This window comes from Faecalibacterium sp. I4-3-84, from assembly GCF_023347255.1.
Lineage (GTDB): Bacteria > Bacillota > Clostridia > Oscillospirales > Ruminococcaceae > Faecalibacterium > Faecalibacterium taiwanense.
In genome coordinates this window covers 2,404,517-2,460,687 of the sequence record NZ_CP094466.1, presented here as the reverse complement: position 1 = coordinate 2,460,687, position 56,171 = coordinate 2,404,517, and the positions used below count along the sequence as shown (strand labels likewise).

The following is a 56,171-nucleotide window of genomic DNA, read 5'->3' as shown; positions in this document are numbered from 1 at the left end:
TGCCAACGTGGAAACGCGCGGTGAGGCGGTGTTTGCCGCCCGCAACGCCATCGACGGCATCTTTGAAAACAGCGCCCATGGGGAATACCCCTACCAGAGCTGGGGCATCAACCGGGACCCCAACGCCGCCCTGACCCTGGATTTTGGCCGCGAGGTATTATTGGAGGAGCTGCGCATCACCGAGCGGGCAGATTTTCCGCACGACAGCTACTGGGTAAAGGCTACGGTAGAATTTTCTGATGGCAGTCAGCTGGACATTCCGCTGGTAAAAAGCGCCAAGCCCCAGAGCGTTGCCTTTGAGCCCAAGCGGGTGCGCAGCCTTGTGCTGAAAGACCTCATTCAGGCCGAGGGTACCTCACCCTTCCCTGCCCTGACCCAAATCGAAGCCTTTGGCACCGAGGTGAAATAAAATGAGCCTATACAATTCTCTCTATGAGCGGGAAGGGCATGGCATCAGCCCCAACGAGCCGGAGAAAAAGGGCTTTGCGCGCTTCTGCCAGATGGTCGGCCGCGACCTTGGTCAGCTGCTAGGCACAAACCTGATCGTCTGCATGCTTTGTCTGCCCGCCGCGCTGGGGATCTCGCTGGGCGTGACCCTGTTTTCCCTGCCGGTCACGGTGGTGTGCAGTCTCCTCACCGGTCTGCTGGTCGGCCCTGCCATGCTGTTGCTGGCAGATTGCGCCCTGCGCAGCTTGCAGAACGACCCCTCCCAGTGGCTGCCCCGGGCAAAACAGACCCTTACCGCCCACTGGAAATCTGCCTGCGGCTTTGGCTGCATTGGCACACTGGTGCTGGGGCTGCTGTGCTTTGTATCGGCCTTTGTATTTGAGGCCGCCGCACAGCAGGGCTACTACCCCGGCCTTGCCGTGCTGGTATTTCTGGCGCTGGATTTCCTGGTGCTGGCGGTTTTCAGCACCCTGTGCGCCGCTGTACTGCCGCTGCAAGCCCCGGACAGCCTGCTGCGCCGCGCGGGCAGACTGCTGCTTAACACACCGATTCGCTGCGTGGCGGCAGGTATCGTGATGCTGGCAGGCATCGGCGGCATGCTTTTGCTGTTCCCGGTCAGCGTATTCTGGGCGGTGCTGTTCGGTTTCTGGTTGCCCGGGCTTGCAGCCATGCAGACCCTGTTTCCCGTTTTGCGGCAAGAATACGGCGTACAGGTGCGCACCATTTCGCACCCGGCAGCGCCCGATAAGATCCTGACCGCGCAGGAGCAAAAAAGGCGTTCCCACGTCAACTGGTGGTACTACAACTGGGGCATCGTAGCTGTGGCGGCTATGGTCATTGTAGGTGCAGCGTATGTGGCACACGGCCTGCTGACCGCCGTAGACCCCGATTACACCGTGGCGGTGGTCACGGCAGAAGCCCTGCCGGACGATGCGGTGCAGCGTCTGCAGACTGCACTGGCGGACTATGCGGACGATGCCAACGGCGACGGGGCTGTGGTGGTGCAGGTGAACAACTACACATGGAGCGCCAACGCCGCCCTGACCGACATGAACGGCCAGATGGCTGGTGCCACCCAACTGAACACCGATCTTGCCAACGACGAAAGTACAATCTGGATCCTCGAAGACCCAGAGGGCTTTGAGCAGGCTTATGGGGCGCTGAGCGAAAAGCTGGGTGCCGACTGGGCCGGACAGCTGATCGACTGGGACGAGCAGCCGGTACTTTCCGCTCTCGATCTTGGAAGTTATAACACCACTACCGATGGTAGCCAGCGCATTGCTGTACAAAGCTGTTTTGCTGGCTGTAAAATTGCGATTTTTGACAGGGAAGATCGTTTATGGCGTTCTTTGAGCTCTTGATTCAATTGTTAATACCAGACAATCGGTTCTCCATGGCATCATAAGTCTTACTGCTACCGCTTTACCGCAATGAATTCCCCAAAACCATCTTGACGCACCTACACTTCCATGATACCCTTTATTCCAGATCCTGCTGAAAAAGTGGTGGTTCTCACCGTGATAACCACCACTTTCAGCGGATAATCACCCCGGAAAGAATGTACCGCCCCGCAACACACCCGATCATTTTGCCGCCGATTCACCCCGACAAAATCATCGCTGCGCTGCGTGGGCGGTATTTTTCTTTTTCACAAATAAACCCTCATGTAGTCGTTCAATCTTCAAAAAATTGTTTTTGGTTGTCAGATGCACAACTTTAAGTGCTATTCTTGCGTTTGAAAGAAGCAAGACGTAGTGTCTGCACTGCGCCCGACTTTCTTCATACTGAACCTTGAATCCTTCATAACCCGTCTGAACGTGATATCATCATCCACTTCTGTCGGACCTCTCGCATAGATCCCTACTGCCTGATATGAAGTGGTATGCAGATATAAAAGAAACCTCCCCAGACATGAACTGCACCCCAGTCTTTCCCAAATTTTGTGTAAAGTCCAAACAGCTATTTTGGATGTGCTGGACACCGCAATGAGCTTTGAGGATTTCTCGGAGAAACTCATGCAATTGTAGATGAGGTAGTCCAGTTCAGCCCTCTGCGACATGGTCACATCCAGCGCATCCTCGACCCCGGTACAGTCGATAAAGATTTTCCTCCCATCCCGGAGCAGCAGCTCCACGCAGCCGGTGTCCATGTTAAACTGACAGGCTCTTGCATCGTACTTCATAATCTTGCGTCCTTTCTGCCTTACGGCACTCTTACAGTGGTCTGTCGTGCTTTCTTATGATAAGGTCTGGGACGTTTTTCGTGGGAAGCAATGGATTCGTTCTGTTTTCCGAAGAACACAAAAAATCCGAACCCTTCCCCTATCGGAAAAAAGTTCGGATTTTGTTGTTGTGGTGCACCTCCAGGGACTCGAACCCTGGACCCACTGATTAAGAGAAACCGATGTGCAACATTCGTCAATTTTCCGAATCACGCAGTTTCGTTGTTTTTGGCGTTTTGTCGTGATTTTATACTTTGCATCCTTTGCATTGTCTGCACACAATGTTCTGTCTTGCATCTGTTATCCAGCTATTCCGGTGTGCAAAAAGTGTGCAAAAATGTGCAGAGCCAAAATCAGCCCCTGAAAAGCGCACCTGATTTTTATGCAATGGGGTGAAAATGAGCCGGTTTCGCCCGGCGAATAGCGTACCCGATATTACCAATTTATACCACACATCAAATGTACATCAACAATTTGATTCTTGGCAGGGATATGGACAATCGAACTGACATCACCCTATATAAAAGGAGTTTTACCATGAACAAACTGCTTTCCTGCCGCCACAACATGGACACCAACCGGGTAGAAGCCCGGTTTTCTGACGCCTCTGCCATTGCCATCGACTGCATCGTCATCGAGGACGAGTACGGCAATACCCCAGCACAGAGGGCAGAGCTGGACTGGCTGCTGTACAATAAGCCGTTGGAGTATGCACAGCTTGTACTGAGTGGGAAGATTGCGCACTATCTGTCACTGGGATGTGAGCATGGCAGACCAAAAGATCAAGTCTAATGAACCAAACAACTGCTGATCCGTATTTCTTTTGATACGGGTTAGCAGTTGTTTCTGTTTTATGCATATCACAACTGCGCAAGCAAATACGCTTATTCCGCCTTCCCTTCCAGCCTGTTTTTATACCCTTCGCCCCATGCCCGCATGGCATCCAGAACCGGTTTCAAACTATATCCCAATTCGGTCAGAGTATATTCCACCCGGGGCGGCACTTCAGCATAGACCTTCCGGGTCAGCAATCCGCTTTCCTCCATCTGCCGCAGCTGAGCGGTCAAAACCTTCTGGGTCACATGGCCGATGGACTTTTTCAGTTCTCCAAAACGCTTTGTGCCCAGCATCAGATCCCGGAGGATCAGCACCTTCCATTTATCGCTGATGAGGGTCAGGGTGGTCTCCACCGGGCAGGCCGGGAGTTCTTTGAGGATTTCCTTTTCCATAATTACCTCCAAGGGAATTTCAAGTGGTCATCGTGCCGGATGCACGGATACCACACACCGCTTTACGGCATCATTATAGCTTTCAACAGCAAAAAAAGCAAGCAGCATCGCAATAGTATCTTTCCGGTAACTACACCACAATATTGTGCGTACTTCACAAGCCGCACAAAGCGCACTACAATAAAGCTGTCAGAAAAAAAACAATGTATGGAGGTACATCCCATGAATAAAGTCGTAGAATTTCTGAACACAAACCCGGTGCAGTATCTGGCCACCGTAGGCCGTGACGGCAAGGCCAAGTGCCGCCCCTTCATGTTTGCCGGTGAGCTGGACGGCAAGCTGTGGTTCTGCACCAACAACCAGAAGGATGTTTACAAGGACCTGCAGGCAAACCCCAACATCGAGATCTCCGTTTCCAGCCCGGAGTACGCATGGCTCCGTCTGCATGGCAAGGCTGTGTTTGAAAACAACATGACCGCCAAGGAGATGTGCATCGCAAACCCCATCGTGAAGAGCCAGTACGGCGAGGCTACCAACCCCATCTTTGAGGTGTTCTATCTGGAGGATGCCCACGGCATCATTGCAGACTTCTCCGGCAACCCTCCCTACGAGTTCTAAGAAACTCTCTCAATTCAACATCTTCGGGGCAAGGTGAAATCCCTGACCGGCAGTAAAGTCTGCGAAGCGCAAAAGCGCCCGATACGGTGAGATTCCGTAACCGACGGTATAGTCCGGATGAAAGAAGATATGAGGAAGCAGCCCCGCAGGAAAACCCGTCCTGTGGGGCTGTTTCAAATCCAAGCTTATCATTGGCAGCTTTGCCATGCTGATGTACAAGCGGCTTGCGCCGATTCTGAAAGGTCGTTGACGGTATGACGAAACAAGATTATTTGGAATTACTGGTGAAAAATATCCATTCCACCACCGTGGCCACCATCGGAGCAGACGGTCATCCCCAGACCCGTGTGATCGACATGATGCTCTATGACAAACAAGGTGTGTATTTCCTTACTGCAAGGGGCAAAGCATTCTATACCCAGCTCATGGCGCAGGGCTACATTGCTCTGTCCGCCACCAGAGAAAAAGTCTCGATTTCTCTGCGCGGAAAAATCAAAAATATCGGCAGAGAGAAACTAGATGAGATTTTCGAGAAAAACACCTATATGCAGTCCATCTATCCCGGCGATACCCGCAGTGCCCTAGAGGTGTTCTGCCTGTATGAGGCGGACGGCGAATATTTTGACATCAGCGTTCCGGCGCACATTGTCCGGGACAGCTTCACCATTGGCAAAGCAACACAGGAAGCACCGGGTTACTATGTAGGCGAAAGCTGCATCGGCTGTAAGCTGTGCTACTCTGTCTGTCCGCAGAAGTGCATCGACATTACCAAGAAGCCGGTGGTCATTGACCAGCACCACTGTCTCCACTGCGGGCGGTGTGCGGAAGCCTGCCCTAAGCAGACAATCGAAAAGAGGGTTTGACTATGAACCAGAGTGAGCGGCGAACGATCCTTATTCAGGTGCTTTTGAAAGAACACCCGGAGTATCGGGGACTGCGGATACCGGCAGACGCAGACACCCAGTGGCAGCTTCTGCGGGGCTTGCTGAATATCCGTGAACCACGGCGTATCGGCACAGACTTTCTGCAAATACAGGATGCGTACCTGCAAGAGGAAATCGCCGCAAAAGGCATCACCGATGCGGCTGACCTGACGCCCCTGCAGCCGGGGCTGTACCTCTGGCAGGGGGACATTACCACCCTGAAATGTGATGCCATCGTCAACGCTGCCAACAGCGACATGACCGGCTGCTACTGCCCGAACCACGGCTGTATCGACAACGCCATCCACACCTATGCCGGGGTGCAGCTGCGTCTTGCCTGTGCAGAGATCATGGACAGGCAGGGACACCCGGAACCCACCGGACAGGCAAAGCTCACGACCGCATTTAATCTGCCCTGCCGCTATGTGCTGCACACGGTTGGCCCCATCATCCATGGTCGGGTGACTCAGCAGAACCGGGCATTGCTGGCTTCCTGCTACCGGTCCTGTCTGGAGCTGGCGGCAGAGAACAGGCTGGAAAGCATGGCGTTCTGCTGCATTTCCACGGGAGAGTTTCACTTTCCAAACCAGCTTGCAGCAGAGATTGCGGTGCAGACTGTGAAAGAATTTCTCAAAAAGCAAACCAGTGTGAAGAAGGTGATCTTCAATGTTTTCAAAGATATGGACAAAAAAATCTACGAACGACTGCTCCGGACCGATTGATACGCTGCGGCAGGTTCTGAGCCATGCCGATGCAGTGGTCATCGGTGCAGGTGCAGGGCTTTCTACCTCGGCAGGTTTTACCTATGACGGGGAGCGGTTCCGGGAATATTTCTCCGATTTTGCCAGCAAGTACGGCTTTACGGATATGTACTCCGGCGGCTTTTACCCCTACCCCACCATGGAGGAATACTGGGCATACTGGAGCCGCTATATTTACATCAATCGCTATCAGGATGCACCCAAGCCGGTGTATCAAGGTCTGTTTTCTCTTGTGAAAGACAAGGACTACTTTGTACTGACCACCAACGTGGACCACTGCTTCCAGAAAGTAGGGTTCGACAAAAAGCGGTTGTTCTACACGCAGGGGGATTACGGTCTGTTCCCGTAGCAGAGTTCCCATAAAACAGTATTTGCAAAAGTTCCCTAAATGGGGAAGATTTGGCGTGACTTCGGTCACGCCTTTTCTTTCGCTTCCAGTTCATCCAGAGGGATGTACCCCAGCCCATCGTACTTGATATGGATGTGCTGCACCCGCTTTCCGCTGGACTTATCCGGGGCATCCACATAGATGGCCGACACCAGTTCACGGAGAGCATAAGGGGTGAGTTCTTCAATATGAACGTACTTGTGCGCTTTCTGGACGAACTTTTCAATATTCTCGATCTGCTGTTCCTGTACTTCAATTTCCTGCTGGATGGAGAGAACTTCCTCTTCCAGCTGCTTCTGTTCGGCATCGTAGCTCTGACTCATCATGTCGAAGCGGTCATCGCTAAGCTTTCCGTTAACATTGTCCTCGTAAATCTTCATGAACAGCCGTTTGAGGTCTGCGATCCGCTTCTCATTCCGGGCAAGCTGCTTCTTCAGGACAGTCAGCTTTTCGGTGCTTTCCACCCGAAGCTGCTCCTCCATGACCTTGCGGAAGTAGTCCTCATGACAGAGGATGTAGTCCGTCACCCGCTGAACATGGCTTAGCACACGGCCCTCCAAAACCTTTACCCGGATGAAGTGTCCCTTGCACTTGCTCCCGTTCTTCTTGTGCAGAGAGCAATCAAAGAAGTCTTGACTGAAGTCCCTGTGATTGGACGAACCATATTGCATCTTGGAACCGCAGTCAGCGCAGTAGACCATACCGGAGAAAATGCTGCTCTTGCCTGTCCGGGTCATGCGGTGACGCTGGCTACGAATCTCCTGAACCTTTTCAAACACATCATCGTCAATAATGCGCTCATGTGTATCCGGAAAGATAGCCTGATTTTCCACGGGATTCAGATGTCTCTTTTTATCCCAGATAGAGTTAGTATAGGTCTTAAAGTTGACTGTGCAGCCAGTGTACTCCCGGCGTTCCAGAATCGAACTTACTGCTCTTTTATCCCAGCGATAAGGGTCTTCCGGGGCGGGTGAGTTCGTACTCAGGCCATGGCTCAACTTATAGGCGGTGGGAGTCAGAACTTTGTCCACCCACAGTTGGTTTGCAATTTGGGTCGGGCCACGGCCTTCCATGCACATGGAGAAGATGCGCTTCACGATTGCAGCCGCTTCTGAATCAACAAGCCAATGTTTCGGGTTCTCCGGGTCTTTCACATAGCCGTACGGCACATTGACCGTCAGCGGTACTCCACGCTCTCCCTTGGCCTTCTGAACAGCCCGAATCTTGCGGCTGGTATCGCGAGCGTAAAACTCGTTGAACCAGTTCTTAATGCCCGCAAAATCGTTGTTTACGCTGTTCGGGTCAATGGTGTCGTAGTTGTCGTTAATGGCAATGTAGCGAACGCCATACTGGGGAAAGGTGAAGTTGGTGTACAGACCTGTCAAGGCAGAATTACGCCCCAGTCGGGACAGGTCTTTCGTAATAACGATTCCTACACGTCCTGCTTCGATCTCGGCCAGCATACTCTGAAAGCCGGGACGGTCATAGTTCGTGCCGGAGTAGCCATCATCCACAAAGAATACCGGGTTCGGGAAGTGGTTCTTTTTGGCGTATTCCAGAAGGATGGCCTTCTGGTTCTCAATGGACAGGCTTTCGCCGAGCCGTGCGTCCTCTTGCGACAGCCGGCAGTAAAGTGCGGTGATCTTATTCGTTGCTCCAGACATTGTTGTGTCCTCCTTACTCTGTGGAGCAACTGTCAGTACAGGATTGGTTACCGGGTCAAGTATAGCAGAATTGGGCGCAGTTGTCATTCGTCTGCACCCTCATCTTCAAATTTTTTGCTGGGCGTTCTTGGCAACAATGCGCTCCAGCTTCTTCAAAAAGGATTCCTTGCCCTCATAGCTGCCGGTCACGGTGTAGGTGGTGTGACCGACTTTCTCCGTGGTGGTCAGTTCCGGAATCCAGAAAGCGGACAGGTTCTTGACATGGAGGTTGCCGTTCTCGTCCACATAAGAGCCGTGTTTCTTCTGCTCTTCGGTCAAGGGCTTCCGCTTGAAGTAGATTTCATTTTCGGAGATGCTCACAGTCTCGCTGGTCTGCTCTTTCGGGGCATCGTCATACAGCTGGGCGAAAAATGCCAGTGCATCTTCGGGTGAGTCTTCCTCCATGAGTTGCTCGAAAACTCGCTGTTCCTCTGCCGAGAGGTTGTTCCATGCGGCTTCCAACTCCTGCTCGTTGGCTGCGTTGACAAAGGCTTCGATCTCTTTTTTCATGGTGCATCCTCCTTTGGCTGCGGAAAGCGTTTTTTCAAAAAATATGGGTTTTCGTGAGAGCAAGAATCGTCCCGTGGCCACAAATTTTCAATACTCGAAAATTTCCTGTCCCCTTTGGGACTGTTTCTTGTTGGGGCGTGCCTGCCCCAAACCCTGCTTAGAGCGAGTACGGCAAACTAGAAGTTTGGGTTACGAGTGTCCATTCTCATCGCTTTCGGGCGGACGAACATAACGCAACATTTCTTCTTCACAGGCGCCAAATTCCAAATAATTGGCTTTTGCTTCGTTTAGAGTTATTCCGTGGTTTGAGTCGCTGGGGTCATCATCAGAAGCAATAAATGGATCGTTTTCCCAAAAGCAAACGGGGCAAATATACCCGCAGTCTTCTTCCGGTGGAACAGTATAGGTAAAATGCCCACAACATGGACATTGATGTTTTTTCAAATATGCTCACCTCTGCAAGTACTATTTTATCGAGTTTAGCTAGTCGCGCTATTTGGTATATGGCTCTGTGTCTTTTCCATCATATACAACGACCCTAATGTCAGCAGCTACACCAACATCCGCATGAATACCCACCGTATATTCTTTATCCGTAACATTCGTAAAAGAATAAAAACTGTTCGCCGGAATATTGTCAGATACGACTTCCTGTTCACCTTCGCAAAGCAAATGAACTACAATGTCAAAATCATTTTTATTTTGAATTGTTAGTGTACCTGTTTTGGATAAAACTTTTACATCAGAGTATGTGATTACATACTTAGCAGAAGTTGATTCTTCTGTACAGGTCACAGAGCAGTCCCACTGTATTGCTGCCTTTGCCTTTCTATAGGATTCCGAAGACCGGTATGCAGAAAATACAATAATTGCAGCTACAGCAAGAATCCCAATGATAACAGACACTATTGTTGCTTTTTTCTTCATAATCTTTGCCTCCGAAAATTTCGATTTACTGGGCTAAGCCGAGTATACCATACTCTCCGATGAAAGAACACCCCTATATAGGAGAACTTGGCCGTTTTATTGCGTACGTGCGTACCAACTTCTCCCGTACGCACGTACACAGCGATTTGCTCGAAACGCACCCTATACAGCCGTTCCCCCTCGGAGAGCCCACTACACTTTGCAGACCGCAGGGATGAAAGTGTCATAGTGGGTTATTACACTTCCGCAGAAGTGCCTTTTTCTCGCCGCAGACAACCGGGTATGCCTTTTGTGAGAGCTTTCTGTCCGGCGAATCCACATCGCCCACAGGCGATGTGAGCAGGGATTCCAAAGGGGCGCAGCACCCTTGGCACACGACTTTGGTACAAAGTCTAGTGTGTTACACCTTTCCAGAGGTGTATACGTTCCTGAAATGCAAAAAGCCCCATACCCAACACCTTAACGGTGCGGACATGGGACTTGATGCTTCCTCGGCCTAGCCGGGTACTCCGTAACCAATCCTGACAGGCAGTTGCCGTGTCATTTTTCGAAAACTGTTTTACGGATACACAGCAGTGCAGTGAGCCCTGCTGTCAGGAAACGTATGACAATGATAAGCTTATCCGGCAGATGGTGGAAGCGCAAGGGTATATCATTGCACCGGATGGTCAGCTGACCGTGCCGGAGAATACCATCCTGAAAACTTATATCCCGTCCGAGCTTGTTCCCCACTGCCCGCACTGCGGCAGACCCATGAGCATGAACCTTCGTGCAGACGATACCTTTGTGGAGGACGTGGGTTGGCACACTGCTGCCGACCGGTACAGCGAATTTCTGCGCCGCCACGAGGGGCAGCGCATCCTCTTTCTGGAATTGGGTGTTGGCTACAACACCCCGGTCATCATCAAGTATCCGTTCTGGCGGATGACCGCTAAAAATCCAAACGCATTCTACGTCTGCATCAATCAAGGGCAGTCCGTTTGCCCGCCGGAGATCGAGCGGCAGTCTGTCTGCATTCATGCAGATATTGGCGCTATTATAGCGCAGTTGTGACCCACAAGAGGGCTGGCATCGTCCAGCCCTCTCTCTTTTTGCCAAAGTTTTTGATACATTTTCTTGCATTCTGCCGAAAGCAACGTATTCTCGGATTTTTTTGTTGACAAAGCTCGTTTTTTGTGGTAATCTATTCCAACAATTTAATATAACATATTTACTTAGAGTTCCAGCTCGGCTCCCGAAGGAGCCGGAGCAAGTTTTTGACTTTCTTATCGCTACATAACGAACCCGAACCAAGGCCACCCCGGAAGGGATGGTCAGGTTCAGGTTGTTGTGTGGCGATTTTTTATTGCCAAATCTGGCACCGAACCTTGACAACCGCATGACCGTCTGCATGGGATACCCGGCGATGACCCCTCACGAGGGAGAGCCGGAAAACGCCGCCGGAAGGGGGCAGGAAATCCATGCAGAGAGAACGGCTAAACGTTGATTCTTCAGTTACCAGAAAACAATGTGGTCAAATTGACCACATTGTTTTTCTGTAACGCCAGTGAAAGGAGGGTCCTCTCCATGTATGTGACAAACGAAGAATGGGAGCAGAACAATCAGGATTATTTGAAAGAATCGTATGAGGAAACGGGTTTTACCACCGGAGGATACGCTATCCGCAAACTTATCTGCGGCGGCTGCGGTCGGGTGTTCTACACCACCATCTACACCAAGAAATACTGTCACAGCTACTGGTGCGGCAATCAGGCCAACAATCGGCGGCAGCGGGAATACCGCCAAATGCGCCGTCAAGATTTAGTCTGCCAGTGCTGCGGCGAAAAATTCACGCCCAAACGCGCAGGTGCCCGTTATTGCAGCAATGCCTGTCGGCAAAAAGACTATCGAAAACGTGTTACGGATGCTGCAAGTGCTCAAAATGAGCACTTGTTTAAGCGTAACGCATTCCCGCACCTCAAAGGCAAGGTCATTCTGCCGCATGGCCACCTCCAGCGCACCGAACCGCCGCATCAGACTGCGGGAGCTTTTCTCCGCCCCTGAAAAATCGTAGTCGATCTGGTCGATCAGATGCACCGCTGTTTCGTCTTGGTAAAGGTTCGGATACAGCTCGGTACACAGCTTCCGGGAATACAGCGGGAGGATCAGCGTCTCCTGCACGGTGTTTTTCTCGATTTTGTATTTCATAGGTTCCTTCCTCAGTGAATAAAAACTGTCATAATTGCCGCCAGTACAGCCGCTATGACCGCCATACCTACCGTACGATAGGCGCTGCGGATTGCTTCTTTTCGCTCCATACTTCGTTCTCCTTACACTATTTCACCGCTTTTGCGCCGTAACGCACAGCCAGCCCTTTTTATTTTTGTGGCTCTGAATCTTACAGAAGCCTGCTTGCTCCAGATATGTTTTCAGGGCAGTATCCGTGTAGATGGTCATGCCATTGATGATCTGTGTCCATTTGTCGTCTTTTGCTGTTTCGCCGTTTGCTTCATTGCAGATGAAAAAGACCCCGCCGGGCTTCAGCACCCGATAGACCTCTCTGAAATTCTGCACAAGTTCCGGCCAGAAATAGACCGTTTCAAAGGCGGTCACTACCTCAAACTGCTCCGCTTCAAACGGCAGTTCTGCCACACTTGCCTGCTGCACGGTACACCGTCCTGCCGCAATGGCGCCCGCATTGACCTTACGCGCTTTTTCTACGCTGACAGCCGAATAATCGATGCCCTGCACCTTGCCTTTAGGGCACAGTTTCAACAGCGTTTTGATGTTCGCCCCGCCACCGCAGCCGCAGTCCAGCACCCTGGCATCCGGGGCAGGCTGCAAAAAACGCAGCCCCCACGCTGCCATTGCGCTGTGGCCAAAGTTCATCATGGTAACCATGATCTTCCCGCCAAGACCTACGGGCTTGCGGGTGTTTTCAAAAAAGGACATAACGCCACCCTCTTTCTATTTACAGTTCACAATGCAATGCTTTTCACGCAGTTCCTCGCGCTGTAGTTAGTAAAAGCTAACTTTTTGTTCTATAAAAAGCCGCATCTCAGCGGCCCTTCTGCCAAAATAATACGCCCTGCTGTTGTCGCTGTCAAGAAGTTCAGGTATTTTCGGAGATTCCGAAATAGATTTCGTTTTCAAGACCCCCAACCGTCACCCCAATGCCACATCCAGCACCATCATCACGCTGAAGCCTACCGCAAAAAACACGGTGCCAACGTTGGAGTGCTGCCCCTGCGACATTTCCGGGATCAGTTCCTCCACCACAACATACAGCATGGCTCCGGCGGCAAAGCTGAGCAGATAGGGCAAAGCGGGCACCACGATGCCTGCCGCCAGAACCGTCAGCACTGCCCCGATGGGCTCTACGACGCCGGACAGTACGCCGCCCCAGAACGCCCGGCCTTTTTTCATTCCTTCCGCCCGCAGGGGCATGGAGATGATGGCACCCTCCGGGAAGTTCTGGATAGCAATGCCAAGAGAAAGCGCCAGCGCCCCGGCGGCAGTGATCTGAGCCGTCCCGGCAAGGTATCCGGCATAGACTACGCCCACTGCCATGCCCTCCGGGATGTTGTGCAGCGTCACCGCCAGAACCATCATGGTGGTGCGCTGGAGCTGGCTTTTGGGGCCTTCGGCCTGCAAACTGTTCTGGTGCAGATGGGGGATGAGATGATCCAGCAGCAGTAAAAACAGGATCCCAAGCCAGAAACCCACCGCCGCCGGGAAAAATGCCAGCCTGCCCAGATCTGCAGCCTGCTCCATGGCCGGGATCAGCAAACTCCAAACCGATGCCGCCACCATGACCCCGGCTGCAAAGCCGGTGAGGGCACGCTGGATGCCGTCGCTCAGGGACTTTTTCAAAAAGAATACACAGCCTGCCCCAAGACTCGTGCCCAGAAAGGGGATCAGGATCCCCCAGAATGCGTCTTGTATCATGTCGAACCTCCTTGTGGTTAAATATAACTAACCACATAAAAAGTATACTGCGCTCCGGCAAAAAGGTCAAGGGCAATCCCGCATAATTCTAAGCGCCACAGCCGCCGGAACGGTGCTCAAGCCGTCAGGCGGGAATTGTGCGGTGTTGCCCAAGGGCTTTGCGGCACCTTCTGCCAAAAAATTAACCTTCATAAACATCCCCGCTTTTTCTTGACAACACCCCGTGGACGTGCTATTTTAATTTCCAGTAATTAGCTTATTCTAACCATCTGAGGGGTCTCGCCCCGCGGGTTTTTCTTTGCGCGAAATGTTAGACTAAGCTAACCATATATTTTCAAACCAGTGATTGAGGTGTGTTACAATGAGATTGAAAAAAGTATTTGCAGGTGCACTTGCTGCTGCTATGCTGGTGTGCGCTGTGGCAGTCCCGGCCTTCGCTGCGGAAGAGGTGGAGCAGGAGAACTGCCTGTCCTCCAGCTATGTCCAGATGAACATCCCTTACGCCGATTTCTACAAAGCTGCCGGTGTGGACAACGCATCTGAGATCGATGCTGTTACCAGCGCCACCAAAAACAAGACCCGTGCAGGCAAGCTTGCTGCCGGTTCCTACCATGTCAACGCGGACGGCACCGACATCACCGGTGTTTCCTTCCCGGTCAAGGTACTGACCCCGTGGGCGCTGAAGAATGCAAAGCAGGTCACCGATGCCGACAGTTGCGACATCACCGTTACCCTGAAGGGCAAGGAATCCACTACCACCTATACCGGTGTGGATGCCCTGTTTGAGAACGAGAGCTACGCTTACTACAAGCTCAGTGAGACCCCTGCCTGCTACATTACCGCCTGGTATGACCTGCTGAGCGGCAAGTGGGAGTTCGGCAAGGTCCGCGCCGCCGAGACCACCGTAGAGGGTACCACTGTGGAACTGAATACCAACGGTCACCACGCCACCTACGAGATGAAAATCTCCGGTTTTGATCTGGACTACAAGGCCAACAAGGTCTACGGCGTAGTTCTGACCACCGCCGATGGCAGTGAGTACGGCCTGCGTCATGTGGCCAACATCTGGCATGGTACCAAGCTGGGCCTCAATGCCGATGATCCTTACTTTGCATCCATCATCGGCAAGACGATTACTCAGATCACCTTCTACGCCGCCGACGGTGTGTATGTCCTGCCGGTCAGCGTGGCACTGTGAGGCTGCGGAAAACTGCCTGATCCAGCAAAATACAGTACAAAACGGCAAGGTCGCTTGAAACAGGCGGCCTTTCTTTTCTCTGTTTTGATGTTCGCCCCGCCGCCGCAGCCGCAGTCCAGCTCCATGGCCGGAACCAGCAAACTTCATCCTGATGTCGGCACCTTCTGCCGAAAAATTAGCCTCCATAAACATCCCCGCTTTTTCTTGACAAGGCTCTACAGGAGTGCTATTTTAGGTTTCGTCAATTAGCCAAGTCTAACCATCTGAGGGGCCTCGCCCCGCAGGTTTTTCTTTGAGCGAAATGTTAGGCTGAGCTAACTATATGGCCGCAATTTTCTGCCATTGCGATGAAAGGAGAATTTTTCATGAAACTGAAGAAATTTCTTTCCCTGCTGCTGTCGGCGGCTATGGCGTTCAGTCTGTTGACCGCTACCGCCTTTGCAGCAGCCCCCGCCGAGGAGGAGAACGGCTTTTTCGATTTTCTGCTGGGCGAAAAGTACACCTACCTCTATGCTGCCCTGACTTGGGATGAGTACTGGGCAAACGAGAAGGTCTATGCTGCCGGCAACGCTGCCGCCTCTGCACAGCTGGACAGCCACGAGGAGCACGACCTTGGCGCATTTGATGCAGTCTCCCGCGCTACCGTCAACCACGGCCTGCACCGCGGCAGCTTCCAGAGCACTGCTGTGATCTACGCCAAGGACGGCAGCAGCTACACCGTTTCCCACTGGTCGGACGATGGCAAGACCATCTATCTGGCCGATGGCACCTCCGTGGGCTGGAACCGGGGCACCATTACCAAGGCCGACGGTTCTACCGTGCAGATGGATCACTACGAGGTGCTGGGCACCAAGTATGTGCCGGTGCGCGTGGCCACCAGCGACCTTGCAGATTTCTGCTCCAAGTACACCGTGGTGGAAAACGGCGGTCAGCTGGTGGGTGGCTACTCTGAAAAGGAACTGACCGCCTATACCCTGACGGCTACGGTGGACGAAAACACCAACGGCCTGAAGTACGCAACCAAGAGCGGCGATGGCTACACTTTCTCTGCCGCACATACCGGCACCGGTTCCGGCGTGGCAGAAGCCGCCCAGAAGGCTGCTGATGGTCTTACCGTGAACCTGCGCAGCGGTAGCGATGTAGGCAGCTTTGGCGAGTTCATCCGTGTGGATTTGAACGGCAATTACGGCGAGCTGGGCTCCCGGATGCAGTCTGTGGTGTGGACCTACTACGGCGATGACAGCACCTATACCCACGCCAAGGCCTCCTACGGCACTAAGTTTGCAGCCGACAACTGGATGCACAAGTCCATGGGCATCCAGATGGGTCTGAGCGATTCCGCCCGCTGCCAGCTGCCGGAGGGCACCGATGGCACCGGCTACTGGACTATCACCATCCGCGCACTGGGCTATGCCGACACGGTGGTGAAGTTCCAGACCACTGCCGAGAACCTTGCCAAGCACGAGCTGGCAAGCGATGCAGACCGCGCCGCCCTGCAGGCTGTGGTCGCCACGGCACAGAGCAAGGCAAAGGCCGCTTACACCGCAGCCAGCTACGTTGATCTGGAGACTGAGCTCGCCGAAAGCGTGGAGCTGCTGAGCCGGGATACCCTGTATAAGGCTGCTGCACTGGAACAGGTGACCCACCTGACCGATGCTGTGCAGAACCTGAAGGCTGCCTGATCCAGCAAAATACAGTACAAAACGGCAAGGTCGCTTGAAGCAGGCGGCCTTGCTTTTCCGTGTCAGGAGAAGATGGAATGAACAAAAAACGATGCAAAGCGCTGCTGCCGCTGGTGCAGCTGCTCCCGGCGGTGGCGGCAGCAGCTGCCGTGCTGTTTGCCTTACCCCGCACCGTGCCGGTGCTGGCTGCTGTGCCGGAAAGGCTGACAACGGTGGTGGAGCAGCCGGTGGAAGCCGCTTCCTCCGAAGCGGAGGAAGAAGTACTGCCCAAACTGCCCTATGCCGACGGCGTTTACGTCGGCTCTTCCCGGGGCTACGGCGGTGCCGTCCGGGTGCAGGTCACCATGGAAAACGGCAGCATCACGGAGGTCGAGATCTTGGACGCTTCCCACGAGACCAGGCAGTTTCTGCGGCGCGCCAAGCGGCTTCTGACCACCGTGGTGGAAGCCCAGAGCTGGGAAGTGGATGCCGTTTCCGAGGCCACCTACACCAGCCGGGGCATTCTGGGCGCGGTGCAGAACGCTCTGACCGGCGAGGTAGTCAACAACCCCCTGCCGCCGCAGCCGGAGCCCGCCGCACCGCTGGTGGTGGAGAAATTTACCGCGCCCTCTACCTATCTGGACGGCATCTACACTGCCGAAGCTATGGGTTTTGAGGGCGAGATCACGGTGCAGGTCACGGTGGCAGAGGATAAGATCACCGATATCACCCTTCTGAGCGCCGAGGACGAGGAGGAATATCTCTCTCAGGCAAAACAAGTCATCCCCGCCATTCTGGAAGGGCAGAGTCCCAACGTGGATGCCGTTTCCGGCGCGACCTACTCCTCCACCGGCATCCTGAACGCGGTCAAGCTGGCACTGGCAAAGGCGGCGGTTGCCCCGGCAGAGGAAGCCGAACCGGAGCAGGCAGCATCGGAAGAAGCGGCAGAAGCCGCGGCACCATCTGAAGCAGAAGGATCCGAGGAAACGCCGGTCGCTGCGCCCACCGTGGAGGTGGTGCAGCCGGAAGAAAAGAGCGTCGTTCCCGCATGGCTCAAAGAAATATGGCAGCAGCTTTTCCCGGCAGATGCACCGGCATCCTCTGAACCGGAACCGGCATCTTCTGAGGAAGTGCTGCCGGCACCCGAAGCGGTACTGCCGCCGGAAGAGACCGAAGCCGAACCTGAAACGGAAGGAGCAGTGGAATGAAATACAAGAATTTTCTTCTCCGGGCGGTGAACCTGCTGCTGATTCTGGGGGCACTATGGCAATACCAGCAGGTGGCGCTGGTCCGGGCAGCAGCGGTGAGCCAGCGCAAGCAGGAGATCGCTGAGGTGGAAGCCTACAACGCTTCCGTTTTGCAGGCGCAGAGCGCAGCGCAGGCAGAGCAGACTCAAAGCGGCTACCGGGACGGCACCTATGAGGGCAGCGCCTTTGGTTTTGGCGATGTCATCCGGGTGTCGGTGACCATCCAGAACGGAAAAATGACCGATATTGCGGTGCTGGATGCCTCCGGCGAGGATAAGCCCTACTATAAGCAGGCGCTGCCTTTGCTGGATGAGATGCTGTCAGTACAGTCTGCCGGGGTGGATACCGTTTCCGGCGCTACCCTCACGGCAGAAGGTCTCATCGGTGCAGTCGAGGACGCACTGGGAAAGGCGGCAGGATGACGGAAAAAACACAGGCAAAGCCTTTAACAGCGGCGCAGCAGCGTCAGCGGGACAAAAAGCGCCGTACATGGCTGCGCACCGGGGTGCAGTTGTTCTTCTTTGTGTCCATGCCGGGCGCGTTCGTGGCCGGGTTTTCCGGGGTAAAGCAGATCTTTCTGCACATCGGTGCGGGCGAGGTGCTCACAGCGGACAGCTTCACGCTTTCTCTGCTGGGGCTGTGCGGCTTCACTTTGCTGTTCGACCGTTTTTTCTGCGGATACGCCTGCGCCTTTGGCAGCTTGGGTGATGCCGTCTGGGCACTGTCCGGGCTTATCCAGAAAAAGCTGTTCCACCGCAAAAAGCCACTCCGTCTGCCGGAGCGGGCGGTGCTTTGGGGGCAGAAGGTCAAATATCTGCTGCTGGCGGGGCTGGTGGCGCTGTATGTGACCCGGCAGGAAAAGCTGCTGACCGGCGCAAACCCGTGGGAAGTGTTTTCCCGCCTGACGGCTCTGCGTCTGCCGCCGGAGGGCTTCGGCGTAGGCATTGCGCTGTTTGTGCTCATCTTGCTGGGCATGGCAGTGCAGCCCCGGTTCTTTTGTCAGTTCCTCTGCCCTATGGGAGCGGTGTTCGCCCTGCTGCCGGTGCTGCCCTTTGCGCGGCTGCACCGGCAGAGCGATGGCTGCATCCCGGGGTGCAATGCCTGCAAGCAGCAGTGCCCGGTGTGCCTGAAGCTGGAGGAAAGCAGCCTGCGCAGCGGGGAGTGCATCGCCTGTGAAGCCTGCGTGGGCACCTGTCCCAAGCAGAACATCCACCGGTGGGATACGGCTCTGTGCAAGCACCTGTGGCTGCCGGTACTGGCGAAGGCGCTGCTCTTCTTCCTGCTGGGCTGCTGGCTGGGTTTCTGCCGGTTTATCTGAACCTAAAAGGAGGCCGCCGCACAACATTTGTGCAGCAGCCTCCTTTTGGCTGGGACGATTTGTCATTTTTACAGGGAAGGCTTCTGCTCCAACAGATCTGTCATGCTGCGCAGGCTGATGCCAAGGGTGGAAAGGTTATGCAGCATGGCGCTGGTAGCCGGGGGCAGGATGCCCAGTGCTCCCAGAAGGATGAGCGCTGAGTTGAAGCTGAGCACAAAGCGGTAATTGCTGCCCACCCGCTTTTGCAGGGCGTTGGCAATGACTTTTAACATTGTTAGTGGCAGCTTGATACGGAGAATCATTTTGGTCATGCTCACTTGCGGAAATTCGCAAACGCAGCCTATAAAGGTAGCAGAAAGATTGAATGCGTCGTACTTTTTTCGATTTTGCATAACGAATTTTTCAAAATCCTCTTGACGCAATCTACATACCGTGGTATTTTTCTTGTAAATTCCACTGATTTTGTGGAGTAACCTGAATCTCTCCACAAGATGCGGTCGTGTTCATTTTGAACACGGCCTCTCCGTGGATTATCCCTGAAAGATCAACCGCCCCGCAACACACCCGATTCATTTTGCCGCCGATTCACCCGACAAAATCATCGCTGCGCTGCTTGGGCGGTATTTTTCTTTTCCGGGGAAGATTGCACCTTGAAAATTTCATGAGCCGCCCGAACGTGATACCGGCTTTCCAGTCAACGCCGCTGCACAAACAGGGGCAGGAACTTCGTTCGGAGCAAACGGTGGCCCCATTACATGAGCAGAGCCCCGCTACTTATTTTTTGCGTCTTAACAATTTGGAAACATTTGTTGAAAATGCGTTTTGAGCGCAGCGGTAGAGGGCAAGAACCGTCCCGTGGCCACAAATTTTCAATTCTTGAAAATTTCCTGCCCATCCGGGACTTCACTTCTTCAATGCATCTGCATTTCCGAAGTGATCTTGTTGGGGTAGCGCTTGTCGGGGCAACGCCCCTCCATCTGCTATCGCAGACCGCGCTGCCGCTTAAAAGCCCCACTGGGGCTTTCATTGCTGCGCTGCGCTTCGCAAACGCGGTCCCACCCCCAAACCCTGCTCATGGTTCGCACCTGACGGTGCGAACAGCAACGGCGTGTCGTGCTTACATAGCTTCACCGAGGAGTTATCGAACAGACAGGAGGTACAATGACCAAAACGAATGTTCAACCGATTCCTAGCAATTTTCAGCACCACGACACGCCGAACAACAAAACGCACATCATCAAGTTCCGTGTGACAGCGGAGGAAAAAGCGTCACTGGAACTCACTTGCAAACTCCTAAATGATGCCCGGTACGAAAGAGAAGATCCTGTCCGGGCAGTTCAAAGTCCGTGATGCCGATATGCACCGTCTTGCCAGGGCAGATTTTCCGAACCGCAAGCAGATCGTGCACGAGATTCTGCACCCGGAGGACCGCTCTGCTCCGCAGAAACGCATCTACGGAATCAACTATTCTGCACTGGAAGCTGCCGTCCGGCGAATCCAGCAGGATGTTGATTTCCTGATGAAGTATCTCCCCAAGGTGCCTGATGATGCCTATGTGAAAGTGGAAATCACGAAGATTCTGAAACAGCATAAGGCGTATATGGCACAGTTTGAAGAACTGCTGAACGACGAAAAAGTCGCATAACGACAGGCACTTGTAAGACATCAACGAGCCACCAGCCGCAAGTGCAGGGCAGAAAACTTCTGCGCCCTTGCGCCTGATAAAAATGGAACTTTGATTTTCTCGCCCGGCTTTGCTGCGGTGGGACGATCAAAGGAGCGTGCGTTTGAACAAAAAGAAAAAGTCCACAAACACTTCCCCTTACCCTGATGAAGTCATTGACCGTCTGGCACGAGCATTCTACCCGGCCATCCTTGCCTGCTGGAACAGTGAGGAAGGCCAGCGGGAGTTTGCTGCATGGCAGGCGGAGCAGGCTCATCATGCCCCCAGCAAAGAAAAGCAGAGCGTTCCCGACTGCTGGGTATCCGTAAAACAGTTTTCGAAAAATGACACGGCAACTGCCTGTCAGGATTGGTTACGGAGTACCCGGCTAGGCCGAGGAAGCATCAAGTCCCATGTCCGCACCGTTAAGGTGTTGGGTATGGGGCTTTTTGCATTTCAGGAACGTATACACCTCTGGAAAGGTGTAACACACTAGACTTTGTACCAAAGTCGTGTGCCAAGGGTGCTGCGCCCCTTTGGAATCCCTGCTCACATCGCCTGTGGGCGATGTGGATTCGCCGGACAGAAAGCTCTCACAAAGGTGCACCGGGCTGTCTGCGGCGAGGAAAAGGCACTTCTGCGGAAGTGTAATAACCCACTATGACGCTTTCAGCCCTGCGGTCTGCAAAGTGTAGTGGGCTCTCCGAGGGGGAAACGGCTATATAGGGTGCGCTTCGGGCAAATCGCTGCGTACGTGCGTACCAATCTCTCGTACGCACGTACGCAGTAAAACGGCTAAAATCTCCTATATAGGGGTGTTCTTCTGGAAATCAATATGATATACTCAACTTAACCAACCATCAACTAATAGGAGGCGGTAATATTATGGGAAAAACTTTTGTGTGTAGCTTATGCCGTAATGGAATCATTGGCGGTGGTTTGTACATTGATGAACAGAGCATTACATATTCAACTCAAAAGCTCACAGTCAGTCCACTGTATCGCAACCTTGTATTACCCATGAACGAGATAAGGGAGCTTTCATGGAGTCAGATGGTCGTTCCTGTTGCAGCAATTTCCATGAAAGATGGAGAATGTTATAAATTTATCATATATAACAAATCAGGATTTGAAAAGGCATATAAGCAATATAGCAACCACCAAGAATGAAATCACCTAGCAGGGTTTGGGGCAGGCACGCCCCAACAAGAAGCTGTCCCAAAGGGGACAGGAAATTTTCGAGTATTGAAAATTTGTGGCCACGGGACGATTCTTGCTCTCACGAAAACCCATATTTTTTGAAAAAACGCTTTCCGCAGCCAAAGGAGGATGCACCATGAAAAAAGAGATCGAAGCCTTTGTCAACGCAGCCAACGAGCAGGAGTTGGAAGCCGCATGGAACAACCTCTCGGCAGAGGAACAGCGAGTTTTCGAGCAACTCATGGAGGAAGACTCACCCGAAGATGCACTGGCATTTTTCGCCCAGCTGTATGACGATGCCCCGAAAGAGCAGACCAGCGAGACTGTGAGCATCTCCGAAAATGAAATCTACTTCAAGCGGAAGCCCTTGACCGAAGAGCAGAAGAAACACGGCTCTTATGTGGACGAGAACGGCAACCTCCATGTCAAGAACCTGTCCGCTTTCTGGATTCCGGAACTGACCACCACGGAGAAAGTCGGTCACACCACCTACACCGTGACCGGCAGCTATGAGGGCAAGGAATCCTTTTTGAAGAAGCTGGAGCGCATTGTTGCCAAGAACGCCCAGCAAAAAATTTGAAGATGAGGGTGCAGACGAATGACAACTGCGCCCAATTCTGCTATACTTGACCCGGTAACCAATCCTGTACTGACAGTTGCTCCACAGAGTAAGGAGGACACAACAATGTCTGGAGCAACGAATAAGATCACCGCACTTTACTGCCGGCTGTCGCAAGAGGACGCACGGCTCGGCGAAAGCCTGTCCATTGAGAACCAGAAGGCCATCCTTCTGGAATACGCCAAAAAGAACCACTTCCCGAACCCGGTATTCTTTGTGGATGATGGCTACTCCGGCACGAACTATGACCGTCCCGGCTTTCAGAGTATGCTGGCCGAGATCGAAGCAGGACGTGTAGGAATCGTTATTACGAAAGACCTGTCCCGACTGGGGCGTAATTCTGCCTTGACAGGTCTGTACACCAACTTCACCTTTCCCCAGTATGGCGTTCGCTACATTGCCATTAACGACAACTACGACACCATTGACCCGAACAGCGTAAACAACGATTTTGCGGGCATTAAGAACTGGTTCAACGAGTTTTACGCTCGCGATACCAGCCGCAAGATTCGGGCTGTTCAGAAGGCCAAGGGAGAGCGTGGAGTACCGCTGACGGTCAATGTGCCGTACGGCTATGTGAAAGACCCGGAGAACCCGAAACATTGGCTTGTTGACCCGGAAGCGGCTGCGATTGTGAAGCGCATCTTCTCCATGTGCATGGAGGGACGTGGGCCGACCCAAATTGCGAACCAACTGTGGGCAGATAAAGTTCTGACTCCTACCGCCTACAAGTTGAGCCATGGCCGGAGCACAAACGCACCTGCCCCGGAAGACCCTTATCGCTGGGATAAAAGAGCAGTAAGTTTGATTCTGGAACGCCGGGAGTACACTGGCTGCACAGTCAACTTCAAGACCTATACTAACTCTATCTGGGATAAAAAGAGACATCTGAATCCTGTGGAAAATCAGGCTATCTTCCCGGATACACATGAGCGCATTATTGACGATGATGTGTTTGAAAAGGTTCAGGAGATTCGCAGCCAGCGTCACCGTATGACCCGAACAGGCAAGAGCAGCATTTTCTCCGGTATGGTCTACTGCGCTGACTGCGGTTCCAAGATGCAATATGGTTCGTCCAATAACAGGGACTTCAGTCAAGACTTCTTTGATTGCTCTCTGCACAAGAAGAACGGGAGCAAGTGCAAGGGACATTTCATCCGGGTAAAGGTTCTGGAAGGACGTGTGCTGAGTCATGTTCAGCGGGTGACGGACTACATTCTCCGTCATGAAAACTACTTCCGCAAGGTCATGGAGGAGCAGCTTCGTGTGGAAAGCAGCGAAAAGCTGACCGTCCTGAAGAAGCAGCTTGCCCGGAATGAGAAGCGGATTGTAGACCTCAAACGGCTGTTCATGAAAATCTACGAGGACAACGCCAATGGAAAGCTGAGCGATGACCGCTTCGACATGATGAGCCAGAGCTACGATGCCGAACAGAAGCAGCTGGAAGAGGAATCCCTCTCTATCCAACAGGAAATCGAAGTACAGGAACAGCAAATCGAGAATATTGAAAAATTCGTCCAGAAAGCGCACAAGTACGTTCATATTGAAGAACTCACTCCCTATGCTCTCCGTGAACTGGTGTCGGCTATCTATGTAGATGCCCCGGATAAGTCCAGCGGAAAGCGGGTGCAGCACATCCATATCAAGTACGACGGGCTGGGGTACATCCCTCTGGATGAACTGGAAGCAAAAGAAAAGGCGTGACCGAAGTCACGCCAAATCTTCCCCATTTAGGGAACTTTTGCAAATACTGTTTTATGGGAACTCTGCTCTGGGGAACTCCCTGTTGTACATATCGCTATTGTCTGTGGCTTTTGGCAGGGTGCGTCCTATTCAGGGACGCACCCTGTTTTTTGTTTTGCCCTTAATCTTCTAACCCATGGCTCCCGGCCACATTCTTCAAATATTCCTCCGGGTCACCATTCAAAATCAAATCGGCATAACTCAGCGGGTCGTTATAGATAAGGTAGTCCAGTTCTGACCTCTGTGCAATGGTCACATCCAGTGCATCCTCGATCCCGGTGCAGTCAATGGAGATCATTCTCCCATCCCGGAGCAGCAGTTCCACGCAGCCGGTGTCCATGTTGAATTTGCAGGCTCTTTCATCGTACTTCATGTTTGTGTCCTTTCCGCCTTACGGCACTCTCACAGTGGTCTGTCGTGCTTTCTTATGATAAGGTCTAGGACGTTTTTCGATGGAAGCAAGGGATTCGTTCTGTTTTCCAAAGAATACAAAAAATCCGAACCCTTCTCCTATTGGAAAAAAGTTCGGATTTTGTTGTTGTGGTGCACCTCCAGGGACTCGAACCCTGGGCCCACTGATTAAGAGAGCAAGCCGCCGGTTCGTCTCAATTTATGGAAGTTTCGAGTCATCGTTATTTTTAATCAAGACAACGTGATTTTTCACCCAGTAATTTCTGCACCCTTTGTCGGATTTTGCAACGAAAAGCACCTTCTGCACGTTTTGAAACCGTGCAAAATCCGTGCAGAAACCGTGCACTTACTCCCCGACAAATAAAATCGCTCTATCCCCCACCGGCTTGACGGCATTGGTTTGAGTGGCCGAACATCAAAATCAAGTCATGGAGGACACGACTATGAACAAACTGCTTTCTTGCCACTACAATATGGACACCAACCGGGTGGAAGCCCAGTTTGCGGACGGCTCTGCTGTTGCCATCGACTGCATTGCCATTGAGGACGAGTACGGCAACACCCCGGCACAGCGGGCAGAACTGGACTGGCTGCTCTACAATAAACCATTGGAGTACGCCCAGCTTGTACTGGGTGGTGAGATTGAACATTATCTCTCGCTCGGCCGCGACCATGGCAGATTAGAAGATTGACCTTTAATTAGAATATTCCAAACAGACCAACAGCCCTCTACTTGCGATCATTGCAAATAGAGGGCTATCGGTTTGTTAATAGTTATCAAGTTTTTCCACAACTTTTGTCGCCTATTTGTTCTTACTCCTCTGCTTGAAAAAATTCCTGCTTCGTCCCGATAATATCTTCATAGTTGCTCTGAGTTACTGTGACTTCCAGATGATCTCCCTTATTTTCAATTTCTGCTTTTATATCATTTCCTCTGTCGTCTTTGCCGCTAAAGCTAAGAATCCCTGTTTCAGAATCGTAAGTTCCAATCGCGTTTTCGACATAAAGCAAATGGGTAACGCTATACTCGATCCTATATGTGCCATCATCTTCTTTAGTGATATTCAGAATTTCATCAAAATCATTACTATAATAGACTTCCTCTGGCATTTGAAAATTCGCAGTATCATTATTGGTTAAATGCTCGTTTGATACTATATCACTAACATTTTTGTTTTCTACTTGTACTGAAGTGCTTTCAGTCGATGATTCTTTATTTTCCTGAGATTGCCCACATCCAGCTAACCCCAAAACCATGCATAGCACAAACAGGTAAATTACTTTTTTCATAGCATTCTTCTCCTTTATTCAATCTATTTTTGTCGATTTATTTGTTATCGCATTTTATCATACCATAATTATTAACTTTTCTGTTTAAACAACGAACTTCAAGCCTATTTTATTTCGTTTGTCCACAAAATTTTTCAAAATCGTATAGCTGCACATAAATTTCCAGAAAACTTGTAGCACAATCACGATTTTTCTTTTCATTCAATCAAACCACCACGGCAGTTCCAGCCACAGGTTATCCATGGTCTGTTCCTCGGTCTTTTTGGCGCGGCCTTTTGTCAGGCGAAAGTATATCGCCGTGCCGATCAGCGGATGTTCCTCGCCATCGGTAAAGCCATAGCGGTACAGCAGATAGGTCTGCTCCCGTTGGGTCAGCCGTTTCAGGCCATCGTACAGTTCCCGGCGCGATTCCTGCTCTTCCATAATACTCTGCGGCTGCATGGCGTAGGGGTCGGCTATGGCTTCAATGCGCCGCAGTTGTTCCTCTCCCGGCAGAACATCGTCCAGCGAAACGCGCTGGTAGCAGACGCCGTCCTTGTCCTCCGTTACCATCCGCTGCTCAAAAGCGGCAAAGGCATCCCGCACCATGTCCATCATGGCGTTGCGGATGGCAGGAGCCGCATAGGTCAGGAACTTCATGCCGCGCGCTGCATCGAACTTTGGCACAGCATTCCATAAGCCCAGATTGCCCGCCTGTTTCAAATCGTCCGTGTCAAGGTTCAGGCCGGACTGTGCCAGATTCATGCTGCGGAAAAGGTCATTTGCCACCTTGCCAATAAAGGACTTGTTGTTGTCGATCAGGCTGTCCAGCGCGGCAGCATCGGCTTTCTGTGCCAGCGCACAAAGCCGTTCATTCGTCTGCTTCATGGGCGTTTTCCTGCTCTGCGGCAGACTGCAAGATTCCCAACAGGCCGTTCCGCAGCTGTTCCAGTGCCTCCGGCGTAGCTCCCTCCATGCCCGAAACGCTGTCCAACATTGCATCCGTCAACTGCTCTGCCGTAATCGTTGGGTGCTGCACATCCTGCCCTTTGGTCAGTTCTGTAAACATTTTTTCTGCCACTTTCTTGCTCATGGCTTCCTGTTCGGCATAATGGCTCCCGATACCCTTTTTGATTTCCTTGATTGCCGCCATGAAATACATCTCAATGTCATCAAGGTCGCCTTGATATACGGGCTTTCTCCGAAGGCTGATGTCCTTTGCGGCTTTGGCTGCTTCCGGGGTCTTGACCCTTGTACGCAGCAGGGTGCTCAATGTCGTGAGCATGGCATTCTGTGCTGCGATGCCGGATGCAAAAGTATCGTCAAAATACTGCGCTATGCGGTAAGTAAGCTCTGCAAAGCGGGCGTTTTCCAGCAGCAGATTGACCACCTCTGTATTGACACGCCCTGTGTAGAGGTTCTTTGCGGCTTCTACGGACAGGCCAAGTTCGGCAATGTCGTAGTTCTTGCGGTCGGGGATGTTGGTTTCTCCAAGCAAAAAATCCGTGGACACGTTGAACAGCCTTGCGATCTTCAGCACCTGCTCATGGGTCAGAGTCCCTTTTGCGCCGCTGATGAAGCGGCTGATGGTGCTTTTGGAGCAGCCGATCTCCTTGGCAAGCTCCGGTTGGCTTATGTTGTGCTCTTTCATCAAGTCCGCAAGACGGACGTTGGATGGTGCGGGCAGATATTCCTGTGCCATGTGGTCGGCCCTCCTTTTTGATCTTTTTCCTCATTATAATACGCTCTGCCGTTTTGTTCAATATACGGTTACCTCTCCGCCCTTGCTGTTGCAGTCCTGCAACCAGTGAGGGCATTTTTCTTTTTCCGTTGCAGTTCTGCCGCTTTTGCGCCTTTCCTGCAAAATTTTCCGTATATTCAGGCAGGAAGCAAAAAACACCAGAGTTCCCACTTTGGGGTACTCTGGTGCAGTACATAACATCGCCCTGCCCGGTGGCCGCAGGGTGCGGGGCTTTGTGGGCATCGAGCCGCTTGTCCACCCCTGCCCGTAAAAAGTGCATTTTTTCACGGAAGAAGTTCGTACAACCTGTACGGTATGTACTTGTACGCATCTGTACGGCGAATTGAAACAAATTAAAACGAATTATCGTTTATATTTCGGATTTCCGTACGTCGTACGAGCCGTACAGGTTATTTGAAGTCCGTACGCAATTTTTTCAGATGCGTACGGAGCGATCAAGTTCGCATTGTGCGAACTTGATCGTAGCTCTCCCGCAGGAGACGTTCCCCCTCGGAGAGTCCTCGAAGAGCCCACTACACTTTGCAGACCGCAGGGATGAAAGTGTCATAGTGGGTTATTACACTTCCTCGGAAGTGCATCTCCGTTCCCCGTCACCTCTCGATGAACCTTGAAAGGAGGGATGCCCTTTGGCAAGAAATGATGGTATTGACCGCACCAGTGTCCGAAATCTCGCCGTTTCGGACAAGGCCGTTGGCAACACTCAGCAGCACAATGAGCGTGAAAAGGACAGCTATCGGAACCCCGATATTATCCCCCAGCGCGCTGCATGGAACGTCCACTTCAAGAAGCCAACCGCCAGCTACACCGACCTGTTCGCCCAACTGGAAGCCGCTGGAACCATTTCCACGCGCGGCCTGAAGCCGGATGCCACCCACTACTGCGAACTTGTCTTTGATGTCAACTCGGCCTACTTTGACAACCACGGCGGCTACGAGTTCGCCAAGCAGTTCTATGAGGATGCCTACCAAGCTGCCGTTCAAATCGTGGGCGGTGAGCAGTATATCCTCTCGGCAGTCATGCACGCCGATGAGATCAACCGTGCCATGACCGAAGCACTAGGCCGCGAAGTTTACCACTACCACCTCCATGTGGTCTATGTACCTGTGGTGGAAAAGCAGATCCTGTGGTCGAAACGCTGCAAGGACAAGGCACTGGTCGGAACAGTCAAGGAGACCGTCATGCAGGTCAGCCGGAGCAAGAAGTGGGCATCCAAGCCCCTGCTGGACGATGCCGGAAAGCCTGTGCTGCAAAAGAACGGCAAGCCAGTCCTGAAGAAGTCGTACAGTGTCCTGCAAAACGATTTCTTCCACTATATGCGCAACGCCGGGTATACGGATGTAGAGCGCGGTGAGCGTGGCAGCACTGAAGAACACCTGACCGTCACCCAGTTCAAAGTCCAGCGGGAGCAGGAGCGACTGGACACTCTGACCGCCCAGATTGACCAGAAAGAGCAGCACCTCACCCAAACCAACAAAACCCTCTCCAAGACCGAAAAGGAACTTGCCGCTGTGCAGAAAAAGGTCGCGCTCACAAAAGAAGCCCTCATTCATGCGCGCGATCTGGATTATATTGGTAAGCGCACCTTTCTCGGCAACTATTCGCTGACCGAAGAAGAGTTTTCCAAGCTGAAAAAGCAAGCCGACCACGGCTATATGATGGATGTGGAGAACCGCCGCCTGAAAGAAGAACTTTCCACCGCCAAGAAAGAGGCCGTTCGTTGGAGCAACAAGTACCACGACCTGTGGTACGACGTGAAACCCTATCTGGATGCTCTCCACCGTGCGCCCGAACTGGTGCGTGGCTTTCTGGAAAAGATTCTTGCCCCCAAGCAGGAGCACACCATGAATGTGCCGCAGCAAAACCGTAAGCGTGGGCAAGATGTAGAACTTTAAGCTGAATTTTTAGATGATATGACAATATAAGGAGCAATGCTTATGGATTTTGACCGTAATTCTATGACCGTCCCTGTGCAATCTTCCGATTATACGAAAAAGTTCTTGCAAAAGGACTCGAATCCCACTACAATGGAAGTGGTCACTCAAACCAATGCCGTCAAGTCTCCGACTGACAGCCCGGCAACCACGAAACTGGTGTACACGGTGGAAGAGATCGCACGAATGCTGGCCATCAGCCTGCGCTCTGCTTACAATCTGTGCAACAGCACCACCGAATTCCGTGTCCTGCGAGTAGGCGGAAGCATCCGTGTGCCGAAGGACAGCTTCGATGCGTGGCTCTACCGGGCAGCTTGATAAGGAGGCAAACAGTATGGCATATATTACGAAGCGCGGCAACTCTTACAGCGTCCGCTACACCTACGAAGATGAGCACGGCAAGAGCTGCGACAAATGGGAGAGCTTTCCCACAAAAGAGGAGGCAACGAACCGAAAAAAGCAAATCGAGCATGAACTGGCCGCTGGCACTTTCCTGATCCCGTCCTCGGTAACGGTGGCAGAGTTCCTGATGGACTGGCTGCCGAAACAGTGCAGCAAGCACAAGTGGGCACCCAAAACCTACGAATCCAACCTTTCCACCATTCAGAATCTCATTATCCCCTATATCGGTAGCATGGAGATGCAGAAGCTCAAGCCCTACCACATGGAGAACCTCTACACGACCCTGAGCAAAACGCCCTGTGGTTCGTATATCGAGGGCAAGAAGCAGAAACTGACCGAAAAGCAGAAGCAGCGTTTCCTTTCCGGCACAACGATCCATGAGGTGCACCGGCTGCTGGGCACTGCCTTCCAGTATGCCGTAGAGTGGGGCATCCTTGTCAAAAGCCCTGTTCCCGTGGACAGCCCCAAGAAGTCTACGCAGGAGCGCACCATCTGGACGGTAGAGGAAATGAGGGCGGCTCTGGACAGCATGGAGGACCCCATCCTGCATCTGGCAGTCCACCTCACACTGGTGGGCGCACTGCGAGAGGGCGAGATCGTAGGTCTGACCCCGGAAGATCTCGATTTTGACGCAGCAGATGGCATCGGAACCTTCCGTATCAACAAGTCCATGCAGCGGGTGCGAAAAGAATCCCTGAACCAAGTGGACGATGGCTGCATCATCAAGATATTCCCGGACAAGCTGGAGCGCAGCACCACTTCCCTCATCCTGAAAAGCACCAAAACCGCATCCTCCTGCCGTACCATCTTCATGACCTCTGCACTGAAAGAGGAATTGAAGAAGTGGCTGAATCAGTTGGCGGCAGACGAGATGAAAGACCCGGCACGCTACCATGATAGCGGAATGCTGTTCCGTCTACCCAATGGTCTGGCAGTGGAGCCGGTGCTGATCCGCAAGAAGTTCCTCAAATGGCAGGATGCCCACCCGGAATTCCCCCGCATTGTGTTCCACGGTTTGCGGCATTCCAGTGCCACCTATCAACTGATGATCTCCGGCGGCGATGTGAAAGCCGTTCAGGGCACCACAGGGCACGCCACGGCGGATATGCTGGTGAACACCTACGCTCATATCCAGCAGTCCTCTCGTGTAGAACTGGGCAGGAAATTTGAGGAAGGGTTCTATGCTAAACAGGAAAGCCCCAGCCCGCAGGCTGTACCCGCCGCAGGCGAACCGACCATCTCCATGACCGCTCTGCTGGAACTTCTGAAGGACGCAGACCCCGAAGTAAAGGCGCAGCTCCGTCTGGCTCTGCTGACCTGATGCAAAATTTACCACGCATTTCAAAGCAATTCCAGCCCATGCAGAGGATTCCCACGAAAACGCCGACCGTGCAAAAACCGTGCATTGACCGTGCAAACCCCGATTTTTCGGGGTTACATAACAAAAAAGAACGTCAAATCTTACGATTTGACGTTCAATATCTGGTGCACCTCCAGGGACTCGAACCCTGGGCCCACTGATTAAGAGTCAGTTGCTCTACCAACTGAGCTAGAGGTGCAAATATGACCCGTACCGGAATCGAACCGATGTTAAAGGCGTGAGAGGCCTCTGTCTTAACCGCTTGACCAACGGGCCATATAAAAGTCGGCGACTACCTATTTTCACGCGCCGTTTCCAGCGAACTATCTTCGGCACAAGTGAGCTTAACTTCTGTGTTCGGAATGGGAACAGGTGGAACCTCACCGTCATCGACACCGACCGATCTGACTGGCCTAGTATAACATGTTTGTTGTACTTTGTCCAGTGTTTCTTAGAAGGACGTGCCTTCAAAACTGAATAATCACTGCTCACATTTTTTCGTTGACTCTCAGAGTCTCAAGCGAATTGTGGTCAAGCCCTCGACCTATTAGTACACGCTTGCTGAATGGATCGCTCCACTTACACATCGTGCCTATCAACCTTGTAGTCTTCAAGGGGTCTTACTTGTTTGAAACAATGGGATATCTTATCTTTGGGTCGGCTTCACGCTTAGATGCTTTCAGCGTTTATCCGATCCGTACATAGTTGCCCAGCTATGCTCTTGGCAGAACAACTGGTGCGCCAGAGGTACGTCCGCTCCGGTCCTCTCGTACTAGGAACAGCTCCCATCAAATATCCTGCGCCCACGACAGATAGGGACCGAACTGTCTCACGACGTTCTGAACCCAGCTCGCGTACCGCTTTAATTGGCGAACAGCCAAACCCTTGGGACCGAATACAGCCCCAGGATGCGATGAGCCGACATCGAGGTGCCAAACCTCCCCGTCGATGTGGACTCTTGGGGGAGATCAGCCTGTTATCCCCAGGGTAACTTTTATCCGTTGAGCGATGGCATTTCCACTCACATACCACCGGATCACTAACTCCAACTTTCGTTACTGCTCGACCCGTCAGTCTCGCAGTTAGGCTCGCTTCTGCGTTTGCACTCTTTTGCTTGATTTCCGTTCAAGCTGAGCGAACCTTTGAACGCCTCCGTTACTCTTTAGGAGGCGACCGCCCCAGTCAAACTGCCCACCTAACAATGTCCCCCGCCTTGATTCAAAGGCGCAGGTTAGAATTCCAATATCGCAAGGATGGTATCCCAACGGCCACTCCACAAACGCCAAAGCACCTGCTTCCTAGTGTCCCATCTATCCTGTGCATGCAACATCGAAACCCAATATTAGGCTACAGTAAAGCTCCATGGGGTCTTTCCGTCTTGTCGCGGGTAACCGGCATCTTCACCGGTACTACAATTTCGCCGGGCGGGCTGTTGAGACAGTGCCCAAATCATTACGCCTTTCATGCGGGTCAGAACTTACCTGACAAGGAATTTCGCTACCTTAGGACCGTTATAGTTACGGCCGCCGTTCACTGGGGCTTCGATTCAATGCTTGCACATCTCCTCTTAACCTTCCAGCACCGGGCAGGCGTCAGCTCGTATACGTCATCTTTCGATTTAGCACAAACCTGTGTTTTTGGTAAACAGTTGCTTGGGCCGATTCTCTGCGGCTGCATTGCTGCAGCACCCCTTCTCCCGAAGTTACGGGGTCAATTTGCCGAGTTCCTTAACAACCCTTCTCCCGTTGGCCTTAGAATCTTCTTCCTACCTACCTGTGTCGGTTTGCGGTACGGGCACCGCAGAAATACACACAGCTTTTCTCGCCATCTTCCATCCCGGACTTCGGTACTAACTTCCCTCGATCGCTACCGGAACCAACACCCGGCTCCGAGACTTCATATGTGTCCCTGTGTTTAACTCTTTTGGTGGTGACGGAATCTCTACCGTCTGTGCATCGGCTACGCCGTTAGGCCTCACCTTAGCTCCCGACTAACCTGGAGCGGACGAACCTTCCTCCAGAAACCTGAGGCTTTCGGCCATGCAGATTCTCACTGCATTCGCGCTACTCATTCCGGCATTCTCACTTCTATACACTCCACAGCCGCTTGCGCTACTGTTTCACCGCGTATACAACGCTCCCCTACCCAGCATGTAAACATGCTGCCTAAGCTTCGGTGTCAGGTTTAGCCCTGTTAAATTCTCCGCGCAAAGACGCTCGACCAGTGAGCTATTACGCACTCTTTGAATGAGTGGCTGCTTCTGAGCCAACATCCTGGTTGTCTGCGTATCTTCACATCGTTTTCCACTTAACCTGACTTTGGGACCTTAGCTGTAGATCTGGGCTGTTTCCCTTTTGACAATGACATTTATCTGACACTGTCTGACTCCCAAGCATCAATACTCTGGCATTCTGAGTTTGATAAGCTTCGCTAACCTCTCGGCCGCTAGGCTATTCAGTGCTTTACCTCCAGGTATCTAACTTGAGGCTAGTCCTAAAACTATTTCGGGGAGAACCAGCTATCTCCGGGTTCGATTGGAATTTCTCCGCTACCCACAGTTCATCCGCCGCCTTTTCAACGGAGGTCGGTTCGGTCCTCCATGGAATTTTACTTCCACTTCAACCTGACCATGGGTAGGTCACCCGGTTTCGGGCCCATTATATGCAACTTAACGCCCTTTTCAAACTCGCTTTCGCTTCGGCTCCAGACCTTAAGTCCTTAACCTTGCTGCATACAATCGCTCGCCGGACCGTTCTACAAAAAGTACCCTATCACGCATTGACGCGCTCTAGGTGCTTGTAGGCACAGGGTTTCAGGTTCTTTTTCACTCCCCTCCCGGGGTGCTTTTCACCTTTCCTTCACAGTACTATACGCTATCGGTCACTGGGTAGTATTTAGGGTTGGAGGGTGGTCCCCCCGTATTCCGACCAGGTTTCACGTGTCTGGCCGTACTCTGGAATTCGCTCGGCTCTTGTCGTTTTCACCTACGTGGTTCTCACACTCTCTGACCGGCCTTCCCATGCCGTTCGGTTAACAACTTAAGTCCTAAATGCGCTCCGTACCCCGAAAGTATTTCTACTCTCGGTTTGCCCTCTTCCGCGTTCGCTCGCCACTACTTACGGAATCTCGTTTGATGTCTCTTCCTCGCCCTACTTAGATGTTTCAGTTCAGGCGGTTCCCTCGATATACCTATTTTGAAGTTCAGTATAACGTACCTGAGTATGAACCCAGGTGAGTTTCCTCATTCAGAAATCTCCGGATCAATGCTTATTTGCAGCTCCCCGAAGCTTATCGCAGCTTATCACGTCTTTCATCGGCTCCCAGTGCCAAGGCATTCGCCCTGCGCCCTTGTTCGCTTGACCTTTCAAACGTTCTTTCAAGAACATTTGGTATCCTCTTGATTCTCTCTTGCCAACGAAGATTATTGTTACCCTTCCTTTTGAAATTGTAATATTTCTTAAAAAAGAACTTACTATAATCTTTGTTTCGCAGTTATTATTCAGTTTTCAAGGTACGTCTTGGTGATGTTTCTCAAAGCCCGGTCTCCCGGAACTTTGAGAAACATCACATGGTGGGCCAAAATGGACTCGAACCATCGACCTCACGATTATCAGTCGTGTGCTCTAGCCAGCTGAGCTATTGGCCCATGTGGTGGAGATTAAGGGAATCGAACCCTTGACCCCCTGCTTGCAAAGCAGGTGCTCTCCCAGCTGAGCTAAACCCCCACATTAGGAATTGAGTTCCCTTTTCAGGGCCCTCAAAATCGAACAATATCTACTCTTCTCGTTTGTTACCTGTCCAAGGACTGTCCATCTTTTGATGTCCTGTCCTTGCCTGACTCCTTAGAAAGGAGGTGATCCAGCCGCAGGTTCTCCTACGGCTACCTTGTTACGACTTCACCCCAATCACCAGTTTTACCTTCGGCGGCGTCCTCCTTGCGGTTAGACTACCGACTTCGGGTCCCCCCGGCTCTCATGGTGTGACGGGCGGTGTGTACAAGGCCCGGGAACGTATTCACCGTGGCATGCTGATCCACGATTACTAGCAATTCCGACTTCGTGCAGGCGAGTTGCAGCCTGCAGTCCGAACTGGGACGTTGTTTCTGAGTTTTGCTCCACCTCGCGGTCTTGCTTCTCTTTGTTTAACGCCATTGTAGTACGTGTGTAGCCCAAGTCATAAAGGGCATGATGATTTGACGTCATCCCCACCTTCCTCCGTTTTGTCAACGGCAGTCTGGCCAGAGTCCTCTTGCGTAGTAACTGACCATAAGGGTTGCGCTCGTTGCGGGACTTAACCCAACATCTCACGACACGAGCTGACGACAACCATGCACCACCTGTCTCCTTGCTCCGAAGAGAAATACTGTTTCCAGCATCGTCAAGGGATGTCAAGACTTGGTAAGGTTCTTCGCGTTGCGTCGAATTAAACCACATACTCCACTGCTTGTGCGGGCCCCCGTCAATTCCTTTGAGTTTCAACCTTGCGGTCGTACTCCCCAGGTGGATTACTTATTGTGTTAACTGCGGCACTGAAGGGGTCAATCCTCCAACACCTAGTAATCATCGTTTACGGTGTGGACTACCAGGGTATCTAATCCTGTTTGCTACCCACACTTTCGAGCCTCAGCGTCAGTTGGTGCCCAGTAGGCCGCCTTCGCCACTGGTGTTCCTCCCGATATCTACGCATTCCACCGCTACACCGGGAATTCCGCCTACCTCTGCACTACTCAAGAAAAACAGTTTTGAAAGCAGTTTATGGGTTGAGCCCATAGATTTCACTTCCAACTTGTCTTCCCGCCTGCGCTCCCTTTACACCCAGTAATTCCGGACAACGCTTGTGACCTACGTTTTACCGCGGCTGCTGGCACGTAGTTAGCCGTCACTTCCTTGTTGGGTACCGTCATTATCTTCCCCAACAACAGGAGTTTACAATCCGAAGACCTTCTTCCTCCACGCGGCGTCGCTGCATCAGGGTTTCCCCCATTGTGCAATATTCCCCACTGCTGCCTCCCGTAGGAGTCTGGGCCGTGTCTCAGTCCCAATGTGGCCGTTCAACCTCTCAGTCCGGCTACCGATCGTCGCCTTGGTGGGCCGTTACCTCACCAACTAGCTAATCGGACGCGAGGCCATCTCAAAGCGGATTGCTCCTTTTCCCTCTGGTCGATGCCGACCCGTGGGCTTATGCGGTATTAGCAGTCGTTTCCAACTGTTGTCCCCCTCTTTGAGGCAGGTTCCTCACGCGTTACTCACCCGTTCGCCACTCGCTCGAGAAAGCAAGCTCTCTCTCGCTCGTTCGACTTGCATGTGTTAGGCGCGCCGCCAGCGTTCGTCCTGAGCCAGGATCAAACTCTTTATAAATGATATTTATCACTTCTAAAGTGTTAAATCTTGTTCGCTCAGCACGCAATCGCTTGCGTCCTGTGTGAATTACTTTTGGAATTGTTTTTAGTGTTTTTCCAAACACTTAAAAGGTTCCTTACAAGTTTTTCGATATTGTTCAATTTTCAAGGTCCTGTGCGCCTCAGCCTTGCGGCTGAAAGCTTATTTATTTTATCACTTTCGTGATAAGCTGTCAAGCACTTTTTTGAATTATTTTTGAGTTTCTTGTCGAAGCTCATCGATTCTTCACGTTAGGACGTTCCTTCTGAAGTGTTTCATTCTGTTGGACGTCCGCCTGACAGTAATGTATTTTAGCACAGCCTTTTGCAAAAAGCAAGCATTTTCTTCATATTTTTCGCAAAAATCTGGCTTTTGGCTTTTTGCCCAGTTTTTTCCTTTTAATCTGGAAAGTATGACATCTAATCTTCTAAAAGTCGGCGGCGCAGCTGCACCAGTATCTTGCGTTCCCGCCGGGAGATCTGCACCTGTGTGGTATGCAGCACCTTTGCAGTTTCACTCTGGGTCTTGTTGCCATAAAACCGCAGGCGGATCAATTGCCTGTCCTGTTCCGGCAAAGCGTGAAGCACCTCTTCCAGACTGATACGTTCTGCCAATGCTTCTTCCGGGGATTCTACTGGAATATCCATCTGCCGGTCCTCTTCTTCATTTTCCGGGGTCAGGCTCATGGCGGGCTGTGCCGCCTGAATGGCAAGTGTGATGTTCTCTGTAGGTTCATTCAATTCTTCCGCCAGCTGAGAAAGGGTCGGCTCCGTACCGCACACTTTCATGTGATGCTCCCGTGCCGCCTGTACGCGCATCCCCAATTCTTTTAAGGAGCGGCTCACCTTGACTGTGCCGCTGTCCCGGAACAGCTTTTTGATCTCGCCTAAAATTACCGGAACTGCATAGGTAGAAAAGCATACGCCGCGGCTCTCATCAAAATTATCGCAGGCTTTTACAAGTCCCATGCATCCGGCACTGTACAGGTCATCGTACTCTATGCCCCGCCCGCGGAAGCGCCCGGCGCAGGCGTGCACCAGCCCCAGATTCTGCTCAATGAATGCGTCCCGCCGGGTCTTATCCGATACCATGCTCCTGCCTGCCTTTCCTGTTATGTATCATTCTCTCTGGGCCAGACGCTTGATGAGCAGCACCTTTGTACCCTTGCCGGGCTTTGAGATGACCTTGACCTTATCCATAAAGCTCTGCATCACCGCAAAGCCCAGCCCGGAGCGTTCCTCCGGGTTTCCGGTGGTGAACAGCGGTTCCATGGCCTGCGGGATATCCGGGATGCCGATGCCCTTATCTGCCACCGTGATGTGCACCTCCCGCCCGGGATAGACTGCAATGCTCATGGCCACCGGCCCGATGTGGTCCGGGTAGGCATGGACGATGCAGTTGGTCACCGCCTCAGACACTGCCGTTTTGATATCGGCCAGCTGCGGCACGGTGGGGTCGTACCGGGCAAGAAAGGCCGCCGCTGCGCCCCGGGCGTAGCTTTCGTTCACACTGAGGGAATCGAACTGGATCTTTGTTGTGTTTTCCGCTTTCATGGTTTATTCCTCCTTCTGTCCTGCATCCGTGCAGGGGATGCGCGCCAGCTGCAGCACCTTTGCCAGCTGGGACGGTGTGTGCTGCACCCGCAGTGCCGTGCCCAGTGTGCGGGCAATGCGCTGCCGCCCCAGGATCAGCCCTACACCAGATGAATCCATAAATCCGACCCCGCCAAAATCCAGGATCATGGTCTGCGGGGCACGGCTGACCAGTGCATCATCCAGCTGGATGCGCAGGCTCTGCGCCGCATCGTGATCGATCTCGCCCGCAAGGTAGGCATAAAGCACATCGCCCGCCGGGCTGAAGCTTACCGTTGCCATGGTTTGTCCATCTCCTTTGCCAAAAATAAAAAGATCCCGTACACATGGTTTCAGTGTACGGGATCTTTCGTTTATTTTTTAGGGAAGCGTGTCGGCTCAGTTGTTCACCAGCAGTTCAGCCGCTTCCAGCGCGGCAGCTTCGCCGCCGCAGACCAGCAGGCCGCGGCGGGTGTTGGCATGAGCCAGCTCCACTGCTTCGGCAATGCTGGTGCACATCTCGGCATCAAAATGATATTTTGCCTTTTCGGTCAAACGGGCCGTCATCTCGTCATCGCCGCCTGCCGGGGTGACAAGATACACCTTATCAAAGGGGTTCTCACTCATGCCGGGCATGGTGGACTTATCCTTTTTCTGCTCCTCAGGGGTCAGGCCGGTCTCCAGTGCGGAGAAGAACGCTTCGGCTCCCTCCTCCTCTGCCAGACCGATGATGGCGCTCATATGGCGCACCTTGGCCATGTTGAGCACCCGCAGCAAGGCTGCTGCCTGCTGCGGGGTGCGGCAGGCATCCAGAATGATGAGTGGGCGCTGCGAGATGACCCGGATGCTGCTGCGGTTCTCCACCGCAGCCAGACCTTCCAGAATGGCATCGTCGGTAATATCAAAGCCCTTGCGGCACAGCGCCAGCGAAAGCTCCACAGCCATGGCAGCGCTGCCCGCCGCATGACGGCCCAGAAAAGCCAGCGGCACGGTATATCCGCCGTAGTCCACCTTGCTGGCAAACTTTTCTGCCTCCAGAAAGGTGATATCCTCCGGGTCCGGCACCACCAGCTCACAGCCGCACTTGCCTGCGGCCACGATCAGCTCGCTGAGCACAGACTTGGGCTGCTCCGGCGCGGTGACGCAGATGCTTTCCTTGCGCATGACACCTGCTGCCAGAGCCGCAAGGCGCTCCACCGAGCGGCTCACACCGTCCGGGCCGACCGAGGTGACGGCGCACACCGGCATGCCGGGCAGCGCTTCCGCAAGGCCCGCATCCGGCAGTTCCACCACGGCCAGCGTGCAGCCCGCTGCGCCAAAGCAGTTGGCCGCAGCGGCCAGCTCCGCTGCATCCTGCGGCAGGGCTTCGGCTGCGGAAAGGGCATCCGCAGTCAGAGCCAGCAGGCCCTCGTCCACCGGGGCATCATCGATGCAGATGCGCTCCGACAGCGGGCGGCACCCGGCATGGTACAGGCCGGCATGGATCCCCTGTGCGTGCAGGATGGCCGCCAGCAGGCGGGCCGTCACGGTCTTGCCTGCCGTGCCTGCCACGCCCACGAACTGCACCTTCTGCACCGGCGCGGTGAACGCGGCGCGCAGCTGTTCGGTGGAGGCAAAACCGTCCGGCAGGGCGGCAAAATACTGATTTGCCTGTTCGATGGTCATTGGTTACTCCTTATTACGATAGTTGAACAACAATCTGCACAGCGCCATGAGCACCAGCGCCGTAAGGATGCCCGCCAGAACACCGGCTGAATCCAGCCACACATCGGTGACCTGACTGCTGCGTCCGGGCGAAAAGATCTGGATGGTCTCATCGGTCAGCGCAGTGAGCACGCCGCCCAGCATGGGCACGCTGATGTGCCAGATATACTGCCGGGTATACGCCCGCATACACAGCATGAGCAGAAAGCCCTCCAGCATATACTCGCAGAAGTGTGCCAGCTTGCGCACGATGTGGTCGGTCAGGCGCTGGGCAAGGGCCGGATGGCCCAGACGGCGCAGAGCCGCCTGCAGCAGAGTGAGCACCCGGCCGCTGGACACAGTAGACACCGAGGCGATCTTCATGGAATTGGAAAAGATGAACGCGATGCAGCCGATGAGAGCAAGGGTAAAGATCACCCGCCCTGCGGTCACCCACGGCGAAGTGCGCTGTGCGCTGCTGTTATATTCCCCGCTCAAATCAGCCCAGAGCCTTGATGCTCTGCTCGATGTTGGCCAGCTTATCCTGGCTCTTGGCGTACTTATTGCGGATCTCCTCCACCAGTGCCGCCGGGGCGCGCTCCACGAACTTGGGGTTGTTCAGCTGGTTCGCGAACATGGCCATTTCCTTTTCGGCCTTGGCCTTTTCCTTGTTCAGGCGGGCCAGTTCCTTGTCGCGGTCGATCAGCTCCATCATGGGGATGAAACCGCGGGCGGCGTGGGTGGACACCTGCACCATGCCGTCGGTGCTGCCCTCGTACTTCTCGGTAAAGGTCACGTCGGTGGCAAAGGCGAACTTTGCCAGATAGACCTGTGCCTTCTGGAAGGGTGCTGCGTCGGCGGTCTCAATGATCATGCTGGTCTTTTTGGCGGGGTGGACATTCATCTCGGTGCGCATGGTACGCACGGCCTTGATGTAGTCCATAACCTTTTCAAAAGCTTCCTCTTCGTCGGCCCAGTTGTGAGCTTCGTCAAAGGTGGGCCAGCTCTGGGTCATGATGGTCTCGGCAGAGCCGGGCAGAGCCTGATACAGTTCCTCGGTGATGAAGGGCATGAAGGGATGCAGCAGCTTGAGGGCCTTGTCCAGCACATACACCAGCACACGGCGGGCGGTGTCGGCCTGCTCGGCATCGCCGGAGTTCAGGCGGGGCTTTGCGATCTCGATGAACCAGTCACAGTAGACATCCCAGATAAAGCTGTTGATCTTGGCGGCGGCCAGACCCATCTCGTAGTGGTCGAGGTTGTCGGTCATGGCACCGGCCACCTGATTCAGCTTGGTGAGCACCCACTTGTCGCTCATGTCCAGCTTGTCCTCACTGGGCAGGCCCGGGGTAAAGTCCTCGGGCAGGTTCATCAGCACAAAGCGGGTAGCATTCCACAGCTTATTGGCAAAGTTGCGGGCAGCCTCCACCTTCTTTTCGATATAACGCATGTCGTTGCCCGGGGTGGAGCCATCCACCAGCATAAAGCGCAGGGCATCTGCGCCGTACTGGGCAATGACTTCCAGCGGGTCGATGCCGTTGCCCAGACTCTTGGACATCTTGCGGCCCTGACTGTCGCGCACGATACCGTGGATGCAGACAGTGCTGAAGGGTGCCTTGCCGGTGTAGGCCAGACCGGAGAAGATCATGCGGCTGACCCAGAAGCCGATGATATCGTAGCCGGTAACGAGGGTGTTGGTGGGGTAGAAATACTTGAGGTCTTCGCTCTCCTCATTGGGCCAGCCCAGCGTGCTGAAGGGCCACAGAGCGGAGGAGAACCAGGTATCCAGCGTATCGGGGTCCTGCGTGAGCTTTGCGCTGCCGCACTTGGGGCAGGCGCAGGGAGCGGACTTTGCCACCACGGTCTCGCCGCAGTCGTCGCAGTACCATGCCGGGATCTGATGGCCCCACCACAGCTGACGGCTGATGCACCAGTCGCGGGTGTTCTTCATCCAGTTCATATAGTTCTTGGTGAAGCGCTCGGGCACGAACTTGATCTCGCCCTTTTCCACGCTCTCGATGGCGGGCTTTGCCAGCGGCTCCATCTTGACGAACCACTGTTTGGACACCATGGGCTCGATGGTGGAGTGGCAGCGGTAGCAGGTGCCCACCTCGTGCTTGAGGGGCTCGATTTCCTTCAGGAAGCCGCCTGCTTCCAGATCGGCCAGAATGGCCTTGCGGGCCTCGAGGGTGGTCATGCCGGCGTACTTGCCGCAGTCCAGCACCTCCGGCTCATTGATGGCGTTCTTGCCGGCGGCGAACAGGGCATCGGCAGCAGCCTTGTCGGCAGCACCGGTCATGTGGCCGTCGTAGGTGAACACACGCACGATGGGCAGGTCGTGGCGCAGACCCACTTCAAAGTCGTTAGGGTCGTGGGCGGGGGTGATCTTGACCACACCGGTGCCCTTGGTCATGTCGGCGTGCTCGTCGCACACAATGGGGATCTCCTTGTTCAGCAGGGGCAGCACCACATGGCAGCCGTGCAGATGGGCATAGCGGGGGTCATCGCCGTTGATGGCAACAGCGGTATCGCCCAGCATGGTCTCGGGACGGGTAGTAGCCAGCTCCAGCATCTCGCCGGTCTCCTTGACCGGGTACAGCAGGTGCCAGAAGCTGCCGTCCTTCTCCTCGTACTCCACCTCGGCATCCGAAATGGAGGTGTTGCAGTGGGGGCACCAGTTGACCATGCGGTTGCCGCGGTAGATCAGGCCCTTGTCGTACAGGCGCACGAACACTTCCTTGACAGCCTCGGAGCAGCCCTCGTCCATAGTAAAGCGCTCACGATCCCAGTCGCAGCTGCTGCCCAGCTTTTTCAGCTGGCTGACGATGCGGTTGCCGTACTTGGTCTTCCATGCCCATGCACGGTCCAGAAAACCATCGCGGCCCACCATCTCCTTGGTCAGGCCCTCGGCACGCATGGCCTCCACCACCTTGGCTTCGGTAGCGATGGATGCATGGTCGGTACCGGGCACCCACAGGGCGGCATAGCCCTGCATCCGCTTGGTGCGGATGAGGATGTCCTGCATGGTGTTATCCACCGCATGGCCCATGTGCAGCTGACCGGTGACGTTCGGGGGCGGCATGACGATGGTGTAGGGTTTCTTGTCGGGGTCTGCCTTCGTGTGGAAGTAGCCGCCGTCCAGCCAGAACTGGTAGATGCGGTCTTCCACCTGGCTGGGGTCGTACTGTTTTGCAAGTTCTTTCATAGGGTCCTCCCAGTAAAAAATGATGAAGTGGGACGAAAAAAGCCGTCCCACGGAACGTTCCATGGGACGGCTGTAATAACCGCGGTACCACCCAAATTGCGCAGAGCATCCTGCGCCCCTTGATGCCCCGGTAACGTGGGACAGCTCCGAGAGCGGCTTGCTCTTCAGCTCACCGCTCCTGCTCCAAAGTGACAGCACACCGCCGGGCCATACCGGGTTTTCAGCAGCCCCCGGCTCTCTGGATGGCAAAAGCGATACACACTCTTCTTCAACGCATTTATAAAAAGAATATAGCGTTTTTTGTGCGATTTGTCAATTACTTTTTCTTCAAAAGAATTTATCCCGATGCATCTTACGGTTTAGGCCTTATTCGTGAAAGCGCGTTTGGAGTGGCCCGCAGGCCACGACAAACGCAAATATAAAAAATTTTTTCCGCTATCAATGGCCAGAGCAAACGCATCGGCTATTTTCAATCCGCGATCCCTTCATCCTTCAGCCTTGCAATGAGCCGCTCCATCAGGGCGATGCGGTTGAAGGGGGTCATCAGGTAAAAGCCGTCTGCATAGGGCGCTGCAGCCTGCGCGGCCTTCACCGAGACTTCCAGCCCCAGCTCTTCGCCCTGCGCACGGTCCAGCCCGGCAAAACGCTCGATGATCTCAGCGTCCACATGGATGCCGTTGACCTCGTTCTCCATAAAAATGGCGTTGCGCTGGCTCACCACCGGCATGATGCCGGCCAGAATTTTCGCCTTTTCGCCCAGCGTTTCGCGGGTCTTTTTCAGGTTCACCACCGCCTGTGCGGAGAGCACCGGCTGGGTAAGGAAGCCGCTCATGCCATTTTGCAGCTTTTCCTGTGCGCGGCGCAGCTCCACATCAAAGTTGCGGGCGTTCAGGTTCAGCGCACCGAACACGGTGAGGGGCGAGGGCATCTCCCGGCCCTCCCCTGCCAGCGAGACGATGTACTGCGCCAGCTTGCGGGAGTTGAACTGGTACACGTTCTTCACCTCGTCCCGCTCTGCGGTGGGGATGGGGTCGCCAGTGATGGCCAGCACCTCCCGCACGCCCTCGGCGTACAGGCCCAGCAGCAGGGCCTTGGCGGCGTTCAGATTGCGGTCGCGGCAGGTCATGTGGGGCAGCACGTTCAGCCCCAGCTCCCGGTGCACCCGGCAGGCCACCAGCGAGGAATCCATCCTTGCCCGGGCAATAGGACAGTCCGCAATGGTCAAAAGGTCTGCACCAGCAGCCTGCAGGCGGCGTGCACCGTCCAGATAGCCGGTCAGGTCGGCATCCTTGGGGCTGTCCAGCTCAATGGCGATCACCTTTTTGCCTGCGTTCAGCTTGCGCAGGAAGGCATCGTCCGTTTCCACTTCCGGCTTTGCGGCGGTGGGTACCGGCGCTGCCGCTGCCACCGGCAGCTGCCCCGGCAGCGCATCCAGCGCCGTGCGCAAGGCCGCAATGTGGGCAGGCGTAGTGCCGCAGCAGCCGCCCAGAATGCGCACACCCTCGGCGGCAAGGCGGGCCAGCTCCCGTGCAAAGTACTCCGGCCTGCCCTGATACTGCACCCGGGTGCGGGTGACCACCGGGTAGCCTGCGTTGGGCATGACAGACAGGGGCAGCTCTGTTCTGCCCAGTTGCCGCACCAGTGTGCGCATGGCACCGGGAGCAGAAACGCAGTTCAGGCCCACGGCATCCACTGCACTGCAAGCGGTCATGCTGCGCACCAGCTGAGTACAGTGCCGTCCCTCACGGGTGTAACCGTCCGGCAGCACCGCAAAGGACACCAGCACAAAGGCATCCGGCACTGCTTCTTTGATCTGCCGCGCAGCTTCGGCCACACCGGCATCGCTGCTCAGCGTCTCAAACAAAAAGTTCTTTGCCCCCAATGCGGCAAACCGCTCGGCAAGGGCCGTATAGGTCTGTGCCGCCGGGAGCGATTCCGTGTCCGGGGCCGGGCCAAGATCGGCAAACACGGCAGCGCTGGTCTTTGCAGCGGCCTGTGCAGCCAGCTTCCAGCCTTCATCTGCCATGGCCTCCCACATGGGGTTCTGCGCTGCTGCCATACGCGGCAGGCCGAAGGTGTTGGTCTTGATAGCATCGGCACCCGCTTCCAGATATGCGCGGTGCACGGTCAAAATGCCGTCCGGGTCCAGCAGGTTTGCCTGCTCACATTCCTGCCCGGGCTTTGCCTTATAATATGTACCCATGCCGCCATCGAACAGCAGCGGGCGCTTTTTTAAAATTTCACGCACATCCTTCATGAGGGAGTTCTCCTTTTTCCTACAAAAACGCTTGGCTTTCAGTTTAATGCACAAATGCCGTCCGGTCAAGCGTTTTTTCACGGCGGCGCTTGCAGGAACGCAAAATTTGTGCTATCCTATGCATACTTTATAAAGTGGGGAGGTGTGTGCCATGCGCCATGCCGGAACGCAAACGCTTGAGACCGACCGGCTTTTCCTGCGCCGCCTTCTGCCGCAGGATGCCGGCATGATGTACGCAAACTGGGCATCCGACCCGGAAGTGACCCGCTTTCTGCGGTGGGAGCCGCACAAAAACGCGCTGGAGACCGTAGGTCTGCTGGCGGCATGGGCCACCCTTTACCCGAACCCGGACTACTACCAGTGGGCCATTGTGGAAAAGGCTTCCGGGCAGGTGTTTGGCAGCATCAGCATCTTTAATGCTCTGCTCGGTGACCCGGCACAGAAAGCGCTCTGGCCGCAGCAGGACTGCACAGACGGCATCTGGGAAGCAGGCTACTGCATCGGGAAGCACTGGTGGAACCATGGTTTTGCAACCGAAGCTTTAAAAGCAGCAGTAACCTACTGGTTTGAGAATACAGACGGCGGCTGGCTCACCTGCTGCCACGCAAAAGAGAACCCTGCCAGCGGCCGGGTGATGGAAAAAGCAGGCTTTCTCTACCACCACGATGCCATTGATCATAAATTTGACGGCACACCGGTGGAGTGCAGAAGCTATCTGCTGACAAGAGAACGATATAACAGAAAGGACTTACCTTGAGCGAACTTTACGATATTTTGGTAGAAACACCCCCGACGAAGGTCATTCTGCTGGCGCTGGATCAGGGCCTGTGGGACTGCGAGCGCAGCCTTGCAGAGCTTTCCGCCCTGTGTGAGGCGAATCACATGGAAGCCGTGGCGCAGGTGACCCAGAAGCGCCAGACCCCGGAGACCGGCATCGTGCTGGGCAGCGGCAAGCTGGAGGAAGCCAGCCTTGCCGCCGAAACGCTGGGCGCGGAATGCGCCGTATTTGATGGTGAACTGACCGGCAGCCAGATCCGCAACATCTCCAATGCGCTGGGCGGACTGGAAGTGATCGACCGCACCATGCTGATCCTTGAAATTTTCCGCAGCCGCGCCGTCACCAACGAAGGCAAACTGCAGACCGAGCTGGCCCTGCTGCGCTACCGCCTGCCCCGTCTGCAGGGCATGGGCGAAGCGCTCAGCCGTCAGGGCGGCGGCGGCGGCGGCGGTGGTGGCGCCCGCCGCGGTGCCGGTGAGACCAAGCTGGAACTGGACCGCCGCCATGTGCATGCCCGCATCGATGCGCTGGCCGAAAAGCTGGCCGAAATGGAAAAGCGCCGGGGCGAGAGCCGCAAGGCCCGTGCCAAGACCGGGATGCCGGTGGTCAGCCTTGTAGGCTATACCAACGTGGGCAAATCCAGCCTGATGAATGCTCTGTGCGGCCCAAGCGTAGCGGAAGCGGACATGCTGTTCGCCACACTGGACCCCACCAGCCGCAAGCTGATACTGCCCAGCGGCATGGCGGTGCTGCTGGTGGACACGGTGGGCTTTGTGTCCCGCCTGCCCCACAATCTGGTGGAAGCCTTCAAGTCCACGCTGGAAGAAGCGGCATGGTCGGACGTGATCATCCGTGTGGCAGACGCAGGCGATGAGCAGCGGGAAGAGCAGCTGGCCGTCACGGACGAGGTTCTGGACGGGCTGGACTGTGCGGACATCCCCCGCCTGACCGTCTACAACAAGTGCGATAAGCCGGGTGCCATGAGCTTTGACCCGGACATCCTGCTCACCAGTGCCAAGACCGGCTACGGTCTGGACACCCTGCTGGCAAAGCTGGACGAGATGCTCAGCGACCGGGTGCACACCTTAAAGGTGCTGCTGCCCTACGATAAACTGGGCCTTGCCGCCCCCATGCGGGAGCGCGGCAGCGTGCAGGTGGAGGAATACCGGGAGGACGGGCTGTATCTGGAGGGCATCGTCAAGACGGAAGACCTGCACTGCTTTGAAGGGTATCTGGTCTGATAGGCGTACACGATCTAAATCGCCTCCGCTGTGCTCCGGCTATCATCAGCGGAATAATATTTTGAGATAGAACAAGCCCGGAAAGTCTGCGGACTTTCCGGGCTTGCATTTTCACGGGCGGGGTCGCAGCCGAAAGCAGCTGCTCTATGGGTCGAGTACATTGTCTGCCACTGCTTTTTTCAAAAAGAAAAAATCCCCAACAAACACAAAAACCCGCCTGGCAGCGGGCTTTTGTGTATAGAGGGGTGGGAAAGTATATAAAGTGGTGAATCTCAAATTCAAAGCGGCAGGCGCTTTCTGTGCTGCGCTGCCTTGCATGATGTATTATACCCCTTTTTGTTTTCTTGTCAAACAAAATTTTCCGGTTTTGCTTTAAATTAAGTCTTTACTTTTTCGGTAAAACTTTATATAATTAACGCAAAGCAAAGCAAAAGCAAAATTTTTTGACTTTTGTATGTTTGCACCAACAATAAAACTTTACTTTCAAAAAATTTTATACAATCCAACATATTTTCAAAAAGGAGTATTCCCCATGGATGATCTGGATCGTAAGATTCTCTCCCTGCTGGCAAAGAACGCACGGATGCCGGTCAAGGAGATCGCCGAGCAGGTATCGCTGACCAGTCCTGCTGTTTCCAGCCGCATTCACAAGCTGGAAACGGATGGCATCATCAGCGGCTACACCGTCACCCTGAACCGCCCCGCTGACCGGATGTATGTGGATGCCCTCATCAGCCTTTCGGTAGCGCCTTCCAAGCAGGATGCCTTTCTGGAGCTGCTGCAAAGCAGCAAGGAAGTGCTGCAGTGCTACCACGTCACGGGTGCATACACCTTCCTTGTCAAGGTGAGCTGCGGCAGCATGCCCCAGCTGGAACACCTGATCCTGCAGTTCCAGAAGCTGGGCACCACCAGCACCCAGATCATCCTTTCCACGCCGGTAAACCACGGCGAGCTGGATGCCCTTATGCTGTAACGCTGTTCATAAAATAGTTACGTTTGCGGTGCAATTCTGCCGGGGTGTTCTTTCGTATTATGGATAGCAGGCGCAAAACAGCACACAATAGCTTCAAAACCGCTGCGCCCGCTTTCACACGAAGATTTTCACACACGAAAGGACTTCATTTATGAAACGTATCATTGCTTCCCTGCTTGCCGGTCTGTGCCTGCTTGCTCTGGTGGGCTGCTCTGCCGGCAGCAAGGCCGACTCTGCCGCCCCGAAGGACTACTCCCAGATCATCCACGATGCCCGCACCGACGAGGACAACGAATACGATATGATCTTTACCAAAGGTGAGGACGGCAAATTCACCGCCATCGACGGCTACAGCGCCGAGTATGAGGCCGACCAGCTGAATGACGAGCTGAAAGACATCGTGTTCCCCCTGCTGGGCCTTGAGGACGGCAGCTACGAGAGCTTTGCTGCCTCTGTTTCCTCCATGATGGTGCGCAGCTACGCCATAGCCATTGTGAAGCCTGCCGAGGGCAAGACCGACGCTGTGAAGGCTGCACTGGAAGCCTATGTGCAGAGTGAGCAGCAGTCCATGGAACACTATCTTGAGGATCAGTATCTGGTCGCCAAGGCGGCCACCGTCACCGTAGCTCCCACCGGTGAGGTGGTTCTGGTGTGCGCCGAGGATCACGACACCATTCTTTCCAACATCGAAAAAGCCCTTGCCGCATAATTTTTGCCCTGCCGAAGCCGCATCCTGCCGGGATGCGGTTTCTTTTTGTGTGCAGATATGCTATACTGTTCCCGTGAACTTGCACTGAAATACAGGAGTATTTATGTATAAAGCGACTATCGTGATCCCGAATATCAACGGCAAGGGCTGGCTGAAGGATTCTATCGAGTCGGTCTATGCCCAGACCGAACAGAACTTCCGGCTCATTGTGGTGGACAACGGTTCCACCGACGAAAGCCTTGAGCAGGCCCGCAGCTATTGCAGCCGCGAAAATTTCACCCTCATCGAAAACGGCACCAATACCGGCTTTTCCCATGCAGTGAATCAGGGCATTGCGCTGGCGGACAGTGAATATGTGGTGCTGTTCAACAACGATGCCTTTGCCGAACCCCAGTGGCTGGAAGAGCTGATCCGCACCGCTGAGACCGACCCGAAAATCTTTGCAGTGCAGAGCCTGATGATCCGACACTTCGACCGGGAGCTGGCCGACGATGCCGGCGATTACGTCACCTGGATGGGCTTTGCTTGCAAGACCGGCGATGGCCGCCGCGCAAGCCGCTACACCCGGCAAAAGCGCATCTTCTCGGCCTGCGGCGGTGCGGCGCTCTACCGCAAGAGCATTCTGGACGAGATCGGCAATTTTGACGAGAACTTCTTTGCCTACTTTGAGGATGTGGACCTGAGCTGGCGCGCCAACAATGCAGGCTATAAAAACCTGCTCTGCCCCACCGCCAAGTGCTACCACATCTGCGGTGCCAGCACCGGCGCGGTGAAGTACAACGCCTTCAAAAGCCAGCAGAGCGGCCGCAACAGCATCCTGCTGCCCCTCAAGAACGAACCGCTGCTGATGCTGATTTTAAACTTCATCCCGCTGGCTGTGGGCTACCTGCTCAAGTGCTACAAGTTCCACAAACAGGGCTTTGGCGAGGCATGGGACAAGGGGATGCACGAAGCCTTTGCCCTGCTGAAAAGCGGCAGGCTGGGCAAGCGGCCTTTCCGCCTGAAGGATCTGCCCAACTACATCCTGATGGAGCTGTGGATGATCTGGAACATGGTGCCGTACCTGTGGTACCGGCTGGTGATCGTAAAATTTGACCTCAAATAAAAAATACCGGATACGAAGCATCTGCCTTGTATCCGGTATTTTTGTTTTGTATTATGCCGCCGGGCTGGCTGTGCTTTCGTCCGCCTGTGCCTCGGTGCTGTCGGCGGGCTGTTCCTCCGCCTGTGTATCCACGCCCTCGTCTGTAGCTGTGCTGTCTGCCTCAGCCGAAGCAGAATCCGAACCGGCTGCTGCAAGAATGGCATCCTGCACATCGCTTTCTGCCATGGGTTCCGGCACATTCGCGGCCGGTGTGCTTTCCGTGCTCTCGGCCTTGGTCTCGCTCTCGGTCAGGCCGGTGAGATACCAACTGCCGCTCTGGCGCTCGAACAGATAATCCATGTACTTGGTGGGTGTATCCGAAGAAACATTGATGATGCTGTCGTCTGTGCTGGTGGTGGGGATATAGCCCACGGTCACATGCAGCTTGCCGCTGCGCTTGAACAGCTTGGTGACGACTGCGCGGTAATAGCCCACCGTGCCGGTGACCGGGATCTTATAGCACTGGGTGGCATCGTCAAACTCGATGGTCATATCCTCCATCTCAAAGCTGCGGTGGGTCAGCTTGAAGCCGGGGCCAAGCAGCTTTGCAAGGTAGGCATCCACATCCAGCGAGGGCAGCAGCAGCTGTTCGGTGTCGGGGTCGGTATTGTAGTTGTCAAATCCGCCCTGCGTTTCCTGAATATTATAGATGCAGCCCCACACCGCAGCTTCGCGCAGAGTCAGGTCGTCGATGTTCTCAATGCCGTCAAATGGCATGGGGTCAAACAGCACAAGCCCTTCCAGCTTATCTTCATATTCCTGCTTTTGGGCGGTATCATCGAACAGGTTCGCCACCGCGCCCACACCGGCCCGCAGCACGGTAACAAAGCCCACGATCACCAGAATGGCAACCAGAAGGCCCAGTGCCTGCCGCCCGCGGCGGCGCTGCATCCGGGCATGTTCTTCAGGGGTAATATAATGTTTCATAGTTGTTTTATCTCCCAGGGTTCTCAAATGCTACAGTGTCCAGTATACCACATACCGGCCCATTGTGCAAAACTATGCCCGTGGTTTTTTTGTGAAAAGCGCATTTCTTATTCCCATGTCTTCCACACATCGGGCTGGTAGCCCACGGTGGCCTTGCGGCCATTGCGTACAATGGGCGTTAAAAACAGCTGCTGGTTCTCAAACAGCTTGTCCTCCTTCTGCCAGTCCACCAGTGCGTCCAGAAGTGCAAGGGTCTGCTTGTCCTTCGCATTGGGGTCCACCAGCTTTTCCCAGCCGCCAAGAGCGCGGGCCACGTTCTCGAACTCGCCGCGGCTCATCTCTTTTTCCTTGAGGTCGATCATCTGGAACTTGATGCCGCGCTCCTTGAAATAGCGCTGGGCCTTTTTGGTATCAAAGCACTTGCTTGTGCCAAAGATCTGAATATTCATGGTCTGTACCCTCCTGAATTTTTATTGTACCACATCCTGTGCCCTCTGCATAGGCATAATTCGCAGCCGGATGGGCCATACTGCCCGCAGGGCATTATCAGAAGGAGGTTTTTCTATGAACGCATATGTTGACCCTGATCTGTGCATTGGCTGCACCCAGTGCGCCGGGCTTTGCCCCGCCGTGTTCCAGATGGAAGGCACGCTGGCCGTGGCCCAGCCCGGGCCGATCCCACCGGAGGAGGTGCCGCAGGCTGTGGACGCAGCCAACGCCTGCCCGGTAAGCGCGATCCGCATCGAGGAGTAAGAGGGAAGGCCGTCAACCATGTTGGCGGCTTTCTCTCTTTTTTACGCAAAAATCCCCCGCTGGGCACGGTTTTGTGGTATAATGCAGAATGTGTAATAATGCAATGGAGGAACACGACTATGCGTTTACTGGTCATTGACGGCAACAGCATTGCCAACCGTGCTTTTTTTGGCATCAAGCTGCTGACCACCAAGGACGGACGATACACCAACGCCATCTATGGCTTTCTGAATATCCTGCTCTCCCTGCTTAAGGAGTGCGAACCCGACGAGGTGGCTGTTGCCTTTGACCTGAAGGCTCCCACCTTCCGCCACAAAATGTACGATGGCTACAAGGCCACCCGCCATGGCATGCCCGAAGAGCTGGCCCAGCAGATGCCGGTGCTCAAGGAACTTCTGGCAGACCTCGGCTACCGCACCGTCACCGCCGAAGGCTGGGAAGCGGATGATATCCTTGGCACGCTGGCCGCTGCCTGCGCCGCCCGGAAGGACGACTGCTTCCTTGCTACAGGAGACCGGGACAGCCTGCAGCTGGTCAGTGACACCACCACTGTGCTGCTTGCCGCCACTGTCATGGGACGCAGCAAGACGGTGACGATGGACGTGGACGCCATTCAGGAAAAATACGGCATCCAGCCCAGACAGCTCATTGAGGTGAAGAGCCTGATGGGCGATGCTTCGGATAATATTCCGGGCGTGAAGGGCATTGGTGAAAAGACCGCCCTGACCCTTGTGCAGAACTTTGGCACGCTGGAAGGCGTGTACGAGCACATCGACGATAAGCTCATCAAGCCCAAACAGCGGGAACATTTGCTGGAATGCCGCGAGATGGCCCAGCTGAGCCACACCCTTGGCACCATCCGCACCGATGCACCCATCGACACGGCCGAGGGCACCTATGCCGTGGGCGAGGGCAACAAAGCCGAGGCCGTGCGCCTTTTGCAGGAATTGGAGATCCACTCTCTGATCCCTCGCTTTGGACTGGACGGCATTGCACCTGCCGCCCCGGAAGAAGAGGACGGCATCGAGCTGGCTGAAGCAGAGCTGGAAGCTCTGCCGCTGACCCCTTCCGGCACCTATCTGGTGGCATCGCGCCCGGCCGTGATGGGCAAGCAGGGCACCCGCAACGTGGTGCTGCAGCCGGAGAGCTGGTACGCCGTGCAGGACTGCACCGTTTACCCGCTGGAGGATGCCGACCTTGTGCGCCTGCTGGACAACGCAGACGTAACGCTGGAAGTGTTCAACGCAGCGCCCCTCTATGCCAAGGCCATGGCCGCAGGCGGCTGGGGCAGCAGCATCGTGTGGGATGGCAAGCTTGCCGCCTACCTGCTGGACGCTTCTGCTTCCAAGTATCAAATCAGCGAGCTGACCGCCAGCTACCGCGCCGCTGCTGCCTTTACCTGTGCCGATTACCCGGATGCAGGCCGCCTTGCAGACCTGTTCTGCAAGATGAAGGCCGAGATCACCGCCTGCGGTGAGGACGCCCTTTACAACGAGATCGAGTTCCCGCTGGCACAGGTGCTGGCCGATATGACCCGCACCGGTGTGCTGGTGGACAAAGACGGCATCGAGCAGTTCGGCGTAAAGCTGCGCACTGAGCTGGAGCAGGTGCTCACCCGCATCCACATGGAGACCGGCAGCGCCAGCTTCAACCCCAACAGCCCCAAGCAGTTGGGCGAAATGTTGTTTGACACCATGGGCCTGCCCCACGGCAAAAAGACCCAGCGCGGCTGGTCCACGGATGCCGAAACACTGGAAAGCCTGCGGGATTACCCGCTGGTGGAGGACATTCTGCAGTACCGCGCCTACCAGAAGCTGAACTCCACCTACGTGGAGGGCCTTTTGAAGGTGATCGGCGAGGATGGCCGCATCCACTCCACCTTCAACCAGACCGAGGCCCGCACCGGACGGCTCTCGTCCGATAACCCCAACCTGCAGAACATCCCCATCCGCACCGAGCTGGGCAGCCAGCTGCGCGCCTACTTTATTGCAAAGCCGGGCTGTGTGCTGGTGGATGCCGACTACAGCCAGATCGAGCTGCGCATTCTGGCCCACATTACCGGCGATGAGCACATGCAGCAGGCATTTTTGAACGGCGAGGACATCCACCGCAGCACCGCCGCAAAAATTTACGGCATCCCGCAGGAAGAAGTCACCTCCCGGCTGCGCTCTTCTGCCAAGGCCATCAACTTTGGCATCATGTACGGCAAGGGCGCTTACAGCCTTGCCAAGGACATCGGCGTGAGTGTGAAGGAGGCAGATGCCTTCCTCAAGAACTATCTGGCCGCGTTCCCCAAGGTGAGCGGCTACATGGATAAGACCATCGCGGACGCCAAGGCCTGCGGCTATGTATCTACCCTGTTCGGCCGCCGCCGTGCTCTGCCGGAGCTGGCAAGCAGCAACTTCAATGTGCGTTCCAGCGGCGAACGCATGGCCCGCAACACCCCCATTCAGGGCACTGCGGCCGACGTGATCAAGCTGGCCATGGTGCGGGTATGGAAGCGGCTGCGGGACGAAAAGATGGAAAGCCGCCTGATCCTGACCGTCCACGATGAACTGATCGTGGAAGCACCGCAGGCTGAAGCCGAAAAGGCTGCGCAGATCCTGCGGGAGGAAATGGAAGGCTGCGTGCAGTATGCCGTGCCCCTGAGCACCGATGTGCACGCAGGCAAAAACTGGCTGGAGGCCCACTAAAACATGATTATTTTGGGAATTGAATCCACCTGCGACGAGACCGCCGCAGCTCTGGTGGAGGACGGCCGGCACCTGCTGAGCAACGTCATTTCCACCAGCGTAAAAGAACAGGCTCTTTACGGCGGCGTTGTGCCGGAGATCGCCAGCCGCCGCCACTGCGAGTTTATCAGTGCTACGGTCAAAAAAGCCCTGCTGGATGCAGGCAAGACCATCGACGATGTGGATGCCGTGGCCGTCACCTTTGCGCCGGGCCTGATCGGTGCAGTGCTGGTGGGCGTGAATTTTGCCAAGGGTCTGGCCTACTCGGCCAATAAGCCTTTGGTGCCGGTGCACCACCTGCGCGGACACATTGCCGCACTGTACCTCACCCACCCGGAGCTGAAGCCTCCCTTCCTCTGCCTTGTGGCCTCCGGCGGCCACAGCCACATTGTGGAGGTGCAGGACTACACCCATTACCACATCCTCGGCCACACGGTGGACGATGCCGCCGGTGAAGCCTTTGACAAGGTGGCCCGCACGCTGGGTCTGCCCTATCCCGGCGGCCCCAGCGTGGCCAATGCCGCCAAGACCGGCAACCCCAAGGCCTATCGCCTGCCGGTGCCCCATGTGGACGGCAAGTACAACGTGAGCTTTTCCGGCCTGAAAACCGCCGTGCTCAATGAGGTGAACAAGGCCCAGATGAAGGGCGAAGAAGTGAATGTGCCCGACCTTGCCGCCAGCTTTCAGGACCGCATTGCGGGCATTCTGGCCGAAAAGCTGCTGCTGGCCGCAGCGGACACCGGCGCAAAGCAGGTGTGTCTGGCAGGCGGCGTTGCCGCCAACGGACGGCTGCGTCAGCTGGTGAACGACGGTGCCCAGAAGCTGGGTGCAAAAGTTTATCTGCCGGAGCTGAAATTCTGCGGTGACAACGGCGCTATGATCGCGGCGCAGGGGTATTACCAGTACATTGCAGGCCACACAGCGGGCCTTGAACTGAACGGTCTGCCCACTTTACCCATCGACTACGAATAAGCAGTAAAAAAAGACCTGCCTTTCCGGGATCTCCGGAAGGACAGGTCTTTTTCTTATGCAAAATATTCCTGTGCACGCTTTGCAGCGTTGTTGATGCAGGCCCGCAGCTCGTCCAGCGTATCAAACTTTTTGCTGGGGCTGAGGTAGGCGTGGAACTCCACCACCGGGTCGGTGCCGTAGAGGTCGCCGGAAAAGCCCGGGATAAAGGTCTCGCAGGTCACCTTGGTGGCATCATCGTTGACGGTAGGGCGGCTGCCAAGGCCGGTGGCCGAAGGATACCACACCCCGCCAATGTGGGTGCGGGTGATATAAATGCCGCTGCGGGGCAGCTGAAAGCCCTTGGGATACAGCTGGTTGATGGTGGGCACCCCCAGCGTGTGGCCCAGACCTGCACCGTGCTGCACCTCGAA

52 protein-coding genes, 4 tRNA genes, 3 rRNA genes, 5 pseudogenes, 1 riboswitch and 1 other annotated feature (2 of these 66 running past the window's edge) are annotated in these 56,171 nt (G+C 54.4%); of the genes and pseudogenes, 32 read left to right on the top strand and 32 right to left on the bottom strand.

Annotated features, from left to right (window positions below):
• Window positions 1-409 carry the 3' portion of a carbohydrate-binding protein gene (locus MTP41_RS12115; protein WP_097778351.1) on the top strand. The gene continues 386 nt to the left of window position 1, outside the view, so only the last 409 of its 795 coding nucleotides appear in the window; the start codon falls outside the window, past its left edge; the stop codon is at window positions 407-409.
• A 1-nt stretch (window position 410) separates the two neighbouring features.
• Window positions 411-1,808: a hypothetical protein gene (locus tag MTP41_RS12110; protein ID WP_249235600.1), complete on the top strand. Its 1,398-nt coding sequence runs from the start codon at window positions 411-413 to the stop codon at window positions 1,806-1,808.
• Between the two features lie 659 nt (window positions 1,809-2,467).
• Here MTP41_RS12110 and MTP41_RS12105 read toward each other — a convergent pair.
• Window positions 2,468-2,629: pseudogene (locus MTP41_RS12105) on the bottom strand (DUF6061 family protein); the annotation flags it as partial.
• Between the two features lie 576 nt (window positions 2,630-3,205).
• Between MTP41_RS12105 and MTP41_RS12100 the strand changes: the two are divergent.
• A complete protein-coding gene (locus tag MTP41_RS12100) occupies window positions 3,206-3,460 on the top strand; it encodes a DUF6061 family protein (RefSeq protein WP_097778355.1) in 255 nt (84 codons plus the stop codon).
• A 92-nt stretch (window positions 3,461-3,552) separates the two neighbouring features.
• Here MTP41_RS12100 and MTP41_RS12095 read toward each other — a convergent pair whose 3' ends face one another.
• The gene (locus MTP41_RS12095) at window positions 3,553-3,897 is read right to left on the bottom strand and encodes a winged helix-turn-helix transcriptional regulator (RefSeq protein ID WP_097778356.1); all 345 of its coding nucleotides are present in this window, start codon (window positions 3,895-3,897) and stop codon (window positions 3,553-3,555) included.
• A 222-nt stretch (window positions 3,898-4,119) separates the two neighbouring features.
• On the opposite strand from MTP41_RS12095, the gene MTP41_RS12090 reads away from it, so the two are divergent.
• From MTP41_RS12090 to MTP41_RS12075, 4 genes and pseudogenes are all read left to right on the top strand, one after another.
• Window positions 4,120-4,515: a pyridoxamine 5'-phosphate oxidase family protein gene (locus tag MTP41_RS12090; protein ID WP_097778357.1), complete on the top strand. Its 396-nt coding sequence runs from the start codon at window positions 4,120-4,122 to the stop codon at window positions 4,513-4,515.
• 15 nt (window positions 4,516-4,530) lie between these two features.
• Window positions 4,531-4,648: riboswitch (FMN riboswitch) on the top strand.
• A gap of 121 nt (window positions 4,649-4,769) precedes the next feature.
• The gene (locus tag MTP41_RS12085; RefSeq protein ID WP_249235598.1) at window positions 4,770-5,378 is read left to right on the top strand and encodes a 4Fe-4S binding protein; all 609 of its coding nucleotides are present in this window, start codon (window positions 4,770-4,772) and stop codon (window positions 5,376-5,378) included.
• Window positions 5,379-5,380: 2 nt separating this feature from the next.
• Window positions 5,381-6,160 (top strand): protein-ADP-ribose hydrolase, encoded by a 780-nt coding sequence (locus tag MTP41_RS12080; protein ID WP_249235597.1) that lies wholly within the window; start codon window positions 5,381-5,383, stop codon window positions 6,158-6,160.
• Window positions 6,105-6,542, top strand: a pseudogene (locus MTP41_RS12075) (Sir2 silent information regulator family NAD-dependent deacetylase); the annotation flags it as partial. The gene MTP41_RS12080 and the pseudogene MTP41_RS12075, both read left to right, overlap by 56 nt.
• A 71-nt stretch (window positions 6,543-6,613) precedes the next feature.
• Here MTP41_RS12075 and MTP41_RS12070 read toward each other — a convergent pair.
• From MTP41_RS12070 to MTP41_RS12055, 4 genes are all read right to left on the bottom strand, one after another.
• On the bottom strand, window positions 6,614-8,338 hold the full coding sequence (locus MTP41_RS12070; protein WP_442900305.1) for a recombinase family protein: 1,725 nt from the start codon (window positions 8,336-8,338) through the stop codon (window positions 6,614-6,616).
• A gap of 18 nt (window positions 8,339-8,356) precedes the next feature.
• A complete protein-coding gene (locus MTP41_RS12065) occupies window positions 8,357-8,800 on the bottom strand; it encodes a hypothetical protein (protein WP_249235589.1) in 444 nt (147 codons plus the stop codon).
• A gap of 189 nt (window positions 8,801-8,989) precedes the next feature.
• Window positions 8,990-9,244: a CPCC family cysteine-rich protein gene (locus MTP41_RS12060; RefSeq protein WP_097781461.1), complete on the bottom strand. Its 255-nt coding sequence runs from the start codon at window positions 9,242-9,244 to the stop codon at window positions 8,990-8,992.
• Window positions 9,245-9,292: 48 nt separating this feature from the next.
• Entirely contained in the window at window positions 9,293-9,727 is a 435-nt protein-coding gene (locus tag MTP41_RS12055) for a hypothetical protein (RefSeq protein WP_097773868.1), read from the bottom strand.
• Window positions 9,728-10,264: 537 nt separating this feature from the next.
• On the opposite strand from MTP41_RS12055, the gene MTP41_RS12050 reads away from it, so the two are divergent.
• A complete protein-coding gene (locus tag MTP41_RS12050) occupies window positions 10,265-10,780 on the top strand; it encodes a hypothetical protein (protein WP_330220986.1) in 516 nt (171 codons plus the stop codon).
• Window positions 10,781-11,221: 441 nt separating this feature from the next.
• On the opposite strand, the gene MTP41_RS12045 is transcribed toward MTP41_RS12050, so the two are convergent.
• The 4 genes and pseudogenes from MTP41_RS12045 to MTP41_RS12030 all read right to left on the bottom strand — a co-directional run bounded on the left by MTP41_RS12045 (window position 11,222) and on the right by MTP41_RS12030 (window position 13,654).
• Complete coding sequence (locus MTP41_RS12045) at window positions 11,222-11,524, bottom strand: hypothetical protein (RefSeq protein WP_143405526.1); 303 nt, start codon at window positions 11,522-11,524, stop codon at window positions 11,222-11,224.
• 153 nt (window positions 11,525-11,677) lie between these two features.
• A pseudogene (locus tag MTP41_RS12040) lies at window positions 11,678-11,914 on the bottom strand (class I SAM-dependent methyltransferase); the annotation flags it as partial.
• 132 nt (window positions 11,915-12,046) lie between these two features.
• Window positions 12,047-12,658, bottom strand: coding sequence for a class I SAM-dependent methyltransferase (locus MTP41_RS12035; protein ID WP_097778360.1), 612 nt, complete (start codon window positions 12,656-12,658; stop codon window positions 12,047-12,049).
• Between the two features lie 213 nt (window positions 12,659-12,871).
• Window positions 12,872-13,654, bottom strand: coding sequence for a ZIP family metal transporter (locus MTP41_RS12030; RefSeq protein ID WP_097778361.1), 783 nt, complete (start codon window positions 13,652-13,654; stop codon window positions 12,872-12,874).
• Window positions 13,655-14,015: 361 nt separating this feature from the next.
• Here MTP41_RS12030 and MTP41_RS12025 point away from each other — a divergent pair, with 361 nt between their 5' ends.
• The 5 genes from MTP41_RS12025 (at window position 14,016) to MTP41_RS12005 (ending at window position 19,078) form a co-directional block, all read left to right on the top strand.
• Entirely contained in the window at window positions 14,016-14,852 is an 837-nt protein-coding gene (locus MTP41_RS12025; protein ID WP_120119701.1) for a hypothetical protein, read from the top strand.
• Window positions 14,853-15,217: 365 nt separating this feature from the next.
• Window positions 15,218-16,534 (top strand): penicillin-binding Tp47 domain C-containing protein, encoded by a 1,317-nt coding sequence (locus MTP41_RS12020; protein ID WP_097778363.1) that lies wholly within the window; start codon window positions 15,218-15,220, stop codon window positions 16,532-16,534.
• A 77-nt stretch (window positions 16,535-16,611) separates the two neighbouring features.
• Window positions 16,612-17,721, top strand: a complete 1,110-nt coding sequence (locus MTP41_RS12015) for an FMN-binding protein (protein WP_249235594.1) — start codon at window positions 16,612-16,614, stop codon at window positions 17,719-17,721.
• Window positions 17,718-18,182 carry an FMN-binding protein gene (locus MTP41_RS12010; protein WP_097778365.1) on the top strand — a complete coding sequence of 155 codons (465 nt, stop codon included), beginning with the start codon at window positions 17,718-17,720 and terminating at the stop codon, window positions 18,180-18,182. Before MTP41_RS12015 ends, MTP41_RS12010 begins: the two co-directional genes overlap by 4 nt.
• Complete coding sequence (locus MTP41_RS12005; protein ID WP_249235592.1) at window positions 18,179-19,078, top strand: 4Fe-4S binding protein; 900 nt, start codon at window positions 18,179-18,181, stop codon at window positions 19,076-19,078. The genes MTP41_RS12010 and MTP41_RS12005 overlap by 4 nt, the downstream gene beginning before the upstream one ends.
• Before the next feature lie 68 nt (window positions 19,079-19,146).
• Here the strand turns inward: MTP41_RS12005 and MTP41_RS12000 are convergent.
• A pseudogene (locus MTP41_RS12000) lies at window positions 19,147-19,356 on the bottom strand (heavy metal translocating P-type ATPase); the annotation flags it as partial.
• A 221-nt stretch (window positions 19,357-19,577) separates the two neighbouring features.
• On the opposite strand from MTP41_RS12000, the gene MTP41_RS11995 reads away from it, so the two are divergent.
• The 7 genes and pseudogenes from MTP41_RS11995 to MTP41_RS11970 all read left to right on the top strand — a co-directional run bounded on the left by MTP41_RS11995 (window position 19,578) and on the right by MTP41_RS11970 (window position 24,264).
• Window positions 19,578-19,904, top strand: a complete 327-nt coding sequence (locus MTP41_RS11995) for a hypothetical protein (protein WP_249235591.1) — start codon at window positions 19,578-19,580, stop codon at window positions 19,902-19,904.
• Window positions 19,905-20,239: 335 nt separating this feature from the next.
• Window positions 20,240-20,377 (top strand): annotated as a pseudogene (locus tag MTP41_RS15645) (plasmid mobilization protein); the annotation flags it as partial.
• Window positions 20,376-20,723, top strand: a complete 348-nt coding sequence (locus tag MTP41_RS11990) for a hypothetical protein (RefSeq protein ID WP_242959400.1) — start codon at window positions 20,376-20,378, stop codon at window positions 20,721-20,723. The pseudogene MTP41_RS15645 and the gene MTP41_RS11990, both read left to right, overlap by 2 nt.
• Before the next feature lie 136 nt (window positions 20,724-20,859).
• Entirely contained in the window at window positions 20,860-21,237 is a 378-nt protein-coding gene (locus MTP41_RS11985; RefSeq protein ID WP_249235590.1) for a hypothetical protein, read from the top strand.
• A 389-nt stretch (window positions 21,238-21,626) separates the two neighbouring features.
• On the top strand, window positions 21,627-21,911 hold the full coding sequence (locus tag MTP41_RS11980) for a hypothetical protein (protein ID WP_015538118.1): 285 nt from the start codon (window positions 21,627-21,629) through the stop codon (window positions 21,909-21,911).
• 166 nt (window positions 21,912-22,077) lie between these two features.
• The gene (locus tag MTP41_RS11975) at window positions 22,078-22,521 is read left to right on the top strand and encodes a hypothetical protein (RefSeq protein WP_249235589.1); all 444 of its coding nucleotides are present in this window, start codon (window positions 22,078-22,080) and stop codon (window positions 22,519-22,521) included.
• Between the two features lie 18 nt (window positions 22,522-22,539).
• Window positions 22,540-24,264: a recombinase family protein gene (locus MTP41_RS11970; RefSeq protein WP_442900304.1), complete on the top strand. Its 1,725-nt coding sequence runs from the start codon at window positions 22,540-22,542 to the stop codon at window positions 24,262-24,264.
• 160 nt (window positions 24,265-24,424) lie between these two features.
• On the opposite strand, the gene MTP41_RS11965 is transcribed toward MTP41_RS11970, so the two are convergent.
• Window positions 24,425-24,676, bottom strand: a complete 252-nt coding sequence (locus tag MTP41_RS11965; RefSeq protein ID WP_249235587.1) for a DUF6061 family protein — start codon at window positions 24,674-24,676, stop codon at window positions 24,425-24,427.
• A gap of 481 nt (window positions 24,677-25,157) precedes the next feature.
• Here MTP41_RS11965 and MTP41_RS11960 point away from each other — a divergent pair, with 481 nt between their 5' ends.
• Entirely contained in the window at window positions 25,158-25,406 is a 249-nt protein-coding gene (locus MTP41_RS11960) for a DUF6061 family protein (RefSeq protein ID WP_097778996.1), read from the top strand.
• A 121-nt stretch (window positions 25,407-25,527) separates the two neighbouring features.
• Here the strand turns inward: MTP41_RS11960 and MTP41_RS11955 are convergent, their stop codons facing one another.
• The 3 genes from MTP41_RS11955 to MTP41_RS11945 form a co-directional block, all read right to left on the bottom strand.
• The gene (locus MTP41_RS11955) at window positions 25,528-26,004 is read right to left on the bottom strand and encodes a hypothetical protein (protein WP_249235586.1); all 477 of its coding nucleotides are present in this window, start codon (window positions 26,002-26,004) and stop codon (window positions 25,528-25,530) included.
• Between the two features lie 201 nt (window positions 26,005-26,205).
• Window positions 26,206-26,871, bottom strand: coding sequence for a sigma-70 family RNA polymerase sigma factor (locus MTP41_RS11950; RefSeq protein ID WP_249235585.1), 666 nt, complete (start codon window positions 26,869-26,871; stop codon window positions 26,206-26,208).
• Window positions 26,855-27,685, bottom strand: coding sequence for a helix-turn-helix domain-containing protein (locus tag MTP41_RS11945; RefSeq protein ID WP_249235584.1), 831 nt, complete (start codon window positions 27,683-27,685; stop codon window positions 26,855-26,857). The genes MTP41_RS11950 and MTP41_RS11945 overlap by 17 nt, the downstream gene beginning before the upstream one ends.
• Before the next feature lie 686 nt (window positions 27,686-28,371).
• Here MTP41_RS11945 and MTP41_RS11940 point away from each other — a divergent pair.
• From MTP41_RS11940 to MTP41_RS11930, 3 genes are read left to right on the top strand one after another with little or no spacing between them, the layout of a single operon-like run.
• A complete protein-coding gene (locus tag MTP41_RS11940; RefSeq protein WP_249235583.1) occupies window positions 28,372-29,637 on the top strand; it encodes a plasmid recombination protein in 1,266 nt (421 codons plus the stop codon).
• Window positions 29,638-29,679: 42 nt separating this feature from the next.
• Entirely contained in the window at window positions 29,680-29,994 is a 315-nt protein-coding gene (locus MTP41_RS11935; protein WP_097783233.1) for a helix-turn-helix domain-containing protein, read from the top strand.
• A 16-nt stretch (window positions 29,995-30,010) separates the two neighbouring features.
• Complete coding sequence (locus tag MTP41_RS11930; RefSeq protein WP_249235582.1) at window positions 30,011-31,399, top strand: site-specific integrase; 1,389 nt, start codon at window positions 30,011-30,013, stop codon at window positions 31,397-31,399.
• A 162-nt stretch (window positions 31,400-31,561) separates the two neighbouring features.
• On the opposite strand, the gene MTP41_RS11925 is transcribed toward MTP41_RS11930, so the two are convergent.
• The 14 genes from MTP41_RS11925 to MTP41_RS11860 all read right to left on the bottom strand — a co-directional run bounded on the left by MTP41_RS11925 (window position 31,562) and on the right by MTP41_RS11860 (window position 45,532).
• Window positions 31,562-31,637, bottom strand: a tRNA-Lys gene (locus MTP41_RS11925).
• Window positions 31,638-31,642: 5 nt separating this feature from the next.
• Window positions 31,643-31,714, bottom strand: a tRNA-Glu gene (locus tag MTP41_RS11920).
• 7 nt (window positions 31,715-31,721) lie between these two features.
• Window positions 31,722-31,838, bottom strand: a 5S ribosomal RNA gene (rrf, locus tag MTP41_RS11915).
• 127 nt (window positions 31,839-31,965) lie between these two features.
• Window positions 31,966-34,800, bottom strand: a 23S ribosomal RNA gene (locus MTP41_RS11910).
• A 207-nt stretch (window positions 34,801-35,007) separates the two neighbouring features.
• Window positions 35,008-35,084: transfer RNA gene (locus MTP41_RS11905), tRNA-Ile, on the bottom strand.
• Between the two features lie 3 nt (window positions 35,085-35,087).
• Window positions 35,088-35,163: transfer RNA gene (locus tag MTP41_RS11900), tRNA-Ala, on the bottom strand.
• A gap of 121 nt (window positions 35,164-35,284) precedes the next feature.
• A 16S ribosomal RNA gene (locus tag MTP41_RS11895) occupies window positions 35,285-36,795 on the bottom strand.
• The 16S, 23S and 5S rRNA genes sit together here with 4 tRNA genes alongside, the layout of an rRNA operon.
• Before the next feature lie 440 nt (window positions 36,796-37,235).
• Window positions 37,236-37,907: a sigma-70 family RNA polymerase sigma factor gene (locus MTP41_RS11890; RefSeq protein ID WP_097776626.1), complete on the bottom strand. Its 672-nt coding sequence runs from the start codon at window positions 37,905-37,907 to the stop codon at window positions 37,236-37,238.
• A 27-nt stretch (window positions 37,908-37,934) separates the two neighbouring features.
• Window positions 37,935-38,369, bottom strand: coding sequence for an anti-sigma F factor (spoIIAB, locus tag MTP41_RS11885; RefSeq protein WP_005945484.1), 435 nt, complete (start codon window positions 38,367-38,369; stop codon window positions 37,935-37,937).
• A 3-nt stretch (window positions 38,370-38,372) separates the two neighbouring features.
• Window positions 38,373-38,690, bottom strand: coding sequence for an STAS domain-containing protein (locus MTP41_RS11880; RefSeq protein WP_097773870.1), 318 nt, complete (start codon window positions 38,688-38,690; stop codon window positions 38,373-38,375).
• Window positions 38,691-38,786: 96 nt separating this feature from the next.
• A complete protein-coding gene (locus tag MTP41_RS11875; protein ID WP_154261145.1) occupies window positions 38,787-40,052 on the bottom strand; it encodes a folylpolyglutamate synthase in 1,266 nt (421 codons plus the stop codon).
• Window positions 40,053-40,055: 3 nt separating this feature from the next.
• Window positions 40,056-40,568: a VanZ family protein gene (locus MTP41_RS11870; protein WP_249235581.1), complete on the bottom strand. Its 513-nt coding sequence runs from the start codon at window positions 40,566-40,568 to the stop codon at window positions 40,056-40,058.
• Window position 40,569: 1 nt separating this feature from the next.
• Complete coding sequence (locus tag MTP41_RS11865) at window positions 40,570-43,275, bottom strand: valine--tRNA ligase (protein WP_249235580.1); 2,706 nt, start codon at window positions 43,273-43,275, stop codon at window positions 40,570-40,572.
• Between the two features lie 59 nt (window positions 43,276-43,334).
• Window positions 43,335-43,556, bottom strand: a binding site (T-box leader).
• A 188-nt stretch (window positions 43,557-43,744) separates the two neighbouring features.
• Complete coding sequence (locus MTP41_RS11860; protein WP_249235579.1) at window positions 43,745-45,532, bottom strand: bifunctional homocysteine S-methyltransferase/methylenetetrahydrofolate reductase; 1,788 nt, start codon at window positions 45,530-45,532, stop codon at window positions 43,745-43,747.
• A 151-nt stretch (window positions 45,533-45,683) separates the two neighbouring features.
• Here MTP41_RS11860 and MTP41_RS11855 point away from each other — a divergent pair, with 151 nt between their 5' ends.
• The 5 genes from MTP41_RS11855 to MTP41_RS11835 all read left to right on the top strand — a co-directional run bounded on the left by MTP41_RS11855 (window position 45,684) and on the right by MTP41_RS11835 (window position 50,338).
• Complete coding sequence (locus MTP41_RS11855) at window positions 45,684-46,289, top strand: GNAT family N-acetyltransferase (RefSeq protein WP_249235578.1); 606 nt, start codon at window positions 45,684-45,686, stop codon at window positions 46,287-46,289.
• On the top strand, window positions 46,286-47,551 hold the full coding sequence (gene hflX, locus MTP41_RS11850) for a GTPase HflX (protein ID WP_097776631.1): 1,266 nt from the start codon (window positions 46,286-46,288) through the stop codon (window positions 47,549-47,551). Before MTP41_RS11855 ends, hflX begins: the two co-directional genes overlap by 4 nt.
• 532 nt (window positions 47,552-48,083) lie before the next feature.
• Window positions 48,084-48,524, top strand: coding sequence for an Lrp/AsnC family transcriptional regulator (locus tag MTP41_RS11845; protein ID WP_005945452.1), 441 nt, complete (start codon window positions 48,084-48,086; stop codon window positions 48,522-48,524).
• A gap of 151 nt (window positions 48,525-48,675) precedes the next feature.
• Window positions 48,676-49,233 carry a DUF4358 domain-containing protein gene (locus MTP41_RS11840; protein WP_154256674.1) on the top strand — a complete coding sequence of 186 codons (558 nt, stop codon included), beginning with the start codon at window positions 48,676-48,678 and terminating at the stop codon, window positions 49,231-49,233.
• 103 nt (window positions 49,234-49,336) lie between these two features.
• The gene (locus MTP41_RS11835; protein WP_005945443.1) at window positions 49,337-50,338 is read left to right on the top strand and encodes a glycosyltransferase family 2 protein; all 1,002 of its coding nucleotides are present in this window, start codon (window positions 49,337-49,339) and stop codon (window positions 50,336-50,338) included.
• 51 nt (window positions 50,339-50,389) lie between these two features.
• Here MTP41_RS11835 and MTP41_RS11830 read toward each other — a convergent pair whose 3' ends face one another.
• Window positions 50,390-51,304 (bottom strand): Ice-structuring protein, encoded by a 915-nt coding sequence (locus tag MTP41_RS11830; RefSeq protein ID WP_249235577.1) that lies wholly within the window; start codon window positions 51,302-51,304, stop codon window positions 50,390-50,392.
• 107 nt (window positions 51,305-51,411) lie between these two features.
• Window positions 51,412-51,753 (bottom strand): arsenate reductase family protein, encoded by a 342-nt coding sequence (locus tag MTP41_RS11825; protein WP_005945436.1) that lies wholly within the window; start codon window positions 51,751-51,753, stop codon window positions 51,412-51,414.
• A 115-nt stretch (window positions 51,754-51,868) separates the two neighbouring features.
• Between MTP41_RS11825 and MTP41_RS11820 the strand changes: the two genes are divergently transcribed.
• From MTP41_RS11820 to tsaD, 3 genes are all read left to right on the top strand, one after another.
• Entirely contained in the window at window positions 51,869-52,057 is a 189-nt protein-coding gene (locus MTP41_RS11820) for a ferredoxin (protein ID WP_005945433.1), read from the top strand.
• A gap of 119 nt (window positions 52,058-52,176) precedes the next feature.
• Window positions 52,177-54,750 carry a DNA polymerase I gene (gene polA, locus MTP41_RS11815; protein ID WP_249235576.1) on the top strand — a complete coding sequence of 858 codons (2,574 nt, stop codon included), beginning with the start codon at window positions 52,177-52,179 and terminating at the stop codon, window positions 54,748-54,750.
• A gap of 3 nt (window positions 54,751-54,753) precedes the next feature.
• Window positions 54,754-55,761 carry a tRNA (adenosine(37)-N6)-threonylcarbamoyltransferase complex transferase subunit TsaD gene (gene tsaD / locus MTP41_RS11810; RefSeq protein WP_097776634.1) on the top strand — a complete coding sequence of 336 codons (1,008 nt, stop codon included), beginning with the start codon at window positions 54,754-54,756 and terminating at the stop codon, window positions 55,759-55,761.
• 53 nt (window positions 55,762-55,814) lie between these two features.
• On the opposite strand, the gene ribF is transcribed toward tsaD, so the two are convergent.
• On the bottom strand, window positions 55,815-56,171 hold the final stretch of the coding sequence (ribF, locus tag MTP41_RS11805; protein WP_097773877.1) for a riboflavin biosynthesis protein RibF. Its footprint extends 561 nt past the window's final position; only the last 357 of its 918 coding nucleotides appear in the window; its start codon lies off the right edge, out of view; it ends in the stop codon at window positions 55,815-55,817.

Excerpts from the sequence above, each read along its gene's own strand:
- MTP41_RS12110 (WP_249235600.1), top strand. The coding sequence starts at position 411 with ATGAGCCTATACAATTCTCTCTATGAGCGGGAAGGGCATGGCATCAGC.
- MTP41_RS12100 (WP_097778355.1), top strand. The coding sequence starts at position 3,206 with ATGAACAAACTGCTTTCCTGCCGCCACAACATGGACACCAACCGGGTA.
- MTP41_RS12095 (WP_097778356.1), bottom strand. The coding sequence starts at position 3,897 with ATGGAAAAGGAAATCCTCAAAGAACTCCCGGCCTGCCCGGTGGAGACC.
- MTP41_RS12090 (WP_097778357.1), top strand. The coding sequence starts at position 4,120 with ATGAATAAAGTCGTAGAATTTCTGAACACAAACCCGGTGCAGTATCTG.
- MTP41_RS12085 (WP_249235598.1), top strand. The coding sequence starts at position 4,770 with ATGACGAAACAAGATTATTTGGAATTACTGGTGAAAAATATCCATTCC.
- MTP41_RS12080 (WP_249235597.1), top strand. The coding sequence starts at position 5,381 with ATGAACCAGAGTGAGCGGCGAACGATCCTTATTCAGGTGCTTTTGAAA.
- MTP41_RS12070 (WP_442900305.1), bottom strand. The coding sequence starts at position 8,338 with ATGACAACTGCGCCCAATTCTGCTATACTTGACCCGGTAACCAATCCT.
- MTP41_RS12065 (WP_249235589.1), bottom strand. The coding sequence starts at position 8,800 with ATGAAAAAAGAGATCGAAGCCTTTGTCAACGCAGCCAACGAGCAGGAG.
- MTP41_RS12055 (WP_097773868.1), bottom strand. The coding sequence starts at position 9,727 with ATGAAGAAAAAAGCAACAATAGTGTCTGTTATCATTGGGATTCTTGCT.
- MTP41_RS12035 (WP_097778360.1), bottom strand. The coding sequence starts at position 12,658 with ATGTCCTTTTTTGAAAACACCCGCAAGCCCGTAGGTCTTGGCGGGAAG.
- MTP41_RS12030 (WP_097778361.1), bottom strand. The coding sequence starts at position 13,654 with ATGATACAAGACGCATTCTGGGGGATCCTGATCCCCTTTCTGGGCACG.
- MTP41_RS12025 (WP_120119701.1), top strand. The coding sequence starts at position 14,016 with ATGAGATTGAAAAAAGTATTTGCAGGTGCACTTGCTGCTGCTATGCTG.
- MTP41_RS12020 (WP_097778363.1), top strand. The coding sequence starts at position 15,218 with ATGAAACTGAAGAAATTTCTTTCCCTGCTGCTGTCGGCGGCTATGGCG.
- MTP41_RS12015 (WP_249235594.1), top strand. The coding sequence starts at position 16,612 with ATGAACAAAAAACGATGCAAAGCGCTGCTGCCGCTGGTGCAGCTGCTC.
- MTP41_RS12010 (WP_097778365.1), top strand. The coding sequence starts at position 17,718 with ATGAAATACAAGAATTTTCTTCTCCGGGCGGTGAACCTGCTGCTGATT.
- MTP41_RS12005 (WP_249235592.1), top strand. The coding sequence starts at position 18,179 with ATGACGGAAAAAACACAGGCAAAGCCTTTAACAGCGGCGCAGCAGCGT.
- MTP41_RS11990 (WP_242959400.1), top strand. The coding sequence starts at position 20,376 with ATGATGCCCGGTACGAAAGAGAAGATCCTGTCCGGGCAGTTCAAAGTC.
- MTP41_RS11980 (WP_015538118.1), top strand. The coding sequence starts at position 21,627 with ATGGGAAAAACTTTTGTGTGTAGCTTATGCCGTAATGGAATCATTGGC.
- MTP41_RS11975 (WP_249235589.1), top strand. The coding sequence starts at position 22,078 with ATGAAAAAAGAGATCGAAGCCTTTGTCAACGCAGCCAACGAGCAGGAG.
- MTP41_RS11970 (WP_442900304.1), top strand. The coding sequence starts at position 22,540 with ATGACAACTGCGCCCAATTCTGCTATACTTGACCCGGTAACCAATCCT.
- MTP41_RS11965 (WP_249235587.1), bottom strand. The coding sequence starts at position 24,676 with ATGAAGTACGATGAAAGAGCCTGCAAATTCAACATGGACACCGGCTGC.
- MTP41_RS11960 (WP_097778996.1), top strand. The coding sequence starts at position 25,158 with ATGAACAAACTGCTTTCTTGCCACTACAATATGGACACCAACCGGGTG.
- MTP41_RS11955 (WP_249235586.1), bottom strand. The coding sequence starts at position 26,004 with ATGAAAAAAGTAATTTACCTGTTTGTGCTATGCATGGTTTTGGGGTTA.
- MTP41_RS11950 (WP_249235585.1), bottom strand. The coding sequence starts at position 26,871 with ATGAAGCAGACGAATGAACGGCTTTGTGCGCTGGCACAGAAAGCCGAT.
- MTP41_RS11945 (WP_249235584.1), bottom strand. The coding sequence starts at position 27,685 with ATGGCACAGGAATATCTGCCCGCACCATCCAACGTCCGTCTTGCGGAC.
- MTP41_RS11935 (WP_097783233.1), top strand. The coding sequence starts at position 29,680 with ATGGATTTTGACCGTAATTCTATGACCGTCCCTGTGCAATCTTCCGAT.
- MTP41_RS11930 (WP_249235582.1), top strand. The coding sequence starts at position 30,011 with ATGGCATATATTACGAAGCGCGGCAACTCTTACAGCGTCCGCTACACC.
- MTP41_RS11890 (WP_097776626.1), bottom strand. The coding sequence starts at position 37,907 with ATGGTATCGGATAAGACCCGGCGGGACGCATTCATTGAGCAGAATCTG.
- spoIIAB (WP_005945484.1), bottom strand. The coding sequence starts at position 38,369 with ATGAAAGCGGAAAACACAACAAAGATCCAGTTCGATTCCCTCAGTGTG.
- MTP41_RS11880 (WP_097773870.1), bottom strand. The coding sequence starts at position 38,690 with ATGGCAACGGTAAGCTTCAGCCCGGCGGGCGATGTGCTTTATGCCTAC.
- MTP41_RS11875 (WP_154261145.1), bottom strand. The coding sequence starts at position 40,052 with ATGACCATCGAACAGGCAAATCAGTATTTTGCCGCCCTGCCGGACGGT.
- MTP41_RS11865 (WP_249235580.1), bottom strand. The coding sequence starts at position 43,275 with ATGAAAGAACTTGCAAAACAGTACGACCCCAGCCAGGTGGAAGACCGC.
- MTP41_RS11860 (WP_249235579.1), bottom strand. The coding sequence starts at position 45,532 with ATGAAGGATGTGCGTGAAATTTTAAAAAAGCGCCCGCTGCTGTTCGAT.
- MTP41_RS11855 (WP_249235578.1), top strand. The coding sequence starts at position 45,684 with ATGCGCCATGCCGGAACGCAAACGCTTGAGACCGACCGGCTTTTCCTG.
- MTP41_RS11845 (WP_005945452.1), top strand. The coding sequence starts at position 48,084 with ATGGATGATCTGGATCGTAAGATTCTCTCCCTGCTGGCAAAGAACGCA.
- MTP41_RS11840 (WP_154256674.1), top strand. The coding sequence starts at position 48,676 with ATGAAACGTATCATTGCTTCCCTGCTTGCCGGTCTGTGCCTGCTTGCT.
- MTP41_RS11835 (WP_005945443.1), top strand. The coding sequence starts at position 49,337 with ATGTATAAAGCGACTATCGTGATCCCGAATATCAACGGCAAGGGCTGG.
- MTP41_RS11830 (WP_249235577.1), bottom strand. The coding sequence starts at position 51,304 with ATGAAACATTATATTACCCCTGAAGAACATGCCCGGATGCAGCGCCGC.
- MTP41_RS11825 (WP_005945436.1), bottom strand. The coding sequence starts at position 51,753 with ATGAATATTCAGATCTTTGGCACAAGCAAGTGCTTTGATACCAAAAAG.
- MTP41_RS11820 (WP_005945433.1), top strand. The coding sequence starts at position 51,869 with ATGAACGCATATGTTGACCCTGATCTGTGCATTGGCTGCACCCAGTGC.
- polA (WP_249235576.1), top strand. The coding sequence starts at position 52,177 with ATGCGTTTACTGGTCATTGACGGCAACAGCATTGCCAACCGTGCTTTT.
- tsaD (WP_097776634.1), top strand. The coding sequence starts at position 54,754 with ATGATTATTTTGGGAATTGAATCCACCTGCGACGAGACCGCCGCAGCT.